Source organism: Streptomyces boluensis, from assembly GCF_009908195.1.
GTDB classification, from domain to species: domain Bacteria; phylum Actinomycetota; class Actinomycetes; order Streptomycetales; family Streptomycetaceae; genus Streptomyces; species Streptomyces boluensis.
The window spans coordinates 1-54490 of the sequence record NZ_JAAAHS010000006.1; the positions used below are offsets into that span (position 1 = coordinate 1).

Below are 54490 nucleotides of genomic sequence, written 5' to 3' on the forward strand. Positions count from 1 at the left end.
CCTGCCCAGGCCCCCGTCCAGGCCCCCGGCCCGGTGAACGGCTCCTGATGGCGGGCGGCCGGAAGTGAGCGTGGAGTCGGCCGACGTTCCGCTGCACCGCGCCTTCGTGTCGGTCCTCGGCGCTGAACGGCCCGTGGGCGCCGGGGTGTTGATCGGCCCACGCCGGGTGCTGACCTGTGCGCACGTCGTGAACAGCGCGCTGGGCCGGGACCGCTTCGACCCGGCGCTGCCCGCCTGGGCGCGCACTGTCGAGCTGCGGCTGCCGCACGTCGACCGCGAACGACGCATCACCGCCCGCGTGGTGGCGGACCTGTGGCGGCCGCCCCGGTCCCGGCCGGACCCCGCACAGGCCGCGCCACCGCGGGCCGGCGCGCTGCCCTACTACGGCGATCTGGCCGTCCTCGAACTCGACTCCGACGCCCCGCCGGGTGCCGACCCGGCCCCGTTCCACCCCCAGCGGGACGGCAACGAGGTCGTGGCGCAGTGGGCCAGCGGGCATGCACTGACCACGCTGCGGGCGGTTCCGCGGGTCTCCGCCCACCCCTGGACCGCGCTTGACGTACTGGGCGGCAGCGTCGCGGACGGATTCAGCGGCGGGCCGCTGTGGGACCGGGAGCGGCAGGCGGTCGTCGGCGTGATCGTCGCCGCGCACGACGCGGCGGGCCACACCTCGGCACCGGCGGACCCGACGGAACCCGCGGCCGGCACGGCGCGCGAGCGGCGCGCGTCCGCGACCCTCTACGCGATCGGGCTGACGTCCATCGAGGCCGAACTGCCCGGACTCCCGCCCGTGGCCGTGCCCACGGCCGGACACGGCAGGATCCAACTCCTCGAAAAACTGGAGGAGTTGGTGTCCACCCGGCAGGGCATCAGAGAGTGCGAGGAACGACTCGCCGCACGGCTCGGCCGCAGATCGGCGGGAGCCGCCGCCGATGTCGAAGGGCTGGCCGCGATGGCCATGGGCGTACGGCGCGGCGTCCCCGAACTCCTCGACATCGTGCACGACCACCTCGCCGAGCACCGGCCCGACCACCTCGCCGCGGGCGGCGGCTGGGACGCGCTACTGCGTATCGCCCGCATCGTCAGCCCGCGCGAACGGCTCACGGTGCAGCGGCGGCGCAACCTCAACGCGCTCCTCGCCCACTGCCCGGCCACCGACCCCGGCCGGCTCCTTCGCACCGTACTGCCGTACGCCGAGGGCCTGCCCGCGCCCGTCGATCTCGCGGACGCCACGGACATCCTGGAGGGCTACGAGCCGCCGCAAGGCCGGTCGATGCCTCCGCTGCTGCAGGGCGTCGTCCAGGTCGCGGTACGCGAGCGGGCCACCGGCGGAGCGGCGGCGGACGACCTCGACTCCTGGATACGGAGCACGGCCCGCCGCCTGGGGGTGGCGCCGGAGATCGTCAACGAGTTCCGGGCCGACGCCGCCGCGGCACTCGCCGGTGCGTCGGCGGACCGGCCGGAGGAGGCCGCTCCACCGCGCGTCCAGGTCGAGTTGCTGCCGGTCGGCCACGGGCGGCTGTTCACGTACCAGATCTGGGTGTGGAACGCGCACGGCAGGCACGAGATCGTCCGCACCCAGGACTCCGAAGTGCCCAGCGGGCAGGTCGTCGCGGACATCCGGGAGGTGATGCGCACCGAGGTGGACGCGCACCCGCAGAACGCCCGGCTCGAGTTCTTCGTGGCGCCCGCCTGGCTGCGCCTCGACGTGGACGCCTGGCGGTTCCCGCCGGAGCCCGACGACGCCGAGTACTTCCCCGGCGTCAGCCTGCATGTGATGCTGCGCAGTTCGGAGCGGACCAGGGAGACGCACGCGGGCTGGCGGCGGCGCAGCAAGGCCCTCGCGACCGCCCCACGGCTGCTGCTCGACGAGGGCTGCCCCGACCCCGGCGTCGCCATGGCCCGCCTGGAGGTCAGCCGGGACAGCGGGATCGTCGTCGTGCGCGGGGACCATAAACGGCAGGGCTGGCTGCTTCGCCAGTGCCTGCAGGCCGGGGTGCACACCGTCCTCTGGCACCGCGAGGACCGCGAGGACCCCGAGGCGCGGCAGGCCGCGGACCTCCTTGCGCTCGTCGCCGACCTGGACCCCACTCACATTCCCGAGGCCGTACGGGCCGAGCGGGCCAAGGCCCGCGCCGAACCGGACTGCGTCACCCACCACGGCCGCGGCCTCGCGCTGCTGCACGACGGACCCGAGCACCGCCCGCCGCCGCTCGCGCCCGACTCCTGGGACCTCACCCAGCCATGACCCCATCCGGCCACCGTAGCGACGAGGAGACGCCGCCCGTGCCGCACTCACATCCCGCAGAAGCCGATAGTCCGGGGCCGGCCCCCGAGCACTGGTGGGCGTTCCGCGGCCCGGCCGCACTGCCCGAGCCGCCGCCCTGGCGCCGCTTCCCCTCCACCCAGCGCACCCGGCCGCAGCACTACCTCATGGACGCCGACGAGATCGCCGTGGTCAACGCGGCCCTCCAACTGCGCCGCCCGCTCCTCGTGACGGGCCGTCCGGGCACCGGCAAGAGCTCCCTCGCCCGCGCCGTCGCCGACGACCTGGGGCTCGGCGAGGTACTGCGCTGGCCGGTGAACAGCCGCTCGACACTGGCGGACGCCCTCTACCGGTACGACGCGGTGGGGCGGCTCCGTGAAGCCTCACTGCAGCGGGAGCGGGAGCCGCTGCGGGGCTCCGCACGCCGGCTCAAGCGGCGCACCGGGAACACCTCCGACATCGGGAACTATCTCCGCCTCGGCCCACTCGGCACCGCGCTCGCCGCCACCGCTCAGCCGCGCGTCCTGCTCATCGACGAGCTCGACAAGTCCGACATCGACCTGCCGAACGACCTCCTCGTGGTCCTTGAGGAGGGCGAGTTCGAGATCCCCGAGCTCGCCCGGCTGCCCGAACACCAGCAGACCACCGATGTACTCGTCACCGGCAGCCGCGACCGGATCCGCGTCCAGCGCGGTGTGGTGTCCTGCACGCACTTCCCGATCGTGGTGATGACGAGCAACGGCGAACGGGAGTTCCCGCCCGCGTTCCTGCGCCGCTGCGTACGGCTCGACCTGCGCGACCCCGACGAGGAGAAGCTGCGCGACATCGTCCGGCACAACCTCGGCGAGGAGGCGCTCGCTCAGGCCGACGACCTGATCGAGACGTTCCTGAGCCGCCAGGCAGTGCAGAGCCAGGCGACCGACCAGTTGCTCGCGGCGGTCCATCTGCGGGTCACCGGCGCCGACTTGAGCCGCGACGAACTCCTGGGCGCGGTCATGCACCGGTTGGACGAAGCGTTCCCCGCATGATCGAGCGGCTGCGGGACGCGTTGAACGGCATGGGGTACGACCTCGGCGGCCCTGAACTCCTCGACGTGCTGTGGCTGGCCCAGGCGATGGCCGCCGCCGAACCGCCCGTGGCCGCCCCGCCCGACGTACCCCCGACACCTCAGGAGGAGCAGCCGGCCACTCAGGCCCCGCCCCTCGACGGGCCCACGCCCCCGGCCGACCCGCCGGACACCGCCGAGCCGGAGCCGCGTTCACCCGCCGCTCCCGAGCCGGCCGGCGACAGCGTCCTGCGCCACCGCCTGTTCGGCGCCGCCGCTCCCGCTCCCCGTACCGCGTCCGGGCCGCAGGCCCGCGCCGTCCGCGCACCGGGGCCACGCGCGCTGCCCGGACTGCACGGTCTGGCACGGTCCCTGCGCCCACTGCGGAACTTCCGCCCGCACCGGTTCCGTACGGTGGTCGACATCGAGGCGACCGTGCGGCTCACGGCCGAATCAGGTGTGCACGACGTGGTCGACCGCCCGGCACAGGAACTCCGGCACACGGCCGTACTCCTCGTCGACGGCTCCGCGTCGATGCGCGTGTGGCAGCCGCTCGTACGGGACGTGCGCCGACTCCTCGAACGGGGCGGCGTGTTCCGCGCGGTGCACCTGCGGCGGATCGACCCGCGTGCCGGGTGGCGTGCGGCGGCCGTGCCGCGTACGGAGTCCCCCGTCACGTTCCTGCTGACCGACGGGGTCGACGAGGCCTGGCGCGGAGCGGTGGGCCACCGGCGGCTGCGGGCGATGCAGCGCAACGGCCCGCTGGTGGTGCTCTCCCCGCTGCCGCGCCGACTCTGGCGCGGCACGGCCTTCGACGCGCAGCCCCAACTCCTGGTCGCACAGCGGCCGTTCGCGACCGACGCGGAACTCGGCATCCTCGACCCCCTAGACCTCGGCCGGGCCGAACACCTCCCGGACACGGTCCCGGTTCCGGTCGTCGGGCTCTCCCGCACCGCACTCGGCACCTGGTCCCGGCTCCTCACGAGGCCCGGCGTACCGCACCTGATGGACACGGTGCTGGTGGGCGCGGGCCCGGCGGCGGGCGTGGGCCCGGCGGCGGGCGCGCCCGCGACCGTCGCGCCGGTGCCGGACGGGGCGCGGTCGGCGGAGCAACTCCTCGACCGCTTCCGGGCCTCCTTCTCCCCGGAGGCGTACCGCCTCGCCGTACGGCTCTCCGCGATCCGCCCGCTGAACACCCCGGTGATCCAGCTGGTGCGGCTCGCCACCCTGCCCGGGTCCACGTCGAGCGCCGTCGCCGAAGTCCTGCTCGGCGAACTCCTCGAACCCCTCGCCGACGGCCGTGCGACGGAGCTGGGACTCCCCGCGTCCCTCGGCGGCGGAGACCTCCACTACGACTTCAAGCCCGGCCTCCGCGACCTCCTCGCGGGCGGCCTCAGCACCGAGCAGAGCATCCAGACCGTCGCGGCGGTCGGCCGCGCCCTCGAACCCCACCTGGGCCGCATGCCGGACTTCGCCGCGCTCCTGGCCGACCCCGCGGGCACCGCGCGCCTCCCGGCCGGGACCACACCGTTCGCGGAACTCGTCAGCCCTGTCCTCGACCGCCTTTACGGCGGGGCGGGTGTCACGGGCGGCGGCGGCCCCTTCGCCATGGCGGGGCGCGGCGAATCGCCCGCCGCCACCGCGCCCGAGGCAACGCCGGGACCGGTGCGGTTCAGCGTGTTCGGACCGGAACTGGCCTGGCGCGGCGACACCCCGTTCGACCTGGGCAAGCCCCAGCAGCGCGCGGTGTTCGCGGCGTTGCTGCTGCGGGCCGGCCACAGCGTGACGCGGGAGGAGCTGCTCGACGGGGTGTGGGGCGACTCCGCCCCGGAATCCGCACACCACACCTTGCGCCACCACGTGTCCCGACTGCGCGATCTGCTGCGCTCGACCGGATACGACATCGACATCGACAGCCCGGCCCGCAGCTACCGACTGCACACCCAACTCCCGGACGCGGCCTTCCCGTTGGACCTGCACGCCGCCGAGAAGCTGCACACGCGGGCCAAGGCCACGCAGGCCGACGGGGACCGCTTAGCCGCGCGCCGACTCCTGGCCGAGGCACTGGAACAGCTGCCCGGCGAACCACTCGACGGACTGCCGGGTCCGTACGCCGAAGCGCAGCGCGCCCGGCTGAACGACTGGCGCCTCACCCTGCTCGAAGCCCGGATCGAACTCGACCTGGAACTCGGCGCACATGAGGCCCTCGAACCGGAGCTGTCCGCCCTGGCCCGGGAGCATCCCTTCCGTGAGCGGATCCGCGCCTGGCTCATGGTGGCGCTCTACCGCCTCGGCCGCCCGGCCGAGGCGCTGGCCGTGTACGCGGACACGCGGCGCCTGCTCACCCACGAACTCGGCCTCGACCCGGGCGCCGAACTGGTCGAGCTGCACCAGCGCATCCTTCAGGCAGCCCCCGCCGACACGCTGCTGACCAGCCGTCACATCCCGGCGCAGACACGGCAACCCGATCAACCCGACCAGATCGGACCACCCTGGCCCCCCACCGAAGGCACGTACTTCTGTGTGCTCGGCCCCGTCCGCGCCCTGCGCGAAACCGAGCCCTTGGCCACCGGTTCTCCCCAACAGCGCGCCCTGCTGGCCGCGTTGCTCCTGCGCGACGGCCGGACCGCCACGGCCCCCGAGCTGATCGACGCGATCTGGGGTGACGAACCGCCTCAGCAGGCCCTCGCGGCGATCCGCACGTACGCCTCCCGGCTGCGCAAGGCTCTGGGGCCCGACGTACTGATCTCCGAAGCCGGAGGGTACGCCGTGCGGACCGGGCGAGGGGGGCTCGACCTGCACGTCGTGGAGGACCTGGCGGCGGCGTCGGAGCGGGCACGGGAAGCCGGCGACCTGCCGACGGCCCGCAGACTGCTCGGACGGGCGCTGAGCCTCTGGGACGGCGAGCCGTTGACGGGGCTTCCAGGGCCGTACGCCGAGGTGCAGTGGTCCCGCCTGACGGACTGGCACCTGGAGCTCACCGAGACACATGTCGACATGGACCTGGAGTCGGGCGAACACGCCGAAGCGGCATCGAGGCTCACCGCGCTCACCGCCGCGCACCCGCTGCGCGAGCGGCTGCGCGAGCAGTTGATGCTCGCGCTGTACCGCTCGGGCCGCCAGGCCGAGGCCCTCGCCGTGTACGCGGACATCCGCAGGCTGCTCTCCGACGAGCTGGGCGTCGACCCGAGCCCCGGCCTCTCCGAGCTCCAGCAGCAGATTCTCCGTGCCGACGCATCCCTTGACGCGGCCTTGCCCCAGGAGTCCCCGCGGCCCGAGGAACCGCTTCGCCCTCAGCAACTTCCCGCAAGGGTCCCGGACTTCACCGGGCGCGCCTCCTTCGTGACGGAACTGAGCGAGTTCCTGTCCTCCGCCGAGGGCCGCGTCATGGCGGTCTCCGCGCTCGCGGGCATGGGCGGTGTCGGCAAGACCACCCTCGCCGTGCATGTCGCGCACGCCACCGGCGTCCACTTCCCGGACGGCCAGCTCTACGTCGACCTTCAGGGCGCGGGCGCGCGCCCCGCCGAACCGGAGGCCGTACTCGGCTCGTTCCTCAGGGCACTCGGCGCACCCCCGTCCACTGTTCCGCCCTTGCTGGACGAGCGGGCGGCCCTGTACCGCCAACTCCTCCACGGCCGCCGCGTCCTCGTCCTGTTGGACAACGCCCGCGACGCCGCCCAGGTCAGGCCCCTGCTTCCGGGTACGGATGGGTGCGCGGCGCTGATCACGTCCCGGATGCGGATGGTGGACCTGGCCGGTGCGCACCTCGTCGACCTGGACGTGATGTCGCCGGAGGAAGCGCTTCAGCTGTTCATCCGGATCGTCGGCGAGGAGCGCGTCGCGTCCGAGCGTGAGGCCGCCCTCGACGTGGTCGCGGCCTGCGGGTTCCTGCCTCTCGCCATCCGCATCGCGGCGTCCCGGCTCGCCTCCCGGCGTACGTGGACGGTCTCGGTGCTCGCCGCGAAGCTTGCCGACGAGCGCCGTCGCCTGGACGAGCTGCAGGCCGGTGACCTGGCCGTCAAGGCCACCTTCGAGCTGGGGTACGGCCAGTTGGAGCCCGCGCAGGCCCGCGCGTTCCGGCTGCTCGGGCTCGCCGACGGGCCCGACATGTCGCTCGCCGCGGCCGCCGCGATGCTCGACCTGCCGGTGGAGGACACCGAAGACCTCCTCGAAGCCCTCGTGGACACCTCCCTTCTGGAATCCGCCGCACCCGGCCGCTACCGCTTCGCCACTCTCGTACGGCTCTACGCCCGCGCCGCGGCCGAACGAGACGAACAGCCGCCCAGCGAGCGGGAGTCGGCGCTGTCGCGGCTCCTGGACTTCTACCTGGCGACCGCCGTGGGCGTGTACGCGCTGGAACGACCGGGCGCGCGACTGGTCGATCACCTGGAACCGACGGAACGCCGGGGTCTGCGCTTCGACGACGTGCGCGATGCGCGGCGGTGGCTCCACGCCGAGGCGGCGTGCCTGTTCGCCTGCATGCGCCAGTCGCACCGCCCGGCCTTCCTGCGCCGCGCGGTCGACCTGCTGTGGATCGCCCGCGACCTGGGCGAGTCCGGCGCGTTCTTCGCCACGTACGAAGAGACCGCGCAGCTTCTGCTCGACGCCGCCGAGGCACAGGGCGACGCACGCGCGACCGCCCGCGCCGCACTGGTGCTGTGCGAGACGGGGCTCCTCTCCGGCCGGTTCGACGCCGTCGAGGAGCGGACGGGCCAGGTGCTGGCGGCAGCCCGGGAGGCCGACGACGGGCAGGTCGTGTGCGAACTGGCCTTCCTGCGCGGCACGGTGGCGGTGAACCAGGAGCGGCAGGAGCAAGCGATGGCGCACTTCGAGGTGGCGCTCAACGGATTCCGGTCCTTCGGCGATGTTCCGGGACAGGGGAGCGTGCTGTCCGTCCAGTCGCGCGCCCTGCTCGGTCTTGGGGACATCGAGGGCGCGCTGGAACTGGCCGAGGCGTCCGTCGGACTCTTCGACGGCGCCGGGCTCTCGATGCGTGCCGCCGACGCCCGCTACTCGCTGGGACTCATACACACGGAAGCCGGGCGGTACGAGGAGGCCAGTCGCGTCCTGAACGAGGCGCGGTCCGTCTTCAAGGACGCCGGACAGCAGTTCTGGGAAGGGCACACCTGCCTGCGCCTGGCGCAGGTCGAGCTGGCGGACGACCACCCCGCCGAGGCCGCCGCCTACGCGGAACAGGCACTCGGTCTGGTGGACGACCTGATAGGCCCGTGGCGGCGCGGCCAGGTCCTCACGGTCCTTGGCCGGGCCCTCTCCGCCCTGGGCCAGACCGACCGCGCCCGGGTGTGCTGGCAGGAGGCACTCGACCTCTTCGAGCAGCGCGGGTCCTCCGGGTCCACCGGGTCCGCCGAGGCCGATGCGGTGCGCGGGCTCCTCGAAGTCCCGACGGGGTGACGCCGCGCGGCCGCCCGCGTCCCGCCGCCGGGGAATACTCAAGCCCCGCTCGGCCTTGGACGCACCATGACCGCAGCACACCTCACCTCCTCCCCGCACGCCCCGGCACCCGCCGCCGCGCATCCCCTCGATCAGCCCGCCATGGCCGCGCTCACCGGGCCGCAGGCGGGGTTCGCCGAGTGGCAGGGGCGGGTGGCGCGGTTTCCCGCGGACGTGGCGCCGTGGCTGGCGTTGCCCGCGGAGCCGGAGCAGCGGGACTGGGCGGATCTCGCCGCGCTCGTCGGGCCGGGCGGTGAGTTCGCGCTCGCCGCGACGACCGAGGTGACGGGGCCCGAAGGCTGGGCCGAGACGTTCCGCGTGCCCGGTGTCCAGCTCGTCGACGACGGGGTGCGGGCCCGCCCCGACGAGGAGGCCGTACCGCTCGGCCCCGACGACGTCCCGGAGATGCTGGACCTCGTCGGCCGCACCCGCCCCGGACCGTTCATGAAGCGCACCGTCGAGCTCGGCGGGTACGTGGGCATCCGGCGCGGCGGCGCGCTCGTCGCGATGGCGGGGGAGCGGCTGCGGCCCACCGGGTACGCCGAGATCAGCGGCGTCTGCACCGACGCCGCGTACCGGGGCCAGGGGCTCGGCGGCCGACTCGTACTCGCTGTGGCGGCGGGCATCCGGGAGCGTGGCGAGGTCCCGTTCCTGCACACCGGCGCCGACAACACGGGCGCCATCCGGCTCTACGAAGCCCTCGGTTTCCGGCTCCGCCGCCACGTGTCGTTCTTCGGCCTGCGGGTGCCGACGGACGCGTAGGGCGGCACGGCGTCCGGTCGGGGCGGAGGCGGTCGGTGGCCGTCGGCGGCGGTCGGTGGTGGTCCGGCGCGGTCGACGGGCGAGTGTCAGTGCCGGGTGTCACGCTGAAAGCCACCCACTCGGCACGGACACTCTGCACGGAAGGATCCATCGCTGTGATCACCACCGACTTCGCCCCCGGCGCCCCCTGTTTCCTCGACCTCGGAGCCCCCGACGTCCCCGCCGCCGCTGCCTTCTACGGCACCGTGCTCGGCTGGGAGTTCGAGGCCATGACCGGCGAAGGGCCGGATGGGCAGGAGATGGAAGGCGGCATGTTCCGCAGCGACGGAAAGCTGGTCGCCGGGCTCGGCAAGCTCACCGAGGAGGGCGCGCGCCCCGCCTGGATGATCTACTTCAACGTCCCCGACGCGGACGCCGCGGCCAAGGCTGTCACCCAGGCCGGCGGCACCGTCCGGGTCGCGCCGATGGACCTCGGCGACTGGGGTCGCATGGCGCAGTTCAGCGACCCGCTGGGCGGCCAGTTCGCCATCTGGCAGCCGGGCAAGGACTCGGGCGTCGAGAAGGTCGACGAGCCGGGCTCGCTGTCCTGGACGGAGCTCTACACGACCGACGCAGCGGCCGCGAAGGAGTTCTACGGCCCGCTCCTCGGCTGGCAGTTCAGCGACATGGAACTGCCCGGCGGCGGAGGTACGTACACGCTGATCACCCCGACCGGCCTCCCCGAGGACCGTATGCAGGGCGGCGTCATGCAGCTGCCCCCGGAGCACCTCGCCCTCGCGAACGGCCGGCCGTACTGGCACCCGGTCTTCAACGTCACCGACTGCGACGCCGCGGTCGCCAAGGTCACCCAGAACGGCGGCAGCCTGCAGATGGGCCCCGAGGACGCGGAGGGCGTCGGCCGGCTCGCGGTCTGCGTCGACCCGTCCGGCGCGGACTTCGTCGTACTCACCCCGGCACCGGCCCCGGCCTGAGCGCACAACCGTCCCGGTCAGGGGGCTGGACCGTCCCGGTCCGGCCCCCTGACCGGTTCCTCGGGCCTCAGCCCGCCGCGTCCGCCGTATCCGCCGAGTCCCCCGCGTCCGCCGTCTCGTCCTCCCGCGCCACCGTGTCGTTGTAGCGCAGCAGATACGCCGCGAACCGCTCCAGGTCCTCCCCGTCCCAGTCCTCGACTCGCGCGGCGAACGCCTTCCGCCTGCTCGCGGCCGCCTGGGCGAGCATCTCGGCGCCCTCCGGGGTCAGGTGCAGGACCTGGATGCGGTGGTCGTCCGGGTCGGTGCGGCGCTCGACGTAACCGAGCCGTTCGAGGCCCGCGATCTGGCGGCTGACCGTCGACTTGTCGAGCAGGTAGTGCGCCGCCAGGTCGGTGGCACGGCAGCCCTGCTGGTCCTCCAGGTGCGCCAGGAGCGTGAAGGAGACGAGCGAGAGCTCCGGGTGGGTACGCGCCGCGCTCGCCCTGGCCCGGCGGGCGAACGCCGTCATCTCCCGCTGGATCACCGTCAGTGCCTCGGCCCTGCTGTACGCCATCGTCCTGGTCCTCGTCCGGTCCGTTGAGGCATCTCCGTGGCCCATGAAAGGCCGCGTTTGTCCTCGCGCATTATTAGTTGTACAGTACAACGTAGTTCAAGAGTTGTAAAACACAACTATAGGAAGCGGGCCATGAGCGGAACACATCGTCAGGACGCGGCGGCGGGTGCGCGCACCCCGGAGCGCGCCTCCATGGGGGACAGGCTCTGGGGCCCGACGCCGCCGGGTGCGCTGCGCCACGTCCTGGTGCACCTGCTCACGCCGCTCCTGATGTGTCTCGGCATGGGCCTCGCCTACCTCGGCGCCTTCGCCACCCCCGAGCCGCACCACATGCCGGTCGCCGTCGTCGGCGCCGGTCCCGAGGCCAAGGTGCTCGCGCAGACCCTGCACGACAAGGCGGGCGACGGCCTCGACGTACGCACCGTGGCGAACCGCGCCGCGGCCGTCGACGACCTCAAGTCCCGTGCGGTGAGCGGCGCTTACGTCATGGACGGCCGGAGCCCCGAACTGCTCGTGGCCACCGCGGGCTCCGACACCAGCGCCTCCGCCGTGGAGAAGGTGTTCACCAAGGTCGCCGACGCGCAGGGCACACCGCTGAAGGTCACCGACGTGACCCGCCCCGCCTCCGGCGACCCCACGGGCCAGGGCATCTTCTTCCTGCTTGTCGCGCTGAGCATCGGCTCGTACGCCTCCGTCGCGGTGCTCGGAGCCGCCGGTTCCGTGCTGCCCATGCGGGTACGCGCACTGCTCGTCGCCGGTACGTCCTTCGTGGTCAGCCTGATCGGCGCGGCCTTCGCGGGCCCGGTGTTCCATCTGGTCGACCAGCACATGTGGGGTGTCTGGGCGATGTCGTGGCTGTATTCGGCGGGCATCCTGTTCATCGGCGTCGGGCTGCACACCTTCCTGAAGCGGTGGACCACGCTCGGCCTGATGGTGCTGTTCGTGATGCTCAACTTCACCAGTTCCGGCGGGATCTTCCGGCCCGAGCTGCAGAACGGCTTCTTCGGCGCGCTGCACGCCTTCTGGAACGGCTCCGGATTCGTCGAGGGCGTCCGCGACCTCGTGTACTTCGGCGGCCACGACCTGGCCCGCAACGTCTGGATCCTGGCGGCTTGGCTCGCCGCCGGCCTGGTCCTGATGGCCGTCGCGGGGCTCACCGAACGCAGGCGGAACGCGATTGCCGTAACCGCAGGTCCCGTAACGGCCGCTCCCGCAACCGCCGCCCCGGCGGAGGGGGAGTCGGAGGAGGAGATGGAGGAGGCCGTGGGCGTCTGACCCTCGTCCCTGCGCGGCCCCTGCTGACGTGCGTGGGCCCGGCCGTTCCCGCGGCCGGGCCCACGCGCGCTGTCGTCTTCAAGCAGGGGTACGCCTCACTCCTTGCGGTAGCCGTACGCCTCACCGGCAGCCGCGGCCACCGCGTCGAGGTCGCCGCCCGCCGAGGCTGTCACCACCGCCGCGACCGCGCCCTCGACGAACGGGGCGTCCACCAGGCGTGCCCCGTCGGGCAGTTCGTCGCCCTCGGCGAGCAGCGCCTTCACGGTGAGCACCGCACTGCCCAGGTCGACCAGTACGGCGACGCCTGCGCCCCGGTCCACCGAGTGCGCCGCGCCGGAGATCAGCTCCGCACTCGTACCGAGACCGCCGTCCTCCGTACCGCCCGCAGCGGCGATCGGAGCCGTGCCGCCGCCACCGGCGAGGCCGGTCGCGAGGTCCGCGACCGCCGTGGCCACCGCCGCGCTGTGCGAGACCAGGACGATGCCGACCCGCTGGGTGTCGTCGCTCATCGCGTGGCCTCCGCGGTCTCGGCCAGTGCGGCGAACAGCAGGGCCGATGAGGTGGCGCCCGGATCCTGGTGGCCGATGCTGCGCTCGCCCAGGTAGCTGGCCCGGCCCTTGCGCGCCTGCAACGGAATCGTCGCCTCCGCGCCCTGCTCGGCGGCGTCACGCGCCGCGTCGAACGACGTCGACAGCGCGTCGACAGCCGGGACGAGCGCGTCCACCATCGTCTTGTCTCCGGGCGTGGCGCCGCCGAGCTTCGTCACGGCGTCCACCCCGGCCCGTAGCGCCTGGGCCAGCTCCTCGCGGGACACCTCGGCCCCGTCGCCGAGCGCCTTGCCGGTGGTACGCAGCAACGTTCCGTACAACGGCCCGGACGCACCCCCCACCTTCGAGATCAACTGCCGCCCCGCCAGGACGAGTACGGCACCGGGGTGGTCGGCGTCGCGCGGGGCGAGGGCCTCCGTGACGGCCGCGAAACCGCGCCGCAGGTTGGCGCCGTGGTCCGCGTCACCGATGGCCGAGTCCAGCTCGGTCAGCCGGTCCGCCTCCCGGTCCACGGTCGCGGCGGCCGTGGTGAGCCAGCGGCGGAAGAAGTCGCCGTCGAGCACGTCGAGCACAGGTCCTCCAAGGTGATGTTCGGTGCGTCTGTGTATCCGGTGCGTCCGGTATCTCCGGTGCCTTTCGTCCGCCGCGCCCGCCGCGGGCGCCGCGCGGAGCCGTGCTGCTCATACGCCCCAGCGCAGGGCGGGCGTACGCACCGGGGCGTCCCAAAGGCGCAGCAGCTCCTCGTCGATCTGGCACAGCGTCACGGAGGCGCCCGCCATGTCGAGCGAGGTCACATAGTTGCCGACCAGGACCCGGGCCACGGCCACGTTCCGCTCCGTCAGCGCGCGCTGCACCTCGGCGTGGAATCCGTACAGTTCGAGCAGCGGGGTCGCGCCCATGCCGTTGACGAGCAGCAGCACCGGGTTGCGCGGCCGCAGGTCCTCGACGACGGCGTCCACCGCGAAGTCCGCGATCTCCCCGGAGGTCATCATGGGGCGCCGCTCACGGCCCGGCTCGCCGTGGATGCCGATGCCCAACTCCAGCTCGCCGGGCGGCAGTTCGAAGGTGGGGCTGCCCTTCGCCGGTGTGGTGACCGCGCTCAGGGCCACGCCGAAGCTCCGCGAGTTCTCGTTGACCCGCCGCGCGATCGCCTCCACCCGCTCCAACGGCGCGCCCTCGTCGGCGGCCGCGCCCGCCAGCTTCTCCACGAACAAGGTGGCGCCGGTACCGCGCCGCCCCGCCGTGAACAGGCTGTCCGTCACGGCCACGTCGTCGTCGACGAGCACCTTGGCGACCTGGATGCCCTCGTCCTCGGCGAGCTCGGCGGCCATGTCGAAGTTGAGCACGTCACCGGTGTAGTTCTTCACGACGAACAGCACGCCCTTGCCGCTGTCCACGGCCGCCGCGGCCCGCACCATCTGGTCCGGCACGGGCGAGGTGAACACTTCACCGGGGCACGCCGCGGACAGCATCCCCGGCCCCACGAACCCCCCGTGCAACGGCTCATGCCCGGACCCACCCCCGGAAACCAACGCCACCTTGTCAGCCACGGGCGCGTCCCGCCGCACGATCACCCGGTTCTCGACATCGACCATCAACTCGGGGTGCGCCGCGGCCATCCCTCGCAGGGCGTCGGCTACTACGGTCTCGGGGACGTTGATCAGCATTCTCACGGGTACCTCCGACTGATGTTGGCAAGCAGCTTTTGACGTGCGCTTTTGCTGGTCAGGATGCGGGTGACGGGTTGTGGATCTTGGCGGTTCCTGGCGGTTCCTGGCGGCCCGGGGCGGGCTTCGGCGGGGCTGATGCTGGGTTAATGCCGAGTTTGGTGACGGGATGTCAGGTGACTCTGGGGTCGGCTCGTGAGCCCTCAGTATCGATCGAGTTCGGGCGCGGGTCACGGCTGTGGGCGAGTCCTCTGGAGGTTCATCGCGTCGAACGTGGCGGCGGCTCGCTCGATGGTATAAATTCGAAGTCGAATCGAGTTTTAGAGTCTGGTCTGGCGGCGTGTGCGCACGGCGAGCCGGCGAGCGGCGGTAGAGCGGTGGCCGATCTCTGCGCGGGGCGTCAGGTCGATCGATACAGAGAGTTGGGTGGAATGGCCGCAGCACAGCACATACGTGAGGAGGCCTGCGACGTGGTAGTCATCGGCGCAGGTATGGCGGGGCTGATGGCGGCCACCACCCTTGCCCGTGAGTCCGACGTCGTCGTACTTGAATCGGCGGATCGGCCCGGGGGGCGCGTCGAGACGGTTCGGAAGGGCGATTACTGGATCAACGTCGGCACCCAGTTCACCGAGGGGACCGGGCCGTTGATCGACGCTCTCAATTACCACGACATCGAGATGGGATCGCTTGCCGGAAAGAGCATGGCGCTGGTCCTCAATGGGCGACTGGTCGACATGTCCGACCCGATCGCGCTCATGTTCCGTACGCCGATGAGTTTCATGGACCGGTTCGGCATGGCGATGGTCGGTGCCCGCATTCTCTCGGCGGCCCCGTTCCTGGAGTCGGACAGCCGTATAGCGAAGAAGGTGCGTGCCAAACTCGACCGGCGCCTCGCCTCGTACCTCCTGCGCGGAGTCCGCTCCGAAGTCGCCGAGGCCATGGTCCGTTCGTGGTCGGGGCAGTGGATGGGGTGCGAGCCCGGAGAGACGGCCGCGACCCAGCTTGTGACGTCGATCGGACTCGCCCTGACGGACCCTGCCAAGGTGCCGAATTTCACCCTGCCGGTCGGCGGTAATCAGACGTTGACCGACATTCTTGCCGCCGATCTGGGCGAACGCCTCCGGCTCGAGTCGACCGTCCTGTCTGTCGAACAGAGTGGAGACGGGGTCGTTGTGAACTATGTGCGTGCGGACCGCGCGCTTCGGGTGCGCGCGAAGCGCGCCATCGTCGCGGTTCCCAGCGATATCGCGTTGCGGATCGTTCCGGAACTCCCGCAGACGTACCGCGATGCATTCGACGACATTCGATACGGCCGGTATGTGGTTGTCGGTTTCTTCACCGACGAGGAAGGGCCCCAGCCGTGGGACAAATTCTTCGGCGTTTCCACTCCGCAGCTCTCTTTCCAGGCGATTTTCAACCACGCTGCGGCCGTTCGTAAGGACGATGTGCGGAAGCCGGGTGGTGCACTGGCCTGTTTCGCCGGCGGTGCCACGGCCGACCAATTGTTTGAGCTCTCCGACGAAGAGATCGCCGCTCGGTTCACCAAGGATCTGCTCTCGGTCTACCCGCAGCTCGAAGGCAAACTGGGGGAGGGGATCGTGCGACGGCACCACCGTGTGGTGCCGTTCTGGGCGCCGGGAGGGCGTGCGTCGTTGCCGACCTTGCGGAACCCTCTTGGGCCGATCCATCTGGCAGGCGACTACCAGCTCGACATGCCTTCGCTCGCTGATGCGGCGACGTCGGGTGAGAACGCGGCGAAGGCGGTTCTCGCGAGCCTGAAGTGATTCAAGGGTGCCGCGTACGCGGTCCTCGCCGACGCGATCGCGGGGCCAACTCGCTCACGGCGACGCGGCGTTCGCCGTCAACGTGACCTGCGCGGCCGTGCTGCTGAGCGTCCTCCTGCGCGGCATCGCCCTGGAACGCTCGCCCGATGGTTAGCCCGACGTTCCCGTTCCGAAGCTCCCTCGGCCGTGGAGATCTCCGGACCGTAGGCGTCATCCGGCTCAGCCGGGGAACGTGGTGTCGGACGGCAGACTCTGTTCCGCCCAGATCACCTTGCCCGCACGGCTGTGCCGCGTGCCCCAGCGCTCGGAGAGCTGGGCCACAAGCAGCAGTCCGCGCCCGCCCTCGTCGTTGCTCCGGGCGTGGCGCAGGTGTGGGGCGGTGCTGTTGGCGTCGAAGACCTCGCAGGTCAGCGTGGACTCGTTGATCAGCCGCAGTTGGACCGGGCTCTTGCCGTAGCGGATCGCGTTGGTCACCAGCTCGCTGACGATGAGTTCCGTGGTGAAGGACAGCTCGTCAAGGCCCCAGGCGTCCAGCCTGTCGGATGCGAAGGAGCGGGCGCCGGAGACCGCCGACGGGTCGGAGGGGAGGTCGAGCGTCGCGACGTGGTCCGGGTCAAGCGCCTGGGTTCGCGATACGAGCAGGGCGATGTCGTCGACCGGGCGGTCCGGCAGGAGCGCGGCGAGCAACTGGTCGCAGACCTCGTCCGGCGAGTCGGGTGCGTGGTCGAGGACGTGGAGCAGCATGTCGCGTGCGGTGTCGACGTCGCGCTTACGGCTCTGGATGAGTCCGTCGGTGTAGAGGGTCAGCAGACTTCCCTCCGGAAGCTCCAACTCCACGGTTTCGAAAGGGAGTCCGCCCAGGCCGAGCGGTGGGCCGATCGGCATGTCGGGGAAGGCGGCCGAACGGGCGGCAGCGGCGTCGCGCTCGCCGTCCGGGGGAGTGGCCACAGCCGGCAGGACATGGCCGGCGCTGGCCAGGGAGCACACGCGGGAGACCGGGTCGTAGACCGCGTACAGGCAGGTGGCGCTGGTCTCGCCCGCGTCCTGCCCTTCCTCGTGCTGCAGGCGGATGACCACGTCGTCCAGGTGCGTGAGCAGCTCGTCGGGCATCAGGTCGATGTCGGCGAAGGCACGGACGGCCAGGCGGAGCCGGCCCATGGTGGCGGCGGCGCGCAGACCGCGTCCGACGACGTCACCGACGACGAGCGCGACCCGGGCGCCGGACAGCGGGATCACGTCGTACCAGTCACCGCCCACACCCGCGCGGGATCCGCTGGGCAGGTAGCGGGAGGCGGCGGTGACGGCGGACTGCTCCACCGCGTGCTGCGGCAGCAGGCTGCGCTGGAGGGTGAGAGCGGTGGAGCGCTCGTGTGTGTACCGGCGGGCGTTGTCGATGGAGACCGCTGCTCGGGCCGCGATCTCCTGGGCCAGGAGGAGGTCGTCCTCGTCGAAGGGCGCCGCGCTCCCCGCGCGGAAGAACTGGACGAGGCCCAGGATCTCTCCGCGCGCCAGCAGCGGTAGCAGCAGAGCCGAAGGGAAGCCGCCGGGGCCGTGCTCGCCGCCGCCGCTGTCCGCTTCCGGCGCCCACCCTGCCCAGGATTCGGACTCCGCGAGGTGGTGCCGTGCGGGCATCCCCGTGGCCAGCGCGCGGGCAGGCGCCGCATCCGCCGGGTAGGCGTGCGTCCGGCCCGGCGCGACGGTCAACTCCCCGACATCGGCGCCGAGTTGGGATTGCTGGGCGGTGCGGCGGAGGAGCGGCGGGTCCGAGGGTGGGTACGCGTCCTCGTCGTCGAGCACGGAGACCAGGAGGTCGACGGTGACGAGACCGGCGAAGTCGTCGGTGCAGACATCCGCCAACTCCTGGCTGGTGCGGGTGATGTCGAGCGTGCTCCCGACCCGTCGGCCTGCCTCGTTGGCCAGGAGGAGCCGACGCTGCAGCCGCCGGTCGCGCTCCTCCTGATAGGCGGCGACGACGCGCGCGGAACTGCGGTCCACGTACGCGAAACCCGCCGACATCAGTTGCATGGCCGCGCCGTGGATCAGCTCGGGGTCGCGGGTGAGCCGCGGGACCTCGGCCTGGATGAGCTGGAGCAGGCCGACATGGCCGAGCCGGTAGGCGTGCAGGAGCGTGCTGATCGGCACTCCGTTGCGGGCGAACGCGCGCGCGAGTTCGACGGCCTGGGGCGGTGCCGCGATCTCGGTCGCGTCGAGGCCGCGTTCGAGGAGGTCCAGGAACGCGGTGACGTGACCGGCCGTCTCCTCGGCGACGAGGGCGGCGATGTCCTCGTAGGCCCACGGTTCCGGGAGCTCGCTGCGCATCCGCCGCAGCAGGGCCTCGGCCGACTCGTCCGTCCGCGGTCTGAGCTCTCGGGCCAGACGGCGGAGGAACGCGTCGACATCGGTGCGCATACGGGCATTGTCCGGAGCTGAGCGGACTCCTGCCACCGGATGGCTGCGGCCCGGCCGCTGCGGGGGCCGGTGAACGGGCGCGATCAAGCCTGCGTAAACTCAAACTCGATTCTTTTTCGAGTTCAGGGTTCGCGGGTTCGCGGGTTCGCCCGTCGCGCCCGGCTCGCGCTGCCTGCGTATGCGGCCACCGCGCGCCCGCCTCTCCCCCTGCTTCTGGAGGTCTCCGTGCACTTCCGCTCCACACCCGCGCCCCCTGGCCGTCCACCTGCGCCGGGTACGGGTGACGGCCCCGACGGCGCCCCGCGGCGCGTACGGCGAGCGTTCCTCGCCGTGAACGGGGCGCCCCTGGCCGTCGGCATCGTGCTGTCCTGCTCCACCGAGGCCACCGGCGTGGACGTCGTCGGGCGACTCACGCTCGGCGTCGTATGGGGCGTGCTGCAACTGGGCGTCTTCCTCGCCAGTGTGTGGTGGTACGAGGACCGGTGCGCGCGCGTGCGCCACCACGTCGAGCTGTCTCCAGCGCCCCTCGGACCGGCCGGTGCAGCAGATGCTCCGCCGATGCGAGAGGCCGGGTGGTGAGCCGATGACCACTCCTCTGCTCTTGAGTTCGGCTCCCCTCGACCCGGTCGGCTCGGCGGCTCGTGCCCCGGTGATCACTGCCTTCCTCGTCTTCATCGGCCTGTGCCTGCTGTGGGTCTTCACGCTCGCCAGCCCTGACGAACGCCCCGAGAGCCTCTACATCGCCGACCGGTCCCTCACACCCCTCTTCAACGGCTTCGCCCTGGCGGGTGAATACATCACCGTCGTCACGCTGTTCACGGCAACCGGCGCGATCGCCCTGTTCGGCTACGACGGGTTCGCCTCCGCCGTCGACAGCGTCATCGCACTCGGGGCGCTGCTGCTCCTCGCCCGGAAGGTCCGCGAAAGCGGCTGCTTCACCCTCGGCGGTCTCTTCTCCCTGCGAGCGTCAGGTCCGGGAGTGCGCACGGCGGCGGCCGTGGTGACGCTGTTCATCACCGTTCCCCTGCTCGTGGTCCAACTGCGTGCCGCCGGCATCAGCGCCGCGCTCCTGATCGGCATGTCGACCGACACGGCCCAGGTGGCCTGCACGGTGCTGATGGGCCTGCTCGTCGCCTGCTTCGCCGCGGTGGCGGACCTGCGAGGGGCGAGCTTCGTACAGATCGCCAAGGTGCCCGTCACCTTCCTTGCGCTCTCGGTGATCACCCTGCTCGCGTTGCGGAAGTTCTCGTGGAGCCCCGGCGACCTGCTCACGGCAGCGGTCGAGCAGAGCACGGATCCGGACGGGTATCTGAGTCGCGGTCTGTGGGCGCACACGGCGGGGCTCGGCCCGTTGAACACCATCAGCGACCACATCATCGTGATCCTCGGAATGGCGATGATGCCGCACCTGCTCCTCCGCGTCGCCGCCTCGGGGAGCGGACGGTCCGCACGTCGGTCCACGAGCATCGCGGTGGGGCTGACGGGAGTCTTCTATCTCCTCCTGATCGCGACGGGCTTCGCGGCCGCGGCGGTGGTCGGCAGCGGGCAGATCGGCGCGGTCGACGCCAACGGGCAGGCGGCCCCGATCCTGCTGGCCTCCGGCGTCCTCGGGCACGCGTCGACGGCGCGCGTGGTGGTCATCACCGTCGTCGCGTGCGTCGCCTTCCTCGCCGTACTGACGGGCGTGACCAGCGTGACCTTCGCCGCCGCGGTGTCCCTCACACACGACGTCCTCGCCCGGACCAAGCGCCCCCTAGGCGCCACCGGAGAGGTCAGGGCGCTGCGCACCACCGTCGCCGTCCTGTGCGTGGGCGGCCTCGCCCTGTCCGCCGCCGTGCACGACTACCCCGTCGAATTCCTGGTCACCTTCTCGTTGGGCACCGCGGCGACCTGTGTCTTCCCCGCGCTGATCTACTCCTTCTTCTGGCCGGGCTTCAACCGCAGAGGCCTCCTGTGGTCCGTCTACGGCGGGCTTTTCCTCTGCACAGCCCTCACGTTCTTCTCGCCCACCGTCTCCGGGACCGACTTCGCGTTGTGGCCGGAGGCGTCCTTCGACTGGTACCCGTTCCACACCTCGGGCCTGGTCTCCGTACCGGCGGCCTTCCTCCTCGGATGGCTGGGCAGTACGAGGCAGCCGGCGCTGAGCGGCCGCGGTACGCGACGCGCGGCGTCCCAGCGGACGAGCGGCAGCGGCACCCGCCATGAGGCCCCGCCCGCCTCGGTCTGGCGGGGATGACCGGATGCGGCTCCGGGCCAGGAGCCGCCAACTGGCCCGGACCGCACGTCACTTGACGACGACCGGCGGGACGCAGGTGCTCGACGCACTGCCTCGGACCGCGGCAGACAACCCCTGGCACGGCCCGTCAGCCCGGCAGGGCCGAAAGCCAGGCGGCATCCGCCGGGGCGTAGTCGCTGAGCGTGCGCCGGGCCTCCCAACCCCGGCGCCGCGCCTTGGTCACGTCCAGGACGACGGAGTTGGCGAGTTGGTCGACGGCGTAGCGGGTGAGGGGCTGCTCGGTGTGCGGACGCAGCCGGGTCAACGCTGCGGCGGCGCGTACCGCTGTGGCGGTGACCGGCCGCGGCAGGTGGCCGATGCGGGCGCGGACACCGTGGGCGCGCAGCACGGTCCGGATGGCCTCGTCCCGGTCGTACGGGGCCGGATCGGCGATGTTGTACGCGCCCTCGGGCCAGTCGGCCGCCGCCAGACACGCGTCGGTGAGGTTCTCGACGGCCGTCAGGCTGAGCCGGACGCTCGGCCCGGGGAGCATCAGCAGCCCGTGCCGGACGCGGGAGAGGAGCCGGGGCGCCAAGTGGGGGTCCCCGGCGCCGTAGACCGCGCGCGGACGCAGCACCACGGCACCGGCGTCGAGGGCGAGGGCCTCACCGGCGGCCTTGGTGCGCCCGTACGCGTTGAGGTGGCCGCGGACCGGATGGTCCTCGGTGATGTGCGTGCGGCCGGGGCCCCGCTCGTACACGCTGGCACTGCTCACCCACACCACGGGCCGCCCGGCCGCGGCCCGGAGGAGGCGGGCCGTGCCGTCGACATTGACGGCGTGCATGGCGGCCTCGGCGGGGGAGCGCGGGCACGGGTCGCCGACGGCGGCGGCGCAGTGGACGACGAGGTCCGCGCCCGACAGGTCGGGGATGTCGCGTGCCGCGTCCCAGGGGATGTGCCGCCCGACCGGGCCGGGGCGGCGCCCGACGCACAGGACGTCGGCGCCGCGGGCGGCGGCCGTGACGGCGACGTGCGAGCCGCAGAAGCCGCTCGCTCCTGTGACGGCGATGGTGGTCATGGGTGCTCCGGTGGTGCGGGGCGGGCCGTGGCCCCGCCGCTGCTGGTGGTTCGGCCCGTCCGCGTGGCCCGGACGGTGAGTGTGCGCCAGCCGGGCAGGGCCGCGCGGCGGTCGACGCGGGCGCGCAGGACGGTCGGTTGGTGGGGCGCGAGTGCGGCGAGCGTGTCGTCGAGTTGGGCACGGGCAAGCCGCGCGCCGGGACAGGCGTGCGGGCCCGCGCCGAACACGAGTTGGGCCACGTCGGCCGGTGCCGGGGCATGGGTGTCGGGCGGCTCGCAGTGGGCGCGTGCCGCGTGCCGGGCGACCAGGATCAGGCGGTCGCCCGCGCTCACCGGGCATCCGCCCAGCTCGGCGTCGGCGGCCGCCACGCGGGGCAGCAGCGGGGACGGTGCGACGACGCGCAGGAGTTCGCGTACGAGCGCCGGGCGCAGCCGGTCGTCGGCGGCCTGGTCCCAGAGCCCGGCGTCGGCGCACCATGCGGCGGCCCGGGGCAGGGCCGCGACGGTGGTGTTGACGGCGGCGACGGCGAGCATGGCGCGCAGCGCGGACTCCGGGGCCGCGTCGCGCGGGCAGCCCGGCGCGAGGAGCGCCTCCAGATGTGCGGCCGCTGCGGCGGCGGCGCGTGCGGTGCCGGGCGGCCGGGGTCCGGGCAGATGGTCGCGTACGGCGGTGGCAGCCGCGTGTGCCGCGGCTTCGGCGATGTCCTCCGGGTCGGCCCGGGTGTCGAGGAGTGCGCGGACGGTGGCGCCGGCCAGTTCGCGGGCCAGGGGGACGAGGTCGACCGTGCGGCCGGTGCCGAGCGGGGCGAGCCGGCGGGCGAGGACGTCACGCCAGACGGGGCGCAGGAGCTCCACGCCGCTCGCGCCGAGGTCGTCGGCGAGGGTGCGCCGGGTGTTCCGGTGGTCGCTGCCGTGCTGGTCGAACAGCGTTCCCCCGGCGGAGAGTTGGCGGGCCGCGCCGCCCGTGGTGCCGGCCGCGGTGCGGTCCAGCGGGATGCGGGTGAGGGCGTGCCGGTACGGCTCGGTCCCGTGCACGAGGAGCGTGCCGCCGACCCGGGTCACGTCCTTGCGGCGCGTGGCCGCGAGGAGGGCGAAAAGCACGGGGTGGGAGCGGGTGTGGACGCGGCGGTCGCGGCGCAGGGCCCGGCCCGTGGTGGAGGTCCGGCCGGTCATCGGACGTGCACCTGCCCGAGCTCGGCCGGACGGTAGCGGCGGTCCCAGGACCACAGCAGGGTGCGGCGGGCGCCCCACGCCCGCAGCCGCCTGAGACTGGTGTGCACGACCATCCGCTCCGCGCGTGCGATCCGGTCGCTGTGCTCGCGGGCCCGGTTGAGCAGGACCACGTCCTCGGGCGGCCCTTCCAGCGGGGTGCGGGGCGCGCCGCCGCAGCGCAGGTACAGGTCGGCGGTGATGGCGAGGTTGTGGCCGTGGCACAGCACATAGGGGGCGCGGTAGCGCGGGTGGCGGTGTGCGGAGCGGTAGCGACCGTACAGCGCGGTCGCCCGGATCACGGCGGGGAGCAAACGCTCGACGGGGGTGGGGTGTTCGTCGCTGCGCGGGACACTCCGGCCGCAGGCCATCTCGGTTCCGCGGGCGAACTCGGCGCGTGCCGCGGCGATCCAGTCGTGCGCCGGCAGGCAGTCGGCGTCGGTGCGTACGAGCAGTCGGGCGCCGTGCTCGATGGCGTGCCGGAACCCGGTGTCGACGGCGGCGCCGGTGCCCCGCTCCTTCTCGTGGACCAGGTGCACGGGCATGGGCGCGGTGGCGGCGAAGCCGCGCACGAGCGCGGCGGTCCCGTCGGTGGAGGCGTTGTCGACGACCACGAGGGTGTAGCGGGTGTCGGTCTGCGCGGCGAGCGCGTCGAGGGTGGCCCCGATGGACTTCTCCTCGTTGTAGGCGGGCACCACGGCCCAGAGCAGCGGACCGTTGTCGGGTGGCGTCATCGTCGGCTCCGTCGGGCGGGGCGGGCGCTCTGTTCGGCGAGGCGCGCGGCGGCGAGGCGGGCGGTGGCGGCGCGGTCGGGCTTCAGGGAGCGGCCGGAGAGCGGGATGTCGGCGAGGAGCACGGCGTCCGGCCGGGCGGCGCCCATACGGTCCAGGGGCCCGGCCAGTGCGGCGCGCAGGGCGGTGCGGTCGGATCCCGGGGCGGGCTGTACGACGGCGACGAGGTGCTCGTCTCCGTCACCTGCCGGTACGCCCACGATCAGGGCGAGTTCGACTCCCGGGACGTGCAGCGCCGGTTCGTACAGACCGGGATAGATGTTCTCCGCATGCCTGAGCACCATGTCCTTGTGGCGGCCCTCAAGGACGATCCGGCCCGAGTCGAGGCGCGCCCGGTCACCGGTCGCGACCCACGGGTCCGGCTCCTCGCCGAGATAGCGGTCGCGTGCGGCCGGGCCGGACAGCAGCAGTTCGCCGTGCGCGTCGGTCTTGGCGGTCACTCCGGGCAGGGGTGCGCCGACGAGGTCGCCGTCGCCCGTGAAGGCGGCCTTGTCGGCCTGCTCGACGGCAGCGGCCGGGAACAGTTCCGTCAGGGCGTAGACGCCCCACGCCTCGGCGGCGCCCGCGTGTTTGACGCGGGTGAGGAGTTCGGTGCTCGCGGGCGCCGAACCGGTCCAGACCCGTCCGGTGAACCGCCCGCCGGCCGCCAGCACGCTCCGCAGTTGAGGAGGCGTCAAATACGTGGCCTGTGGGGTGAGTTGACGCAACTGGCGGGACAGGGAGCGCGGGGACCGGGCGGGCAGCGCGACCGGGGCGCCGCTCGCGAGGGAGGGCAGCAGAACGAAGAAGGTGCCGCCGAGGACGGGCCGCCCGGCGGCGGGGCGGACCAGGTCGACGACCGTGGCCATGCCGGCGGCGAGCGAGGAGCGGCTGTGCACCACGGCGCGGGGCCGTGAGGTGGTGCCCGAGGTGAATACGACGACCGCGTCGCCGTCCGCGTCGACAGGGCGCGGCAGTCCCGTCGTACGACCGCCGTCGTCCAGGGCCGGGGCGCAGCCGGGCAGTCGGGGCCCGACGGTGACGACCGGGCCGAGGTCCGAGAGCTGCGGCAGGGCGAGCCGGGCGCGGCGGGCGAGCGGTCGGGCCCAACCGGCAGCGGCCTGCGCGGTGGCGTCGGCGAGGACCAACTCGGGGCGGGCCAGGGCGAGTCGGGCGCGCAGCACGTCCGGTCCGGCGCCGGGGTCGAGCACCGCGGCCCGCGCGCCGAGCCGGTGCGCGGCGAGCATCACGGCGAGGGCACGGGGCCCGGGGCGTACAGCGACGCCGATGGTGCTGCCCCAGGTGACGCCCCGCCGGTGGAGCGCGCCGGTTAGGGCGTCGGCGAGGTCGGCCAGGTCCCCGTTGGTGACCTTGGTGCGTACGGCGCCGGTAAGGCCTGTGCCCAGGAGGGCGGGCCGGTCGGGCCGGGCCCGCAGGGCGTGGGCGAGTGTGTCGAGCATCAGCGTGGGTCCTCCCCGTGGCGGCCCGGACCCTTGTCGAGGTACCAGCGGGCGGTGCCGGTGATGCCGTAGGCGCGCAGCCTGCGGGTGGAGTTCTCCACGGCCATGTCGCGGGCGTGGACGATGGCGGTGGTGTGGCGGCGCACCCGGTTCAGGAACAGCCGGTCGGTGGGGGACGGACGGCGCGGCATGCCGCCGACGCGGTCGTACAGGGCGGCCGTGATGGCCATGTTGTTGCCGGCGTGCATCCGGTAGGGCGCGAGATAGCCGTGGCGGCGCCGGTGGGCGGGGCGGATCCGGCCGAAGAACGCGGCGATCCGGACCAGGGCGCGGAACCCGGCACGCCCGAGGGGGCCGTGCTCGTCGCGGCGGGCGTCGATGCGGCCGCACACCAGGCCCGCACCGTGGCGCAGGGCGTCGCGGGCGCCGGCGGTCCAGCCGGGGCGCGGCAGGCAGTCGGCGTCGGTACGGGCGAGGAGGGCCGCGCCGTGGTCGATCGCGTAACGGAAGCCGGTGTCGACCGCGCAGCCCACACCCTTCTCCGGCTCGCTGAGGACGTGCACCGGGAAGGGCGCCCAGCGGGCGAAGTCGTGCGCGATGGCGGCGGTGCCGTCGGTGGAGGCGTTGTCCACGACGACCAGCGTGAAGTCGCGGTCGCGCTGGGCGGCGAGGGCCCGCAGGGTGGCGCCGATGCGCGCGGCCTCCTGGTGGGCGGGCACCACGACCCACAGGGCGTTCACGCCTTCTCCCAGACGAGGGTCATGAGGCTCACGCCGCCGCCGAGACCGACGAACAACACCCGCTCTCCCGGCCGCAGTTGCTCGTGGACGAGGTCGAGCTGCACGCCGAGCGTGGCGCTGGCCATGTTGCCGAGTTCCGGCACGGTGACGACGAGCCGGTCCCGGGGTACGCCGGTGAGTTCGGTGAACCGCTCCAGGTACGGGACGGTGACCTGGTGCACCAGGATGTGCCGGAAGTCGTTCCAGTCGAGGCCGGTGCGCTGCCGCATCCGGTCCAGGACCGACGTGCCGACCTTCTCGAAGACCTCGCGGAGTTCGCCGCCGTCGCCGTGGAAGTACGTGTGCTCGTCCCCGCGCGGGTGGCGTGAACCGCCGCCGAAGATCCCGCCGACCGGCCAGTGCTCGGAGTGGGTCTCGGTGTCCACGTCGAGGATGCCGCCCCGCTCCACCTGCTCAAGGACGACGGCCGCGCCCGCGTCCCCGAAGGTGTATCCCGCGAAGCCGTCGCGGAGTTGGCCCGGCCCGGAGGGCGCGTGCCGTACGGCCCGGCTCGGGGTCTCGCCCGTGACGACGAGGGCGCGGCGGGCGCGGCCGGCGAGGATCATCGAGCGGGCCGTGTCGATGCCGTTGACGAAGCTGTTGCAGGCGTTCGTCACGTCCAACGCGTGGGCGCGGGAGCCCAGTTCGGCCTGAACGATGTGCGCGGTGGCCGGTTCGACCATGTCGCGTGTGGCGGAGGCGAACAGCAGCAGATCCACGTCGCACGGAGTGAGTCCGGCGCGTTCCAGTGCGGTGCGGGCCGCCCGCACGGCGAGCGTCGAGGCGTACTCGCCCTCCGCCGCGGCGCGGCGCGTGCCGATGCCGGTGACGCGTTCGAGGGTCCGCTCGGGGAGGCGGACGCCGGAGGCGGCGGTGATCTGCTCCTGGAGGTCCCGCGACGTCACCTCGGTGTCGGGCAGGCAGGAGCCCACCGAGGTGATCCCGACACGGAGCGCCGCTCCGCGAGCAGCGTGGTCTATATGCATGCGGGGACGCTACGAGCGGCGTCACGCGCCCCGCCTGAGCACGCGTACTCAGATGGCCCTGCGTAGTCGGTCACCTTGCGGGGTGCGCGAGTCGGGGCGCAGGGGGCCGTCGGCTGGATCCGGGCGACCCGGAGGCAGGCGTTCCGTGGTCCTACGGAGACGGCCGGCCCCCGGTGGGCGTGTCGCCCGGGGCGGTCCGTGGTTCACTCCTCGCCGACCAGCGGGCTGTCGTCCGGGAGGTGTAGCGGCCGCGCGCACCCTCGGCCACGGCGCGGCAGATCTCCCGCGACTCCTCGGCCGGCGGTGAGGTGGTCGTCAGGCGGATCCCTTGCCGGTCGTGGCGCCCTTGATCAGGTCGGCTGCCTTCTCCGCGGCCATGATGGTGGGCGCGTTGGTGTTGCCGCGCGGCACGGTCGGGAACACGGACGCGTCGACGACACGCAGCCCCTCGACGTCGTACACCCGCAGCTCGGGGTCGACGACGGAGCCGATCGCGCAGGTCGAGGTCGGGTGGTACAGCGTCTGCCCGGAGCGCTGCGCCCAGGCGAGGAGGTCCGCGTCGGAGTCGGAAGCGGGTACGTCGTACGGGCTCGTGACCAGCTCGGTGACGGCCTGCTGAGCCGCGATCTCCAGCGCGATCCGGATGCCGGCGACGAGGGAGTCCCGGTCCTCGGCCGTCGTCAGATAGTTGTGCACGATGCGGGGCGCGGCGTCCGGGCGCGGCGAGCGCAGCGTCACCGCACCGCGGCTCGTCGGGGCGAGGACGCACGGCCCGAAGGAGAATCCGTGCTCGGACACCGGACCGAGGCCCTCCTGGTGGAAGAGGACCGGCGCTGCGTGGAACTGCACGTCGGCGGCAGCGAGTTCGGGCCTGCTGCGGAAGAAGCCGCCGGTCTCGGCGACGTTGGAGGACAGCGGGCCGCGCCCCTCGCTCTGCAGCAGCGCCGCGTTCTCCGGCGAAGCGGCCGACACGAGGGACTCGGTGTCGGTCCGGAAGTTCAGCAGCGTCATGTAGTGGTCCTGCAGTCCCTGGCCCACGGGCAGGTCGCGTAGGACCTCCAGGCCGAGGGCGGAGAGCAGCGCCGCCGGTCCGATCCCTGACAGCATCAGCAGCTTCGGGGACTCGTACGCGCCCGCGGACAGGATCACCTCCCGCTCGGCGCGGACCACCTCGACCGCCCCGCCCCGCTCCACCTCGACGCCCACGGCCCGGCCGCCCTCGACCACCACGCGGTGCGCACGGGCCGACGGGAGCACGGTGAGGTTGGGCCGCTCGAGCGCCGGGTGCAGGAAGGCGACGGCCGAGCTGCACCGCATACCGCCGCGCTGCGTCAACTGGTAGCGCCCCACGCCGAGTTGTGAAGGACCGTTGAAGTCGTCGTTCGCCTTGTGCCCGGCCTGTTGGGCGGCCCGTACGAAGGCCGTGGCGAGCGGGTGCTCCGACCTGCCCTCGCTGACGGTCAGCGGCCCGCCCGCGCCGTGGTGCTCGTCCGCGCCGCGCTCGTTGTCCTCGGAGCGCTTGAAGTACGGCAGGACCTCGTCGTACGACCAGCCGGTGGCCCCGGTCGCGGCCCAGCCGTCGTAGTCGGCGCGGCTGCCCCGGATGTAGATCATCGCGTTGATCGAGCTGCAGCCGCCGAACACCTTGCCGCGGGGCAGGTACGTCCGCCGGTCGCCGATGCCGGGCTCCGGATCCGAGTCCAGGTCCCAGTCGAGCCCGGACTTGAGCAACTGCGGGAAGGCGGCCGGGACATGGACCTCCTGAGCGGTGTCGGGCCCGCCGGCCTCGACGAGGGCCACCCGCACGTCGGGGTCCTCCGAGAGCCGCGCGGCGAGCACACAGCCCGCGGAGCCTGCGCCGACGATGACGTAGTCGTACATGCTCATCCCGTCCCTTGAACGAAGAACCTGGCTGAAGTGCCTGGCTGAAGAACCTGACTGAAGTGCCTGACTGGGGAATGCGTGCGACGAACGACGTGCCGGCGAGCGGTCAAGGAGTTGATCGTGGCTCACTGACCGGTCGTGCCGGGAGTAGAGTTCCGGCCCCGTACGGGCGAGCCCAACAGCGCGACGACGACGTCGAGTTGACCGGACGGGCCGCGTCGCGCAGCCCGTGCCCGGCCAGGCGCGCCGCCGCGACCGCTGTCGCGCGTGTCGCCTGAGCCGTGTGCCATGACCACACACGGTTGTCCGTCCGGGCCCGCGAGTGCGTCGCTCGTGGCCGGAAGATGCCAGGCGGCACAAGCGACGCCATGGCTGGTGAAGGTGACTTCCGCGCTGTGTCTGTCTTGCGTCCTCGTCGCGCACCGGCCCGTCCCGCGCGCAGACGACACCGGCCCGCAGGCACCGGCCCGCCGGCGGTGAACCGCAGTGCGGGGCAGCGTGCCCGCCAAGCGAGAAGGGGGGCTGCTACGATCTCGAATCGTGTTCGAGAACATTCCGGCAAACCGGCAGCAGAAGCGCACATCCGGCGTCCAGCGCCGTGGCCAGGAGCGCCGAAAGGCGATCATCGACGCCGCCGAGTCGCTGCTCGCCGAGCAGGGTTACGAGGCCGCCACCCTCAAGGCGATCGGCGAGCGCGCGGGCATTCCGACCGCGTCGATGTACCACTACTTCCCCGACCGGCACCAGGTCGAGGCCGAGCTCCTGCGCCGGCACACGGCGGAGCTCGACGCCCTCATCACGGCCACCCTGGACGAGCCCGAGGCGCAGACGCTGCGCGAGGCGGTCGACGTGGTGATCGACCTCCTCCGCGACTACTACCGCGCCAACCCGAGCTGCACCCAGCTGTGGTTCGCCGGCCGCCACCAGATCCTCGTCGACCTGGTGGAGGCGTTCGACGAGGTGCAGGCGGAGCGGCTCTGGCGCCACCTCGTCGACCGCGGTCTCGCCTCCGCCGACACCCCGCTGCTCGCCGTCCAGCTCTCGTTCGAGGTGGGCAACCGCCTCTTCGACGTGGCCTTCCGCCGCTCCCCGGACGGCGACGACACCACGATCGACGAGGCCCGCCGCCTGATCACCGCGTACCTGGAGTCGTACGCCTGAGAAGGCACGAACACGCTGTGCACCCCGAGGCGGCCGGGGTGTTCCGCGAGGCCCACCACGGGACGGGTCGTCGACCTGTCATCCGCACGGTCCCGCGGAGGATGCCCATCGCTCACGAGATGTGCAGGCTGGTGCCCCGGGCGGGGCTCGCGTCCGGGCACGTCAAGGGGGAGGGCCGCACAGAAAGGACCCCATGGGCACGAGGCGCGTGACGGGCCCCGTGAGCGGCAGGGCGAGTGGCGCCGCCCGCTGGCTGGCCCGGCTTGCCGTGCTCGCGGCGACCGGCTCGCTGGTCGTACTCGCACTGGCCGTGGGCGACGGCGGTCTTGTGGTGGTCGGCGCGGGGCTGCTCGGCCTGGTGCTCTGCGCCGTGGGCATCTGGTGGTTCGTGGCCCACCGTGGTGTGGTGCGGCTGTTCGGGGCGGTTCTCGGAATTGCGGCACCCGTCGACGTGTTGGTGCTTTTCGGACACCGGGGGCTGTGGCGGACGGCCCTGGTGCTGATCCTGTGCTGGGCCGCGTCGCTGGTGTGCGCCCGTGCGGCGCTCGTACGGGCGCGGTCGCGGCGTCGGCGGCGGATCGTCCGGGCGGCCCGGCCCGAGCGGGCGGTGCTGATCATGAACCCGCGTTCCGGCGGCGGGAAGGTCGGCCGCTTTGAACTGGTCCGGCGCGCCGAGGAGTTGGGCGCCCGGGTGATCCTGCTCGACCCGGACGCCCCCGCCGACATCACCGCCCTCGCCCGCGAGGCCGTGGCCGAGGGCGCGGACCTGCTCGGTGTGGCGGGAGGCGACGGCACACAGGCCTTGGTCGCGGCGGTCGCCGCCGAGCACGGACTGCCGTTCCTGGTGATCTCCGCCGGCACCCGCAACCACTTCGCCATGGATCTCGGCCTGGACCGTGCCGACCCCGCCCGCTGCCTGGACGCGCTGACCGACGGCGAGGAACTCCGCGTGGACCTCGGGGACGTCTCGGGCCGCGCCTTCGTCAACACCGTGTCCTTCGGGGCGTACGCCGACGTCGTGCAACGACCCGGGTACCGCGACGACAAGGCGGGCACGGCACTCGCCCTCATGCCGGACCTGCTGCTGGGGGAGGGCGCACGACGGCTCGCTGCACGCGTCGGCGGCACGGAACTCCTCGGCCGGCAGGCGCTGTTGGTCAGCAACAACCCGTACACCTCACCGGACGTGCTCGACGGCGCGGGGCGGCGGCCGCGGCTCGACGAGGGAGTGCTCGGCGTGCTCGGCATCCGGGTGGAGACCGCCGCCCAGGCCGCGGATCTCGCGGTGCGCGGCTCGCAGTCCGCGGCGCTGACCGTCATGACCGCGCGCCGCGTGGAGGTGAGCGCCGACGCGGACACGATCCCGGTGGCCGTCGACGGCGAGGCCCTCCAACTCCCCACACCCGTCGTGTGCACGCTGCGCCCAGGTGCGTTACGCGTCGTCGTACCGCGCCACCGGCCCGGCGCCATCGCCCCGCCGCCGCGCGTGAACTGGCGCCGCATCGTCGACCTCGCTTTCACCACGCCCCGCCGGCGAAAGGCACGCCCGTGAACCGGACAGTGGCTGAGGGCCGGCGGAACCAGTGGCTGTCCGAGCGCCGCCGGACCGTCGCGAGCGCCGTCGTCGCGGCGGCCGCGGCCGCCCTGCTCCTGATCTTCGACGGGAGTTGGGAACAGGTCACGGCGGCGGACGTGTGCGTGCTCGTCCTGCTGACGTACCTGTTCCCGTATCTGCTGGTCACGACGGTGGCATTCTCGACCGCATCGCCGGAGCGCGTACGGAACTGGGCCCGGCGGGAGGCGCGGGGCACGGTCCTTCAGCGGTACGTGTACGGGACGGCGCCCGGTCCGGGGGTGTCCGTCTTCATCGCGGCGGCCGCGCTGGTGGCGGCGGTGGTGTGGCTGCCCGGACACATCGGTTCCGCCTTCGCGCCCGCACCGCGTGCGGCGGCCGCGTTCGTCCTGGTCGCCGTGGCGTGGGTCTGTGTGGCGGTGTCATTCGCGGTCGCGTTCCAGGCGGACAACCTCGTGGAGGACGGAGGCGCGCTGGAATTCCCCGGCGAAGGGGGCGGCGACGGGGAGACGGCCTGGGCGGACTACGTCTATTTCGCCTTCTCGGTGATGACGACGTTCGGCACGACGGACGTCGACGTCACGTCCCGCGAAATGCGCCGGACGGTGACGGCCAATGCGACCATCGCGTTCGTCTTCAACACCGTCACGGTGGCGTCCATCGTCTCGGCGCTCGGAGGGATCTGAGCCGGGGCAGGCCGAAGGAACTGCCCTGATTCTCAGATGCGCTCCCACCAGCCGAGGGCCAGGACGGATCCCTTCTACGGCGACGCACCCGAACGTGCCCGGTCAGTTCACCGAAGCCGCCCCGCGGCGGGCATTGCGGCGGCTTCCGTTGATCAGGTCGTTGAAACGGTCGACGGTCCAGATGATCCGCAGCCCCAGCGCGCCCATCATCAGCGGGCGAGGGAACTTGGGCTTCTTCGCCCACAGCGTCTTCAGGTCCTCGTGCTGCTCCCCGTCCACGATCAGGTCGGCGATGAGGGAACCGACGTACGGCGCCTGGGCCAGGCCGTGGCCGTTGCAGGCGACCGAGTAGAAGACATCGTCGTCGATCTGGCCGGCGAGCGGCAGCCACGACGAGGTGATCCCGATCCAGCCGCCCCAGGCGCGCGCGGCCGCGACGTCGGCGAGCTCGGGGAAGCGCGTCTCGAAGGCGCGTGCCAGATCGGCGACGACCGCCTCGTCCGGGTCCCGCCGGGGGAGCGGGTAGCTCTTTCCCCGCTGGAGCCGACGGACGCCGAACACGATGGTGTTGCGTGCGGTCAGCCGGTAGTTCTCCATGATGTTGTGCTGGGTCACCACTCCCGACCGGCTGGTCCACTCAAGCGCGGCCAGGCGCGCGGGATCGATCGGCTCGGTCTCCACCTCGCTGACCCAGATCGGCGAGGAGAGCCGCTGGGGCGTGATGGCCAGCTCGCCACCGAAGGCGTTGGTCGCGAGCACGATCTTGTGTGCGCGCACCTCGCCCCCTGGCGTCCTGACCGTGACGTGATCGCCGTCCTGCGTGACGTCGGTGACGCGGGTCTGCTCGAAGACCCGGGCGCTGGATGCGAGGACGGCGCGGCGGATGCCGAGGCTGAACTTGCCGGGGTTCAGCAGCCCGCCGACGGACTCGCGCATACCGCCGACGAATCCGCGGGGGATCCCGAGCTCCGCGCTCGTGCCCGACTCGACCTGCGCACCGGCCTTCCGCAGCAGCTTCGTCACGCGGCGCACGCGGCCCATCTGCCCCCGGGACACGGCCGCACAGACGTTGCCCGTCGCCTCGTAGTCGCAGTCGAGGTCCAGTCGTTCGATCAGCTGCTCAAGGAAGTGCGCGGAGTTCTCGGCGAATCGGACGATGCCGGGAAACCTCCTCGGGTAGAGCAGGTTCAGGAGCTGGATGTCGCCCCCCGGAGCGCCCGCCACCTGCCCGGCGTTGCGTGAGGCGGAGCCATGGCCGCAGAACTCGGCCTCAAGCAGCACCACGTCCTTGCCGCGCTCGGCAAGCCGCAGCGCCGTCGACATGCCTGCCAAGCCGCCGCCCACGACCGCGACTTCGCAGGTGACGTCTTCGCGCAGGGCGGGCCGGACGTCGCCGGGCGGGTCGACCCATCCGCTGAAGGTGGTGTATTCGACGTTGTCCGTCCTCATGGCTGTTCCTCGTTCTCACGTCGTACGTGGGTGTCGTACGCGGGTGTCGTACGTAGGGGGATGTCGTCGCAGGGCTGCTCGGCGTCAGGCCAGCCTGCGCTTGAGGATCTTTCCGCTGCCGGTCATCGGCAGGCTCGGCACGAGCTCGACGATGCGGGGGTACTTGTAGGAGGCCATCTGCGCCTTGCCCCAGGCGACGAGTTCGTCGGGGGTGACGGCGGCATCCTTCTCGGGGATCACGAAAGCCTTGATCTCCTCGCCGTGGCTGTCGTGCGGGACGCCGATGACCGCCGCGAGGCTCACCGCGGGATGGGTGTGCAGCACCTCTTCGATCTCGCGCGGGTAGACGTTGAACCCGCCGCGGATGATCAGGTCCTTCGCGCGGTCGACGATGTAGTAGAAGCCGTCCTCGTCACGTCGGGCGAGGTCCCCGGAGCGGAACCAGCCGTCGCGGATCACCTCGGCCGTCTCCTCGGGGCGGTTGTAGTAGCCCTTCATGACGTTGTGGCCCCGGATCGCGATCTCGCCGACCTGGCCGGGCTCGGTGACCTCGCTCCAGTCCGGTCGGATCAGCTTCAGCTCCACACCCCAGATCGGGATGCCGATGGAGCCCGGTCGCGCGGCGAGCCGGGGGTCGCTGAACGTGGCGACGGGAGACGTCTCGGACAGCCCGTACCCTTCGAGCACGCTGACGCCGAGACGCTGCTCGACCTGGTTGATGATCTCGACCGGCAGGGCCGCCCCGCCCGAGATCCCGATCCGTAGATTTCCGGCGATCCGGTGGACGTCGATGTCGTCGGTGAGGGCGTTGAGCAGCCCCCACCACATGGTCGGCACGCCGGCGAAGAACGTGATGGTCTCGCGGTTCATCAGCTCGACCACCTCACGGGCGGCGAAGCGCGGCACGAGATGCAGGGTCGCCGCGACCGAGAACCCCGCGTGCATCTGCACCGTCGCGCCGAAGGTGTGGAACAGCGGAAGGCACACCACATGGCTGTCGGTGGCCGGTGCACTGCCGAACAGCCGGTTGTTGGCAAGGACGTTCAACATGACGTTCGCGTGCGAGAGTTCGGCGCCCTTGGCCTGGCCGGTCGTTCCCGACGTGTACAGGATGACCGCGGTGTCGGTCGGCTCTCGAACCACCGACTCGAACTCGGTGCTCATCCCGGCCAGCGCCTGACCCAGGGTCTCGGTGCCGGCGACCGGGCCGGCCGCTTCCTCGTCGGAGGTGATGACGAAGAAGTGCTCGACCGCCGAGATCTCGCGGAATCCGGCATGGCCCTCAACGGCCATGGCCAGCTCCGGAGTTCCCTCGAAGCAGAAGTACGCCGAGACGTCCGCGTCGTCCAGGTGGTACGCGATCTCCCGGCCCTTGAGCAGGACGTTCAGCGGCACCACGACCGCCCCGGCCTTGAGCACGCCGTAGTACACGATCGGGAACTGCGGCAGGTTGGGGCAGCTGAGCGCGACCTTGTCGCCGGGGCGGACGCCCCGCGACACCAGCAGGTTGGCGACCTGGTTCGCCGCCGCGTCGACCTCCCGGAAGGTCAGTCGCTGCGAGCCGAGCACGAGCGCGTCCCGGTCGGGAAACGTACGGGCGGAGTCCTCGAGGAGGATCGAGAGGTTCAGCATGGCGGTGCTCCCATGGTGGCTGCACGACAACGGACGGGTTTCACAGCGGCAGCTCCGGCGAGTCGACGCCGACCACCCGGTCACCGCAGAACACCCGGACCGACTCGGCCGGTCCGTGACCGCCGAGGCCGGCCGGCCCCCAGAAGCTCTGCGCGGAGTCGTCACCGAGGTCGGCGATCTTCGCGCCGTTGACCCGCACCTCACCGGCGAGGACGCGGGAGCCGACCTCGACCGCACGCTCGGCGTCGCCGCCGAACACGTAGGCGTCGAGCCCCGAGGGGTTGGAGTTCGCGATCCGCAGCGCCTCCTCGTCGGAATCGACGGCGTGCAGGGACACGACGGGACCGAACAACTCCGCGGTGGCCCTCGCCGGGTCGGCCCCGGCGGCGACGGTGGGGGACAGGAAGTACCCGTCGAGCTCGGGGAGTCGGGCCGGCTGGTGGACGGTCGCTCCCAGGGAGCGCAGTCCGTCGATCCGGCTCTGCAGTGTCGCGAAGTGCGGTGCGTTCGAGATCGGGCCGAGCTCGGTGCCCTCGTCGAGCGAGTGCCCGACCACGACCTTGGAGAGGCGCTCGGTCAGCGCTTCGAGCAGCGGATCGAGCAGGCTCCGGTGGGCGAGTACCTTGCCAGGACCCTCGCACCACTGGCCGTTCAGCTTGGTCATACCGTCGAAGATCCCGTCGGCGGCGACCTCGACGTCGGCGTCGTCCAGGACAAGCGCCGGGTTGTTGCCGCCCAGCTCCAGTTGCAGGACCTTGAAGTCCTCCGCCGCACCGCGGGCGATCGCGCGCCCGGCGGCCGGACCGCCGGTGAACGACACGATCCTGACGCGCGGGTCACCGGTCAGCGCGGCCCCGACATCGCCGCGGCCGTGCACCAACTGCAGGGCGCCGCTGGGCAGTCCGGCCTCGACGAAGCACTCGACGACTAGCTGCGCGCTGCCCGGGGCGTGCTCGGACGGCTTCAGAATCACCGGGCAGCCCGCGGCGACCGCACTCACCACCTTCGCCGCGGGGATGAAGCTCGGCCCGTTCCACGGCGTGAGGATCGCGGCCGGCCCCCACGGGACCTTGTACAGCCGCACGTCACGTCCGCCCGCCGCCAGCGGCCGTACGCGGGGAATGCTCAGCAGGTCCGCCGCCGTCGCCCGGATCCGGGCGGGCAGGAAGGCCGTCACCTTCCGGGTGACACCGATCGGCACCCCGCTGGTCAGGGAATCGGTACGGGCGATGTCCTCGGCCCGGCCCTCGATGAGCGCGGCGACCCGTTCGAGCATGTCCGCCCGCTCGCGACGCGCCTCCTCGTCCCACCGGCCGACGCCGTACACGCGCTCGGCATGCCGCAGGGCGCGTTCGACGTCGCGGGGTGCGGTCGTGGCCATGCGATGCACCGGCTGCCGGGTGTTGGGGTCGATGTTCCACGCGTCCCGGTCGTCCCGTACCGCCTCGCAGTCGCTCCAGGCGTCCGCGATGTAGTTCACCGGCCGGGGGAGCGCCGTATCGGCCGTCACCGTCTCGCCGTTCGACATGTGAGTCACCTCTGCAGTCACCTCTGCATCCCTTGCGTGTCAGGCCTGGAGGTCGACGACGATGCGGGTCACATCGCCGCTGCGCATGGCCTTGAAGCCCTCGTTGATCTCGCCGAACGGGATGACCTGCGTGACCATCTCGTCGAGCAGCAGCCGCCCCTGCCGGTACAGGCGCGCGAGCTGGGCGATGTCCTGGCGTACCTGCCCCGAGCCCATGTACGAGCCGATGAGGCGCTTCTCCTCGAAGAAGAAGTCCGGGGCGGGCAACCGGAGTTCGGTGCCTTCCGGGGCGATGCCCACCAGGCAGGCGGTTCCGGTGGGCCGCAGCACCGACAGGGCCGTGGCCGCCGTACGGGCCGAGCCGACTGCCTCGAACGAGTAGTCCACCCCGTCGCCAAGGAGGTTCCGCACTTCTGCGGCGACGTCTTCGGCGCCCCCGTTCACGACGTGGGTCGCCCCGTAGCCGCGCGCGGCCTTCAGGCGCGCTTCGTCCAGGTCGATCGCGACGACGGCCGAGGCTCCCGCGAGCCTTGCTCCCTGGATGATGGCCGACCCGACGCCGCCGCAGCCGATCACCGCGACGGTGCTCCCCGGGCGCACCCGGGCAGCGCGGAAGACGGCTCCCACACCGGTGATCACACAGCACGCGAGGAGACACCCCACGTGCAGCGGCACCTCGTCGTCCAGCTTCACCAGGGCGTTCTCACGTATGAGCGTGTGCCGCGAGAACGCGCCGATGTCGCCGAGCCGCTCGACCGGCTTGCCGTCCTTCAACTGAAAGGCGGGGCGCGGGCGTTCACGTACTTCCGCGACGCGCAGGCACTGCGTCGACCGGCCCGCCTCGCAGTTGACGCACCGGCCGCACGACGGAGTCAGCGCCCCGACCACGCGGTCGCCAGGCCTCAGCCCGGTCACCGCGGAACCGGTCGCCTCGACCACGCCGGCCACCTCGTGGCCCACCACCACCGGCAGAGCGGTAGGGACCGTTCCGGTCATGTAGTGCAGGTCGCTGTGGCACAGACCCACGTGGGAGACCGCGACGCGCACCTCGTCGGGCTCGGGGTCGTCCACCTGGATCGCCGTCATCTCGAGCGGCTCGTTCAGCGCGGTGAGCACCGCGGCCTCTGTCTCGATCACGTCCACGTCTCCTCTGTCGTACGGGCGTCACGGCGCTGTTCGCCGGCGCCCTTCGCGTTCCAGAAGCCCTCGATGCCCGCGCTGAACACGCCGCTCTCCCAGGCCTGTTGCGCGGCGGCGTCCTCACGGGCGAAGGCCTGCTCGATCTCGTCGGGCCGCGGCCGGAGCAGCGCGAGGTGCAGCGCCGTCGTGTTGTTCTCCGGCGTCCACTCGACGACCAGGTCGACGGCCCGTTCGAGCAGCTCCTCCGGCGCGACGATCTCGTCGAGGAGACCGATCCGCCGGGCCTCCTCGGCGCCGATCCGCGGCGAGCCGAGGACCATGCGCGTCGCGTGGTTCCGTACGAGGCGGGTGAGCAGCAGGCTCGACGCGTTCGAGATCGTGATGCCGCGGCCGTTCTCCGGCTGGTAGTACTCCGCCGCCGGGGTGCCGATCCGCGCGTCGCAGCAGAGCGTGATCTCGGAGGCGCCGCCCACCGCCAGGCCGTTCACCGCGGCGACGACGGGGACCCGTGTCTCCACGACGGCCCGGGTGATGTCGTGGAAGCTCTCGACGGCCGCACGGACCTGCGCGTACGAGGTCGGCGCGGCCTCGAGATCCTCGCCCGACGAGAATGCCCGGCCCGTACCGGTGAGCACGATCCCGCGTACGTCCGCGCCTGTGCCGAACTCCCGTACCGTACGGGCAAGTTGCAGCCGGGTGGCGACGTCCATGGCGTTGAGCTTCTCCGGACGGCGCAGGGTCAGCACGGCCACATCGCGGACGACGTCGACGCCGAGGCGGCCCTCGGCCGGGACGGCGGACGCGCCGCCGGTCCTGCCACGGGAACCCAGGTCGTACGTGACACCGGGCTCGTTGGCGGCGCGGGTCCTGAGGGCCGGCTTGGACACGCGCGCGGACGGCGTCCGTGGGAAGTCCGCGACGAATTCGACGTAGCGCGGCACCTTGAAGCGGGCGAGCTGCCGGCCGGCCCGGTCGACGATCCTCTCGGCGGTCGACCGGTCGGCCGCCACTCCGGGGACCAACTGCACGAACGCCTTGACCTCTTCACCGAGCGTGTCGTCGGGCTCGGCGACGACCGCGGTCGCCATGACCGCGTCGTCCCGTTCAAGCGCGGCCTCGACCTCGGCGCTGGCGATGTTCTCGCCGCCCCGACGCACCATGTCCTTGATCCGCCCGACCAGTTGAAGCCCGCCGTCCGGCCGGCGGACGACGACGTCACCGGTGTGCAGCCAGCCTCCCCCGGCGGCTACGCCCTCATTGCCGGGGGGACCCCCACTCCGCAGCACCCGTGCGGTGTCCTCCGGACGGTTCCAGTAGCCGCGCATCATCGGCTTCCCGGAGACCACCAGCTCACCGGGCGCACCGTCGCTCAGGTCGGCGCCCTGCGAGTCGACCACCCGCACCTGCTTCGTCGGCACCGGCTGCCCGAGGCTCCCGGTCCCCACGGCCCGCACGTCGTCGACGGGCGCGAAGAGGTCCACGCCTGACTCGGTCATGCCGTAGATCTCCCGCCACGGCGCGCCCCAGCGCTCCTCCAGCTGCGCGTGGATCCCCACCGGAATGCCCGAACAGAGCACCAGGCGCAGGTCGTTGTCCAGGTCGTCGGCGCTCGGTGGCTGCTTGAACAGCAGCGTCGGCATGGACCCGAGTACGTAGAAGAACGTGGCGCGATGGCGGCGGACATCGGCGAAGAAGCCCGATGCGGAGAACCGCGGCAGCACCACAAGCGGCGCCCCGATGGTCAGGGCGAGCGCGGTGTTCCACTGCGGATCCATGTACGAGAACGGCTGCGCGGTGAGCAGCACGTCCTCGGCCCCGAGCCCGGTCACCCCGGCGCAGGTCCAGCCGAGCCGCACCCAGTAGTCGTGCGTGAGCATGCACGCCTTGGGGAAGCCGGTGGTGCCCGAGGTGTACTGCAGGTTCGCCAGCGTCCCGGCGGTGACGCGCAGCGGGGGAGCGGTCGCGGGGAAGGGCGCGGACCCGTCCGCGGCGACGTCGACGACCCGCAGGTCCGCCAAGTCCCGCTCGGCGTCGGTGACTTCCTTCAGAAGACCGGCCCGCTCGTCGTCGGTGAACACGACCCGCGCTCCCGAGTCCCGCAGCAGAAAGGTGAGATCCGCCCGCTGGTACGAGGAGTTGACCGGTACGACCACAGCGCCGGCCTTCAGCGCGGCCAGCCATACGACCGGCCAGTGCACGATGTTCGGAAGCATGATCGCGACGCGGTCACCGGTCCGGACTCCGTCGACCTCGATCAGCCGGTGCGCGAGCCTGGACGTCCAGGCCTCGATCTCGGCAAAGGTCCAGGACTCTTCCCCGAAGCGCAGGAATTCCCGGTCCGGCGATTTCCGGGCACGCTCGGAGAGCAACCCGGTCAGCGTCGCGATATGCGGGTCTTCGCCCATCTGGTCGGCTCCGACGGCCGGTCGGGGGTGGCGAGAGGACACGTTTCCCAGCTCCCCTGCTGTTTGATTCACGACATCTCCGTCGACTCGGCGCTCCTCAGACATCGGCACGGTCGTGCACCTGCCGGTCCTTCTCCGCATCGGCCGATTCGCCCAGCCGGTGCAGGGCGCGGTACGCGAAGTAGTACATGCACATCTGGAATCCCCAAGTGCTCAGCGCCGCCGTGTAGAAGAGGGTGTGCGCCGCGTCGTCGCCCGGGATGTGGACGTAGTCGTAGATCGAGGCGATCCCGAATGCGGCAGCGGTCGCGAGCCCCGCACCGATCGCCATTCCCTTAGCGCCGGCCGCCCAGAGCCGCCGCGAGAAGTAGAGGAGAAACAGCGTGGTCAGCACATTGACCACGACGTAGAAGACAGCAAGACCGCGACCCAGCTCCTCGCCGAAGATCTGCAGGACGAGCCCGACCCCGGCGGCGAACGCGAACACCCCGACATCCACGGCCACGGACGGCCTGTACCGATGCGTCACGGCCATCAGACCCATCACGAGAATCAACGTGATGCCGACCGACCGGGAGAACGCGTCGAGGAAATGCGCGGCGGTGTACATGGGGCTGTCTTCGCCGGCCCCCACGGCCGCGTAGACGAAGAAGTTCGACCCGGAGGTGGCGACGATGATCCATTCGAGGCCGAGAAGATAGTTCCGGAATTCCTTGATGAATTTCCAGCCGAAGGTGAATCCGACGACGACCATCCAGACGTCGGCAAGCAGGAAGAGTAGATCTCTGAGTGCCATTGTTTCCTCAATCCGTGCTCGGGTATCGGGTCAGATCGTCGCGGGCTGGCCGGCGTCGATCGACGGGTAGTCGTCCCGCTTGAGCAGGTCCATGGGGTCGGACATCTGACCGGCGACCCGGTCGACTTCGGCGACCGCAGCAGGCCTCCACCTTCGAGTGAGCTCACGCTGCTTCATCTTGGTCACCCGATCGAGTCAAATGTACAACTGTTTTCGTTCGAGAGCTACGGTCTGCGCCGATCCAGGCAAAACCGCCTGTTAACCTGGTGAGCGACTTGATCGATCGTTCAACTTCGGTAGGGGGCAGATGTGGCACGCGTACCAGCGGCCGAGCGACGCAACGACCTGGTGAATGCCGCTATCCATGTGATCGCGAGCCACGGTGTCGAAGGCGCGACCACTCGGCGGATCGCCGAGGAGGCGAACGCCCCGCTGGCGACGCTGCACTACTGCTTCCACACCAAGGAGCTGCTGTTCGAGGCCGTCATCGAGAGGCTCACGGAGCAATACCGTGAGGTCCTGATCGAGAACGACGTGCACGGCGACGTGGCCGCGACCGCGCGCGGAGTCCTCCGCGGACTCCTGAACTGGTATCTCGAAGGCGATCCGGATCTCGCGTCCGCGACCATCGAGCTGGTCAGCTGGGCGCAGCGGCAGAAGGACCATCCGGCCGTCTCCGTCTACAGCGAGGCTTTCAACGTGATGCGCTCGATCCTCGCGAGAGCGGCCTCCGGACAGGAGGTCGCGCCCGAGACGATCGACCAGATCGGCTATGTCGTCGGGGCCCTTTCGGACGGCTTCGCCGTGAACTGGCTGACGTACGCCGACCGTTCCCAGGCCGCCGAGCAGGCCGAGACCATCGTCGGTGTGCTCGACGCCTGGCTGGCCGCGAACCTCGCCTGACGGCAAGCCCGTCGACGGGGGCGCGAACCCGAGTGCGTCCACCGGCGAGCCCGCGGGCGCACTCGGGTCGGCCGCGTATCAAAGGCGTTTGGCGGATTCCTCGACGATCCACGTCATCGTCGGATCGTCGCTCTCCATCCATTCCGGGTGCCACTGGACTCCGAGCACCGGCGCGTCCGGGAGCTCCACCGCCTCGATCACACCGTCGGCCGTCCGTCCCGTCACGAGGAGTCCCGTGCCGCAGCGATCGACGGCTTGGTGGTGCCACGAGTTGGTGACTGCCCGTGCTCCGAACAGTCCCGCCACGGTCGAGCCCGGCTCGAACGTCACGAGGTGATCGGCCGTGCCGTCGGTGGGCGCCGCCTCCTGCGACAGATGCCGCACCTCACCGGGCGGAAGGTCGGCGACGAGGGTGCCGCCGAGCGCCACGTTGAGGACCTGCATGCCCCGGCACACGGCGAGCACCGGGATCCCTCGATCGACGGCGGCCCGGACGAGCGCGAGTTCGTAAGCGTCCCGTTCGGCGTCGTGGGCCATCGGGTCCGCACGCGGGTCGACATCGCGGACCACGGACGGGTCCCCGCCCCAGCACGCCGGATGCAGGTCCTGCCCTCCGGTGACGACCACGCCGGAGAGCCAGTGGCACACGGCCTCCGCTTCGGTCTCGTACGAGAGGTTCACGGGGAGGCCGCCGGCGCGGGCGATGCGGATCGCGTAGTCGGACATGTAGGTGTCGGTGCACCGGTCGCCGTACCGGCGGTCCGCGCCCGCGATCAGTTCCAGGCGGATCCGCCGCCCGGTGATCCCGATGAGCGGCCGCACCACGTCCGGCCCAACTCCGTTGGTGCTCACGGCAGTTCGAAGTATCGGGCGGACTCCCACTCGGAGAGTTCGGCGAACGGATCGCCGCCCGCGGTGTGGAACTGCATCCACTCCCAGCGGCGCGATCCGACCCAGTAGTCCACGAACTCGGCACCGAGGAGTTCGCGGAGGATCGGATCCGCTTCGAGCGCGGCGGCGGCCTTCGTGATGGTGTCCGGCAGTCGCTCGACCCCGACGCCGGGCGGCATGCACCACGCCATTTCGCTGACCGGGTCCGGCGGTTCGATCTTGCGCTCAAGCCCTGCGATCACACCGGCAAGCACTCCGGCCAACGCGAGGTACAGATTCGCGTCCGCCCCCGGCACCCGGTACTCCAGACGCGAGTACGACGGGTGCCCGCACACCGCGCGGATCGCGGTGGTCTTGTTGCTGATGCCCCAACTGGCGGTCACCGGCGGCCCGCTGAGATCCACCAGGCGTCGGTACGAGGTGATCTGCGGGAGCACGATCGACGTGTTGCCCTCGATGGTCGCGAGCAGCCCGCCGACCGCGTGGCGCATCGCCTCCGACGGGCCCTCCTCCGCGTAGAACACGTTGGCGCCGTCCCGCTGGAGGGAGATGTTGATGTGGGACGCCTGCCCGTAGCCCTCGGTGGGCTTGGCCATGAAAGTGACCGTGTGGCCGCGCTCGAACGCGACCTCGCGCATGATCTGGCGGGTCCGCGCCCAGGAGTCGCACACCTTGACCGGGTCGCCGGGCGCCAGGTTGATCTCGATCTGACCGGCGGCGTCCTCGTCGCTCCACGCCTCCCACTCGATGCCGACCGCGTCGAGCCGGTCGGCGACAGCGTTCATGTACCCGTACCAGTCCTTCGACTTCGCGAGGTGGTACGCCGTGCCCGCGCTTCCGCCGAGCGGTGTCAGTCCGCGGTACCCGCGGGCGCGCGCCTCCTGGATGGACTCCTCGAAGACGGTCGCCTCGATCTCCACGGCGACGGTCGCGGTGAAGCCGAGTGACGCGAGCCGGTCGGTCAACTTGCGAGTGAGGTTACGCGGACAGAGCGGCACGGGTGTGCCGTCCTTCAGCCAGTAGTCGCCGATCACGGCGTCGAGCCCTGGCTCCCACTCGATCTGTGTCGACACGTCGGGGTGGAAGAAGACGTCGTCCAGATGCCCGCGCCAGTCGGGGTAGGCGAAGCCGAAGGCCGGGGCGTTGCCGAGGTCGAGCCCGAACAGCAGGTCGGCGAAGGCGAATCCCGACTCCGCACCGGACGCGAACTTCTTCGGTGCCACGGTCTTGCCGAGGAACGAGCCCTCGAGGTTCGTCGCCTCCAGGCGCACTGCCCGCGCCCCGTTCGACGCCGCTTCCGCGGCTGACACGGAGGAGCTACGGGCGTCAACTCCGTTGTCGGGCAAGGTGAGTTCAGACATCGTAGCGAACCTTCCAGGAGGCGCCGATCAGGACCGACAGCTGAGAGAGGGTGCCCTGAAGTCCGAGCGCACCCGAGGACAGGACGGCGAGCATGTCGTCGGTTCCGGAGAACACCCCGGCGAGCGTCTCGGGGGCGCCGGCGATCAGGTAGTGGGTGGTGCCTTCGCCGAGAACGACCTGTTCGATGCCGTCGGCGCCTTCGGTCACGGCGATGAGCACGTCCGGAATCCCCGGCACGGCGCGTGCGGCGGTCCAGAAGTGTTCGGCGGCCGCCTGCCAGTCCGGTATCGGCGGCGCCAGTGCGAGCAGCACATCCGCGGCGAGGTCGGCGTCGCCCTCGGGTGCGGCGGCGGGCGCGAACCGGGCGTTCAGGTCGACGGTGAGCGTGGCATCGGGGTCGACGAGGACACCGCCGGCCACCTCGACGACGCCGCTGCCGAAGGTGATCGTCGCCGCCTGCGGGGTGTCGTGGGAACGGATCGCCACTGTGGCCGTGGGCTTCCGCAGCGCGGCGAGAGCGTGGCCCGTACGGGCGGAATCCCGCAAGGTGCGGCCGAGCAGGCGAACGATCGGAGTCGCGTCCTCCTCGATCCGTACGTCGACCTCTCCGGCTGCATCTGCGCCGGACACCGCCGGGGCCGTCGTGGTTTCGGTCATGCCTCAGTCCTTTCGACTTCTGGAGATCACATGCGCCGCGAATCGGCAGCTTCAGATCTCGCATGGACCATGATCACGGTCAAGCGTCTAGATCAGATGACTAGGATGGTGGGGTACAGGTCACGACCTGTCAATGACTTCGCAACGGCCCCGCAGTGAACGGAGAGCCTCACAATGAACGAAGCGCAGCCCCCGTACTGGGACCAACTGGACGCCGACGCACGGTTCGTGGCGCGTGTCATCGCCGAAACCCTCGACAGGCCCGTACGCGAACTGGGTGTGGAAACGGCCCGGAAGCTCCTGGCGACCCCGCCGCCCAGGCGGCCCCTCACGCACCTCGACCGGGTCGAACACCTGACGCTGCCGGCCCGCTCGGGCGAGCTCCGGGCCCGCCTCTATCTGCCGGACGGCCCGCCGGAATCCGGCCGACAGCGTCCGGCGCTCGTCTATCTGCACGGCGGCGGATTCGCCCTCGGCACCCTCGACGGGGTCGACGAGGTCTGCCGCGCGATCGCCGCCCGTTCCGGGTGGGCGGTGTTCTCCCTGGAGTACCGCCTCGCACCGGAGAACCCCTATCCGGCGGCGCTCGACGACTGTTTCGACGCGTACGCCTGGCTGTGCGGAGCGGCCCCCGGGTTCGGCATCGACGCGCACATGATCGCCGTCGGGGGTGATTCCGCGGGCGGCAATCTCGCCGCCGCGCTCTGCCTCATGCTCCGGGATCTCGGGCTTGCCCGGCCCGTGTCCCAGGTGCTCGTCTATCCCGCCGTCGATGGTGCGTTCGCCACCCCGTCCTGGACGGAGTTCGCCGACGCACCCCTGCTGACCAGCGCGGATGCCCGATGGTTCTGGGAGCAGTACATCGGGCCCGGCGGTGCGGTCGACCACTTCGCGGCCCCGATGCGTGCCGCATCGCTGCGGGATCTCCCGCCGGCACTCGTTCTCACCGCCGCGGTCGACCCGCTCCGCGACGACGCCGAGGCGTATGCGGAGCGGCTGCGGCGCGACGGGGTCGAGGTCACGGCGACCCGCTATGACGGCGTTTTCCACGGCTTCTTCACCGAAGTGGGCCTGTTCGCCAGGACGGACGAGGCGCTCACGCAGGTGGCGCGCCACCTGCGGGGCATAGCCGGCGCTTGAGGTGCCCGAGGCGCCCGAGGTCGGGAAACTCGATCGGCGTTCCACTATTGACGCCGCCCGGGGCCGTGGTTAGCCTCTGTTGGTCATATGGCTAAGTCGTATGACCAAGACGGCCTGGATCTGTGTGCAGGCGCACCCGAGAGGTGCACGCCCCACAGCCGCGGCGAAGTCCGTAGAGCCGGGCGCTACCTCCGCCCCCACATCCCCTCACTCACGTCCCCTCTCTCACGTCCCCGCATTTCGACTACTCGAAGGCAGACGCATGACCGACAAAGCTCCAGTCACCGCCCCCGTCGTCGACATCCTCTGTGTCGGTGCGGGATTCTCCGGCCTCTACGCGGCGTACAAGGTCGCCGAGAAGGGCTGGACCTTCGCCGGATTCGAGACCGCGCCGGACGTTGGCGGTACGTGGTACTGGAACACGTACCCCGGCGCCCGGTGTGACGTCGAGAGCGTCTACTACTCGTACTCCTTCAGTGAGGAGCTTCAGCAGGAGTGGACGTGGAGCGAGCGCTTCGCTCCGCAGGCCGAGATCCTCAGCTACATCAACCACGTCGCGGACCGCTTCGACCTGCGCAGGCACTTCGGCTTCAACTCCCGTGTCACGTCCGCGACTTGGCTTCCGGATCAGCGGCTCTGGGAGGTGACCCTCGACTCCGGCGAGACCCGGCGGGGGCGCCATCTGCTTGCCGGTTCGGGCGGCCTCTCCGCACCCAAGGACCCGGATGTGCCGGGCCTGGACAACTTCACCGGGACCACGGTCTCGACGAGTCGGTGGAACATTCCGCTGAGCGACCTCGCGGGGAAGCGGGTCGCCGTGATCGGCACCGGATCCTCCGCGGTGCAGTGCATTCCGCTCATCGCCGAAGTGGCCGAGCACCTCACCGTGTTCCAGCGCACCCCCAACTACGTGTTCCCGGCCCGGAACGCCCCGTTGGCCGCGGGCTTCGTCGACGAGATCAAGAGCGGTTACGCGGCCCTCCGCGAGGAGTGCCGCCACTCGCTCGGCGGCATCCCGGACCGCATCCCGGACGCCGCGGCGTTCGACGTCTCCGACGAGGAGCGGCGCGAGCGCTACGAGAAGGCCTACGAGCGCAGCGGATTCACCGGCGTCGGCGGCGAGTTCTCCGATCTGCTGACCGATGCGAGGGCCAACGAGACTGCCGCGGACTTCATGCGCCAGAAGGTCCGCCACATCGTCCACGACCCGCGGGCCGCCGCCGTCCTGGAGCCCCGCTTCCACCCGCTCGGCGCCAAGCGAAGCTGTTTCGGCACCGATTACTACGAGACCTTCAACCGCCCCAACGTCTCGGTGGTCTCCCTGCGCGACGAGCCGCTCGAGACCATGACGGCCGACAGCGTCGTCACGAGCGGCGGTGCGTACGAGGTGGACGCCGTCGTCCTGGCCATCGGGTTCGACGCCTTCACCGGACCGCTGTTCTCGCTGGGCGTCTCCACGCCCGAGTCCGGCAGGCTGCAGGACTCGTGGAGCGAGGGCGTCCGTACGTATCTGGGCGTCATGACGGCCGGGTTCCCGAACTTCTTCATGATCGGCGGGCCGCAGAGCCCTGCGCTCGTGAGCAATGTCGTCGTCACGATCGAGCAGGCCGTCGACTGGATCACCGATCTGATCGAGCATGCGAAGGCGGAGGGTGCCGACGTCGTCGAACCGACCGTCGAGGCCCAGGACGAGTGGGTGCGGATCACCGAACTCACGGTCAACCAGACCCTGTACGCGACCACCGACTCCTGGTACCGCGGTTCGAACGTGGCCGGCAAGCCGACGACCTTCCTCGGCTATGTGGGCGGTGTCGGCAAGTACCGCCGGATGTGCACCGAGATCGCCAAGCACGGCTACCCGGGCATCCAGCTCGACGGCGAGGCCGTGGCACGCCGTATCGGTCGCATCGACCAGGAGATCGCATGAAGGTCGTGCACCAGCGGTACGTCGCCCACTCCGATGCGCACTACGCGGGCAACCTCGTCGACGGTGCGTACAGCCTGAAGCTGTTCGGTGACGCCGGCACGCACCTGGCGATCACCGTCGACGGCCACGAGAGCCTGTTCGCCGGGTACTCCTCGGTCGAGTTCCTCGCTCCGATCCGCGGCGGCGACGTCATCGAGGCCGAGGCGCGCCTCGCGTCCAGGGGCAACAGGAGCCGGACGGTCGAGTTCGAGCTGCGCATCATCTGCCGGTCCCTGGACGAGACCGGCCGAGCGGAGGTGCTGGCCGAACCCATTGTGGCCACGCGTGCGCGAGGGACGGGTGTCGTGCCGGCCGATGGGTGATTGCGCTTGGCAGTAGCGGACGCCCTGCCGGGGGCCGGCGTGTGATGCCGGCCCTCGGGGAGATACAGGTGGGTTACCGGTCGATCGGGATGAGGGAGTGCATGTCGATGTCGATCAGGGTCGGACCGTGGTGTCGTGGCGCCCTTGCGAACGCCTCGTCGAAGTCGGGGGCGCTCGCGACCCGTACGCCCCGCGCGCCGAACGAAGTGGCGAGCGCGGCGAAGTCGGGGGTGCGGAGGTCCACGTCGTGGAGCGTTCCGTCTCCGCGCCGGGCCTCGATGGTGCGCAGCATCTGGTACCCGGAGTCGTTGAACAGGCAGATGACGATGGGGAGTTGATGCTGGACGGCGGTGGCGAGCTCGCCGACGCTGAGCATGAACCCACCGTCGCCCTGGAGCACGACGACCGGTTCGTTACTGCCCAGTGCCGCTCCGATCGCGAGCGGAAGACCCGGCCCGATGCCTGCTGCCGTCGAGCGGATCGAGGTGCGTGCGTGGTGGATCGGCAGCAGCGTCTCGCCCCAGGCGTAGGCGGGCACGGTCGCATCCCGTACGACCACACTCCGCCTCGGCCGGTGCTGTTCGATCGACCGGCAGATCGCCGTATGGTCCGTGCCCACTCGGCCGGCCACCAGGGCGTGAGTCCGCGCGAGAGCTTGCCGCCCCTCCTCCAGGTGCCGCTTCCGATCGAGCGCCACGTCCGTGTCGGGGGAGGGCAGGGCGGCATACAGGGCCCGCAGTCCCGCCTCCGCGTCGCCCACCAGCGCCTGAGCCGACGGGTAGGAGCGGCCGATGACGGTCGGGTCGGCGTCCAGATGCACCAGCCGCTCCGGCAACCGCAGGCTCCACTCGGCGGTCGGGTACTGCTGGAACCGCGTGCCCACCGCCAGCATCGCGTCGCAGGAGGCGAGATACCCGGGCATGTCACCGTCGATCGCGCTGCCTCCCAGGCTCAGCGGATCGTGCTCGCCGATCGCGCCCCTGCCCTCCCGGCTGGTGATCACGGGCGCCTGCCAGTGCCGCGCAAGGGCGCGCAGCGCCTGCGGAGCGCCCTCGGAACGGATGACCCCGCCGCCCGCCCAGATCACGGGACGGCGCGCCCCGGCGAGTAGTTCGGCCGCCCGCGCGACCGCGTCGGCGGACGGAGTGCGCCGGGGGAGGGGCCGCGCGGCTGCTGCCGTCAGGGCTTCGAGGTCCACAACGGTCTCGTACGCCTCCTGCACGTCTGTCGGGATCTCGACGGCGACCGGACGCGGACGTCCGCTCAGCGCTGAGCGGCCGAGCCGGACGACCGTCTCCGCCAGCGTGTCCGCCTCGGTCACCGTGACGACCTCGCGGCACTGCGTGCGCAGCATCGCCGCCTGCTGCTCGGCCTCGTGGACGTACGCGCGCCCGCGGCCGAGGTGGTGCGTGGGTACCTGACTGGTGATCAGAAGGACGGGAGATGAGGCGTACTGCGCCTCGTACAGACCGCCCATCGTGTTCGCCGTGCCGGGCCCCGTGCTGGCGACGGCGACGCCGAGCCGGCCGGTTGTACGGGCGTACGCGTCGGCGGCGTGCAGCACTCCTTGCTCGTGCCGGCAGCCCACGACCCGTATACGTCCGCGCTGGTGGACGGCCTTGAGGATGGCGAGGGTGTGGGCGCTCGGAATCGTGAAGACCGTCTCGACGCCGAGCGCCTCCAGAGCGAGGGCGACGGCTCCTCCGCCGTCGACGGTGTGCAGTGTCATGGGCACGGGCGTTGGCGCGGGCGTGGGGTTGGGGTTGGGCATGGGGCTCCTCGACGTGTCAGGTGTGTCTACGGGAAGGCGTGGACGTCGCGCCGTGTCCGTCGCAGAGGTTCAGTGCGCGCCGGACACGGCGCCTCCGCTCGCGGGGGTCCGCCCGTCCCGTCGGGCGAGGCCGATGGCCAGGGCGACCAGCGCACAGGCGGCCGCGACCAGGAAGACGGTCCGGTAGCCCTCCCAGGTGAAGGCGAACCGGCCGGCTCCGCCCGTGCCGAGGGGGTAGTGGAGGAGCAGCGCCGTTAGGCCGGCCGTGGCGAGAGAGCCGCCCAGGCTCTGCACCATGAAGTTCATGGACCCGCTGATGCCCTGCCGGTCGGCGGGGACCGTGTCGACGATGAAGTTCTGCGTACCGGCCTGGAAGAAGCCCGCCGCTGCGCCGTCGGTGAACGACATCAGCCGGAAGATCCACGTGTTGTCCGTCTCCGGCGCGACGAAGGCCACCATCACGCACGCCGCGACCAGCAGCAGAGCGCCCAGGATCAGCACGACGCGAGGCCCGGAGCGGCGGGCGAGCCAGCCGCCCAGGGTGCCGCAGAGCATGGTGCCCAGGCCCATCGGCAGCCCGTGCCAGAGCGCCAGCTCGACCGCGTTCAGGCCGAACCCGTACTCCGTACCGGGCCCGTGCGGTGTCATCAGCAACTGCGGGAACAGGAAGCCGTATCCGGCCCAGGCGACGGTCAGGGAGCCCGTGGTGGCGAGGGTGAGGTAGAAGGCGGGGCGGCCGAGGATCGACGCGTCGATCAGGGGCGAGGCGGCCTTCCGCTGGCTCAGGCAGAACGCGGTGAGCAGGCTCGCCGAGACCAGCAGGGCGGCGACGATCGCAACACCCTTCATGCCGAGGGCGATCAGCAGCACGGCGCAACCGAGCGCGAGCAGGAGCGCTCCCCGGTAGTCGATGCGCTGCCGGATGCGGACGGACGACTCGGGCAGGAAGGCGATCACCGCGAGCAGCAGCACGCCCATGTACCCGAAGAGGAACCAGAACGTGGCCCGGAAGCCGTACGAATCGATCAGCCAGCCGCCGAGGAACGTGGAGAGGATCGCGCTGATGCCGGTGCTGGTGGCCAGGCAGCCCAGGCCGAGCGGCACCAGGCGGGCGGGGAGCAGGTCGCGGATCAGCCCGTAGCCGAGGACGAAGAACGGCAGAGCGGATGCCTGCAGGGCGCGGCCGGTCATGAACACCAGGAACGAGGGGGCAAGCGCGCACACCAGAGTGCCCGCGAGGAAGCAGACCGCGCACCGCACGAGCATCTTCTTCTTGCCGTGGATGTCGGCGAGCTTCCCGACCACCGGGACGACGACCGCGCCGCCCAGGTACAGAATCGTCAACGCCCAGGCCACCTGCTGGGTTTGGAACTCGGCGGCGATCTGCCCGACCGCCGGGTAGATGAAGGTGAACTCGAAGCCGACGACCTCGGTGGCCAGGATCAGCAGCCCGACGATCGAGAAGTAGGAGAGCTTCGACCGCTCTCGCTCTCCCGCCGAAGTGGCGGGCGAATCGGTGCCGGCCAGGGCCTGTTGGCTGTCTTCCCGCATGGTGCGGCTCCCTCGGGACGGTGTGGGTGTCGAGGCGTGGGGGAGGTGAACGCCGCGGGCTCAGCTGGGAGACGGGACGGACCTGCGGCTCCGGAGCGCTGTGCTGTGGCAGGGGTCGGGTCTAACAGCCGCTTGGTACGAGCGGCAATGGATCCGGTGAGTGATCGGCTCCGTTTTCCCGGTCGGCGGGAAAACCGGGAGGGGTGGAGGGGGTGACCTGGCTCGCGGCGTGCGCGCAGCCGTGCGGCTGACTCGTCCGTTGGCTGCACGGCTGCACGGCTGCACGGCTGCACGGCTGCACGGCCGTTGGTCGCATGGCCGTTGGTCGTATGGCGTGGGGTTCGAGCGCGGTGCCAGCCCGGCCGACGCGCCGCGGTCGTGCCGGCGGCTGACCATCAGCCTTCGACCGCGATGCCTACAAGCAACGCAACACCGTCGTGCGCTGCATCCACCGCCTCAAACAATGGCGCGGCCTGGCCACCCGCTACGTGATCCAGAAGAAACGCCCTAGCGCTCCCCCGCCGAGTCCAGCGCACGCGTCAACGTGTCGAGGCGCTCGCGCAGTTCGTGGAACTCATCGAGCGTGAGGCCGGTCGCGGCGGCGATCCTGCGTGGGACCTCCAGGGCCTGCGCCCTGAGTTCCCGGCCCGCCTCGGTGGGGCGGACCACGACGGAACGCTCGTCCTCGGCGCTGCGCCGACGCTCCACGTATCCGACCGCTTCCAGGCGTTTGAGCAGCGGCGACAAGGTTCCGGAGTCGAGGCGCAGGAGGGCGCCGAGGCGCTTGACGGCCAGCTCGTCGTGCTCCCAGAGCACCAGCATGACGAGGTACTGCGGGTAGGTGAGCCGCAGCTCCTTGAGGGGTTCGCGGTACACGCCGTTGAACGCCCGCGAGGCGGCATGCACGGAGAAGCAGACCTGCCGGTCGAGTCGGAGCAGGTCCTCGTCACGTACGTCACGGGTCGTAGCCATGCACACAAGGTTACCGGCGCAGCTACCCACAGGCAATTTAGTTGTGCACAACTGAATTGTGCGCTATCAATGTGGGAACGGTTCGTCCACGACGCAGAAGTCGTCCCGGACGCCGGCCCAGCACATCAAGCAGCACATCGAGCAGCACGCATCCCGCAGCACAGGACAGGACAGGATCATGGACGCCATATACACCGCAGTCGCCACCGCCAACGGCCGCGAGGGCCGCGCCGTCAGCTCCGACGGTCAGGTCGACCTGCCGCTCGCACACCCGGCCGCCCTTGGCGGCAACGGTCAGGGCACCAACCCCGAGCAGCTCTTTGCCGCCGGTTTCGCGGCCTGCTTCGCCAGTGCGATGGGCGCCATCGGCCGCCAGGAGAAGATCGACGTCAAGGACGCCTCGATCACCGCCGAGGTCTCCATCGGCAAGGACACCGACGGTGGCTTCGGCCTCGCCGTCGTCCTGCGCGCCGAGCTCCCGGACCACCTCCAGGGCGACGCGGGCCGCGACCTCCTGGAGAAGACCCACGCCTACTGCCCGTACTCCAAGGCGACCCGCGGCAACATCGACGTGGAGCTCGTGATCGAGTAACCCGACGTGATCGCGTAACCCGACCGCCCCCGGCAGCTGCAGCAACTACATCCAGCTGCCGGGCCAGGCCCACCGCCTCATGTTGTCCAGCGGTACCGGAACCGTTGCCGGTGGGGCCTCGATGGGCGGTGCGAACCGGGCCGCGCGCCCACGGCCGTACAGCTCGGCCCAGATCGACCGGGCGCAGGACTGGAGCAGCGGTGCGAGCCGTTCCAGAGCGCGGTGACCACCCAGCGACGCCACGGAGACCGCGGCGATCGCCCGCCCCGCGCCCCGCAGCGGAACCGCTGCGGAGACCAGCCCCTGGCAGGTCCCCTCCCGGTCGTACGCGATGCCGTCCGCGCGCACGGCGGCCAGTTCCGTACGGAAGAGGAAGGGGCTTGTCACCGTGCGGGGCGTGCGCGGGTGCAGTCCGGCCGCCAACACCCGCTCCACGTCGGCCGGATCACCGAAGCCGAGGATGGCCTTGCCCGCGGCCGTGCAGTGGGCGGGGAGTCGGGCGCCGACGTGGGTCGGCAGGGCATGGTCGTCGAACGAGCCGATACGTTCCAGGCAGACCACGTCGGTGTCCGCCAACACGAACAGTTGCGCCGGCTTGCCCGTCGCCTGATGGAGCTGGTCGAGTCGGGGCAGGGCCACGCGGAGCAGCCGGTTGTGATGGGCGGCGAGCCCGCCGTGCTCAAGCAGACGCATGCCCATGCGGTAGTCCCGGCCCTCGCGGTCCAGCCAGCGCAGCTGCACGAGCTGGTCGAGGATGCGGTGGGCGGAGGAGCGGCTCAGGCCCGAGCGGCGGATCACCTCGGTCAGCGAGAGCCGGGGGTGCGAGCCGTCGAAGGCGGCGAGCACTTGCTCGGCCTTCTCCAGGAGGGAGGGTGGGGGCG

44 protein-coding genes and 2 pseudogenes are annotated in these 54490 nt (G+C 71.6%); 20 read left to right on the top strand and 26 right to left on the bottom strand.

Going from position 1 to position 54490, the window contains the following annotated elements; all coding sequences use genetic code 11:
* Window positions 1-70 precede the first annotated feature (70 nt).
* The 6 genes and pseudogenes from GUY60_RS01710 to GUY60_RS01730 all read left to right on the top strand — a co-directional run bounded on the left by GUY60_RS01710 (window position 71) and on the right by GUY60_RS01730 (window position 10495).
* Window positions 71-2248 carry a VMAP-C domain-containing protein gene (locus GUY60_RS01710; protein WP_312866146.1) on the top strand — a complete coding sequence of 726 codons (2178 nt, stop codon included), beginning with the start codon at window positions 71-73 and terminating at the stop codon, window positions 2246-2248.
* Entirely contained in the window at window positions 2245-3294 is a 1050-nt protein-coding gene (locus GUY60_RS01715; protein WP_161693033.1) for an AAA family ATPase, read from the top strand. Before GUY60_RS01710 ends, GUY60_RS01715 begins: the two co-directional genes overlap by 4 nt.
* A gap of 29 nt (window positions 3295-3323) precedes the next feature.
* Window positions 3324-5702 (top strand): annotated as a pseudogene (locus GUY60_RS39435) (SAV_2336 N-terminal domain-related protein); the annotation flags it as partial.
* Between the two features lie 51 nt (window positions 5703-5753).
* Window positions 5754-8723, top strand: a complete 2970-nt coding sequence (gene afsR, locus GUY60_RS38705) for an SARP-family global regulator AfsR (RefSeq protein ID WP_512700825.1) — start codon at window positions 5754-5756, stop codon at window positions 8721-8723.
* A 66-nt stretch (window positions 8724-8789) separates the two neighbouring features.
* A complete protein-coding gene (locus GUY60_RS01725; RefSeq protein ID WP_161693034.1) occupies window positions 8790-9524 on the top strand; it encodes a GNAT family N-acetyltransferase in 735 nt (244 codons plus the stop codon).
* Between the two features lie 155 nt (window positions 9525-9679).
* Window positions 9680-10495 (top strand): VOC family protein, encoded by an 816-nt coding sequence (locus GUY60_RS01730; protein WP_161693035.1) that lies wholly within the window; start codon window positions 9680-9682, stop codon window positions 10493-10495.
* Window positions 10496-10562: 67 nt separating this feature from the next.
* Here the strand turns inward: GUY60_RS01730 and GUY60_RS01735 are convergent, their stop codons facing one another.
* Window positions 10563-11048 (bottom strand): MarR family winged helix-turn-helix transcriptional regulator, encoded by a 486-nt coding sequence (locus GUY60_RS01735; RefSeq protein WP_161693036.1) that lies wholly within the window; start codon window positions 11046-11048, stop codon window positions 10563-10565.
* 192 nt (window positions 11049-11240) lie between these two features.
* Between GUY60_RS01735 and GUY60_RS01740 the strand changes: the two genes are divergently transcribed.
* Window positions 11241-12323 (top strand): ABC-2 transporter permease, encoded by a 1083-nt coding sequence (locus tag GUY60_RS01740; RefSeq protein ID WP_161693070.1) that lies wholly within the window; start codon window positions 11241-11243, stop codon window positions 12321-12323.
* Window positions 12324-12418: 95 nt separating this feature from the next.
* Here the strand turns inward: GUY60_RS01740 and GUY60_RS01745 are convergent, their stop codons facing one another.
* The 3 genes from GUY60_RS01745 to dhaK form a co-directional block, all read right to left on the bottom strand.
* A complete protein-coding gene (locus GUY60_RS01745) occupies window positions 12419-12832 on the bottom strand; it encodes a PTS-dependent dihydroxyacetone kinase phosphotransferase subunit DhaM (protein ID WP_161693037.1) in 414 nt (137 codons plus the stop codon).
* On the bottom strand, window positions 12829-13434 hold the full coding sequence (gene dhaL, locus GUY60_RS01750) for a dihydroxyacetone kinase subunit DhaL (protein WP_161693069.1): 606 nt from the start codon (window positions 13432-13434) through the stop codon (window positions 12829-12831). The genes GUY60_RS01745 and dhaL overlap by 4 nt, the downstream gene beginning before the upstream one ends.
* A gap of 117 nt (window positions 13435-13551) precedes the next feature.
* On the bottom strand, window positions 13552-14544 hold the full coding sequence (dhaK, locus tag GUY60_RS01755) for a dihydroxyacetone kinase subunit DhaK (RefSeq protein WP_161693038.1): 993 nt from the start codon (window positions 14542-14544) through the stop codon (window positions 13552-13554).
* A 425-nt stretch (window positions 14545-14969) separates the two neighbouring features.
* Between dhaK and GUY60_RS01760 the strand changes: the two genes are divergently transcribed.
* Together GUY60_RS01760 and GUY60_RS01765 are read left to right on the top strand one after the other, a co-directional pair.
* The gene (locus tag GUY60_RS01760) at window positions 14970-16322 is read left to right on the top strand and encodes a flavin monoamine oxidase family protein (RefSeq protein WP_161693039.1); all 1353 of its coding nucleotides are present in this window, start codon (window positions 14970-14972) and stop codon (window positions 16320-16322) included.
* Between the two features lie 7 nt (window positions 16323-16329).
* Window positions 16330-16476, top strand: a complete 147-nt coding sequence (locus tag GUY60_RS01765) for a hypothetical protein (RefSeq protein ID WP_161693040.1) — start codon at window positions 16330-16332, stop codon at window positions 16474-16476.
* Window positions 16477-16541: 65 nt separating this feature from the next.
* On the opposite strand, the gene GUY60_RS01770 is transcribed toward GUY60_RS01765, so the two are convergent.
* Window positions 16542-18731, bottom strand: a complete 2190-nt coding sequence (locus tag GUY60_RS01770) for an ATP-binding SpoIIE family protein phosphatase (protein WP_161693041.1) — start codon at window positions 18729-18731, stop codon at window positions 16542-16544.
* A gap of 330 nt (window positions 18732-19061) precedes the next feature.
* On the opposite strand from GUY60_RS01770, the gene GUY60_RS01775 reads away from it, so the two are divergent.
* Entirely contained in the window at window positions 19062-19310 is a 249-nt protein-coding gene (locus GUY60_RS01775) for a hypothetical protein (protein WP_161693042.1), read from the top strand.
* A gap of 4 nt (window positions 19311-19314) precedes the next feature.
* Complete coding sequence (locus GUY60_RS01780; RefSeq protein WP_161693043.1) at window positions 19315-20967, top strand: sodium:solute symporter family transporter; 1653 nt, start codon at window positions 19315-19317, stop codon at window positions 20965-20967.
* A gap of 127 nt (window positions 20968-21094) precedes the next feature.
* Here GUY60_RS01780 and GUY60_RS01785 read toward each other — a convergent pair whose 3' ends face one another.
* The 7 genes from GUY60_RS01785 to GUY60_RS01815 all read right to left on the bottom strand — a co-directional run bounded on the left by GUY60_RS01785 (window position 21095) and on the right by GUY60_RS01815 (window position 29114).
* Window positions 21095-22024, bottom strand: a complete 930-nt coding sequence (locus GUY60_RS01785; protein ID WP_161693044.1) for an NAD-dependent epimerase/dehydratase family protein — start codon at window positions 22022-22024, stop codon at window positions 21095-21097.
* Window positions 22021-23196: a cytochrome P450 gene (locus tag GUY60_RS01790; RefSeq protein WP_161693045.1), complete on the bottom strand. Its 1176-nt coding sequence runs from the start codon at window positions 23194-23196 to the stop codon at window positions 22021-22023. Before GUY60_RS01790 ends, GUY60_RS01785 begins: the two co-directional genes overlap by 4 nt.
* Window positions 23193-23966, bottom strand: coding sequence for a glycosyltransferase family 2 protein (locus GUY60_RS01795; RefSeq protein ID WP_161693046.1), 774 nt, complete (start codon window positions 23964-23966; stop codon window positions 23193-23195). The genes GUY60_RS01790 and GUY60_RS01795 overlap by 4 nt, the downstream gene beginning before the upstream one ends.
* Window positions 23963-25462 carry a class I adenylate-forming enzyme family protein gene (locus GUY60_RS01800; protein WP_161693047.1) on the bottom strand — a complete coding sequence of 500 codons (1500 nt, stop codon included), beginning with the start codon at window positions 25460-25462 and terminating at the stop codon, window positions 23963-23965. The genes GUY60_RS01795 and GUY60_RS01800 overlap by 4 nt, the downstream gene beginning before the upstream one ends.
* Window positions 25462-26202 (bottom strand): glycosyltransferase family A protein, encoded by a 741-nt coding sequence (locus tag GUY60_RS01805; protein ID WP_312866147.1) that lies wholly within the window; start codon window positions 26200-26202, stop codon window positions 25462-25464. Before GUY60_RS01805 ends, GUY60_RS01800 begins: the two co-directional genes overlap by 1 nt.
* A complete protein-coding gene (locus tag GUY60_RS01810) occupies window positions 26199-27227 on the bottom strand; it encodes a 3-oxoacyl-ACP synthase III family protein (RefSeq protein ID WP_161693048.1) in 1029 nt (342 codons plus the stop codon). The genes GUY60_RS01805 and GUY60_RS01810 overlap by 4 nt, the downstream gene beginning before the upstream one ends.
* 315 nt (window positions 27228-27542) lie before the next feature.
* Entirely contained in the window at window positions 27543-29114 is a 1572-nt protein-coding gene (locus tag GUY60_RS01815) for a GMC family oxidoreductase (RefSeq protein WP_161693049.1), read from the bottom strand.
* Between the two features lie 537 nt (window positions 29115-29651).
* Here GUY60_RS01815 and GUY60_RS01820 point away from each other — a divergent pair.
* The 3 genes from GUY60_RS01820 to GUY60_RS01830 all read left to right on the top strand — a co-directional run bounded on the left by GUY60_RS01820 (window position 29652) and on the right by GUY60_RS01830 (window position 32531).
* Window positions 29652-30272 carry a TetR/AcrR family transcriptional regulator gene (locus tag GUY60_RS01820; protein ID WP_312866148.1) on the top strand — a complete coding sequence of 207 codons (621 nt, stop codon included), beginning with the start codon at window positions 29652-29654 and terminating at the stop codon, window positions 30270-30272.
* A 193-nt stretch (window positions 30273-30465) separates the two neighbouring features.
* The gene (locus GUY60_RS01825) at window positions 30466-31824 is read left to right on the top strand and encodes a diacylglycerol/lipid kinase family protein (RefSeq protein ID WP_161693050.1); all 1359 of its coding nucleotides are present in this window, start codon (window positions 30466-30468) and stop codon (window positions 31822-31824) included.
* Window positions 31821-32531: a DUF1345 domain-containing protein gene (locus GUY60_RS01830; protein ID WP_312866149.1), complete on the top strand. Its 711-nt coding sequence runs from the start codon at window positions 31821-31823 to the stop codon at window positions 32529-32531. Before GUY60_RS01825 ends, GUY60_RS01830 begins: the two co-directional genes overlap by 4 nt.
* A 102-nt stretch (window positions 32532-32633) precedes the next feature.
* Here the strand turns inward: GUY60_RS01830 and GUY60_RS01835 are convergent, their stop codons facing one another.
* From GUY60_RS01835 to GUY60_RS01865, 7 genes are all read right to left on the bottom strand, one after another.
* Window positions 32634-33980: an NAD(P)/FAD-dependent oxidoreductase gene (locus tag GUY60_RS01835; RefSeq protein ID WP_161693051.1), complete on the bottom strand. Its 1347-nt coding sequence runs from the start codon at window positions 33978-33980 to the stop codon at window positions 32634-32636.
* An 84-nt stretch (window positions 33981-34064) separates the two neighbouring features.
* Complete coding sequence (locus tag GUY60_RS01840; protein WP_161693052.1) at window positions 34065-35612, bottom strand: long-chain-fatty-acid--CoA ligase; 1548 nt, start codon at window positions 35610-35612, stop codon at window positions 34065-34067.
* A 40-nt stretch (window positions 35613-35652) separates the two neighbouring features.
* On the bottom strand, window positions 35653-37140 hold the full coding sequence (locus tag GUY60_RS01845; protein ID WP_161693053.1) for an aldehyde dehydrogenase family protein: 1488 nt from the start codon (window positions 37138-37140) through the stop codon (window positions 35653-35655).
* A 39-nt stretch (window positions 37141-37179) separates the two neighbouring features.
* Window positions 37180-38277: a Zn-dependent alcohol dehydrogenase gene (locus tag GUY60_RS01850; protein ID WP_161693054.1), complete on the bottom strand. Its 1098-nt coding sequence runs from the start codon at window positions 38275-38277 to the stop codon at window positions 37180-37182.
* Window positions 38274-40685 carry an AMP-binding protein gene (locus tag GUY60_RS01855; RefSeq protein WP_161693055.1) on the bottom strand — a complete coding sequence of 804 codons (2412 nt, stop codon included), beginning with the start codon at window positions 40683-40685 and terminating at the stop codon, window positions 38274-38276. The genes GUY60_RS01850 and GUY60_RS01855 overlap by 4 nt, the downstream gene beginning before the upstream one ends.
* A gap of 97 nt (window positions 40686-40782) precedes the next feature.
* Complete coding sequence (locus GUY60_RS01860; RefSeq protein ID WP_246234150.1) at window positions 40783-41439, bottom strand: transporter; 657 nt, start codon at window positions 41437-41439, stop codon at window positions 40783-40785.
* Between the two features lie 72 nt (window positions 41440-41511).
* Window positions 41512-41667 (bottom strand): hypothetical protein, encoded by a 156-nt coding sequence (locus GUY60_RS01865; protein ID WP_161693057.1) that lies wholly within the window; start codon window positions 41665-41667, stop codon window positions 41512-41514.
* A 123-nt stretch (window positions 41668-41790) separates the two neighbouring features.
* On the opposite strand from GUY60_RS01865, the gene GUY60_RS01870 reads away from it, so the two are divergent.
* Window positions 41791-42384, top strand: coding sequence for a TetR/AcrR family transcriptional regulator (locus GUY60_RS01870; protein ID WP_161693058.1), 594 nt, complete (start codon window positions 41791-41793; stop codon window positions 42382-42384).
* A 78-nt stretch (window positions 42385-42462) separates the two neighbouring features.
* Here GUY60_RS01870 and GUY60_RS01875 read toward each other — a convergent pair whose 3' ends face one another.
* From GUY60_RS01875 to GUY60_RS01885, 3 genes are read right to left on the bottom strand one after another with little or no spacing between them, the layout of a single operon-like run.
* The gene (locus tag GUY60_RS01875; RefSeq protein ID WP_312866150.1) at window positions 42463-43236 is read right to left on the bottom strand and encodes a gamma-glutamyl-gamma-aminobutyrate hydrolase family protein; all 774 of its coding nucleotides are present in this window, start codon (window positions 43234-43236) and stop codon (window positions 42463-42465) included.
* Entirely contained in the window at window positions 43233-44636 is a 1404-nt protein-coding gene (locus tag GUY60_RS01880) for a glutamine synthetase family protein (RefSeq protein WP_223178643.1), read from the bottom strand. The genes GUY60_RS01875 and GUY60_RS01880 overlap by 4 nt, the downstream gene beginning before the upstream one ends.
* Complete coding sequence (locus GUY60_RS01885) at window positions 44629-45294, bottom strand: hypothetical protein (protein WP_161693059.1); 666 nt, start codon at window positions 45292-45294, stop codon at window positions 44629-44631. Before GUY60_RS01885 ends, GUY60_RS01880 begins: the two co-directional genes overlap by 8 nt.
* A gap of 174 nt (window positions 45295-45468) precedes the next feature.
* Here GUY60_RS01885 and GUY60_RS01890 point away from each other — a divergent pair, with 174 nt between their 5' ends.
* The 3 genes from GUY60_RS01890 to GUY60_RS01900 all read left to right on the top strand — a co-directional run bounded on the left by GUY60_RS01890 (window position 45469) and on the right by GUY60_RS01900 (window position 48723).
* Window positions 45469-46434: an alpha/beta hydrolase gene (locus tag GUY60_RS01890; protein ID WP_161693060.1), complete on the top strand. Its 966-nt coding sequence runs from the start codon at window positions 45469-45471 to the stop codon at window positions 46432-46434.
* A gap of 262 nt (window positions 46435-46696) precedes the next feature.
* Complete coding sequence (locus GUY60_RS01895; RefSeq protein ID WP_161693061.1) at window positions 46697-48361, top strand: flavin-containing monooxygenase; 1665 nt, start codon at window positions 46697-46699, stop codon at window positions 48359-48361.
* Window positions 48358-48723, top strand: a complete 366-nt coding sequence (locus tag GUY60_RS01900; protein ID WP_161693062.1) for a hotdog domain-containing protein — start codon at window positions 48358-48360, stop codon at window positions 48721-48723. Before GUY60_RS01895 ends, GUY60_RS01900 begins: the two co-directional genes overlap by 4 nt.
* Before the next feature lie 73 nt (window positions 48724-48796).
* On the opposite strand, the gene GUY60_RS01905 is transcribed toward GUY60_RS01900, so the two are convergent.
* Both GUY60_RS01905 and GUY60_RS01910 read right to left on the bottom strand, forming a co-directional pair.
* Window positions 48797-50452 (bottom strand): thiamine pyrophosphate-binding protein, encoded by a 1656-nt coding sequence (locus tag GUY60_RS01905; RefSeq protein WP_161693063.1) that lies wholly within the window; start codon window positions 50450-50452, stop codon window positions 48797-48799.
* A gap of 111 nt (window positions 50453-50563) precedes the next feature.
* The gene (locus GUY60_RS01910; RefSeq protein ID WP_161693064.1) at window positions 50564-52045 is read right to left on the bottom strand and encodes an MFS transporter; all 1482 of its coding nucleotides are present in this window, start codon (window positions 52043-52045) and stop codon (window positions 50564-50566) included.
* 374 nt (window positions 52046-52419) lie between these two features.
* Between GUY60_RS01910 and GUY60_RS38150 the strand changes: the two are divergent.
* Window positions 52420-52533: pseudogene (locus GUY60_RS38150) on the top strand (IS5/IS1182 family transposase); the annotation flags it as partial.
* Between the two features lie 19 nt (window positions 52534-52552).
* Here GUY60_RS38150 and GUY60_RS01915 read toward each other — a convergent pair.
* Window positions 52553-53017 (bottom strand): MarR family winged helix-turn-helix transcriptional regulator, encoded by a 465-nt coding sequence (locus GUY60_RS01915; RefSeq protein ID WP_161693065.1) that lies wholly within the window; start codon window positions 53015-53017, stop codon window positions 52553-52555.
* A 178-nt stretch (window positions 53018-53195) separates the two neighbouring features.
* Between GUY60_RS01915 and GUY60_RS01920 the strand changes: the two genes are divergently transcribed.
* A complete protein-coding gene (locus tag GUY60_RS01920) occupies window positions 53196-53609 on the top strand; it encodes an Ohr family peroxiredoxin (RefSeq protein ID WP_161693066.1) in 414 nt (137 codons plus the stop codon).
* Window positions 53610-53654: 45 nt separating this feature from the next.
* Here GUY60_RS01920 and GUY60_RS01925 read toward each other — a convergent pair.
* On the bottom strand, window positions 53655-54490 hold an 836-nt coding region (locus tag GUY60_RS01925), incomplete at its 5' end, for an IclR family transcriptional regulator (RefSeq protein ID WP_161693067.1).

Excerpts from the sequence above, each read along its gene's own strand:
- GUY60_RS01770 (WP_161693041.1), bottom strand. The coding sequence starts at position 18,731 with ATGCGCACCGATGTCGACGCGTTCCTCCGCCGTCTGGCCCGAGAGCTC.
- GUY60_RS01895 (WP_161693061.1), top strand. The coding sequence starts at position 46,697 with ATGACCGACAAAGCTCCAGTCACCGCCCCCGTCGTCGACATCCTCTGT.
- GUY60_RS01780 (WP_161693043.1), top strand. The coding sequence starts at position 19,315 with ATGACCACTCCTCTGCTCTTGAGTTCGGCTCCCCTCGACCCGGTCGGC.
- GUY60_RS01855 (WP_161693055.1), bottom strand. The coding sequence starts at position 40,685 with ATGGGCGAAGACCCGCATATCGCGACGCTGACCGGGTTGCTCTCCGAG.
- GUY60_RS01840 (WP_161693052.1), bottom strand. The coding sequence starts at position 35,612 with ATGCTGAACCTCTCGATCCTCCTCGAGGACTCCGCCCGTACGTTTCCC.
- GUY60_RS01795 (WP_161693046.1), bottom strand. The coding sequence starts at position 23,966 with ATGACGCCACCCGACAACGGTCCGCTGCTCTGGGCCGTGGTGCCCGCC.
- GUY60_RS01905 (WP_161693063.1), bottom strand. The coding sequence starts at position 50,452 with ATGACACTGCACACCGTCGACGGCGGAGGAGCCGTCGCCCTCGCTCTG.
- GUY60_RS01900 (WP_161693062.1), top strand. The coding sequence starts at position 48,358 with ATGAAGGTCGTGCACCAGCGGTACGTCGCCCACTCCGATGCGCACTAC.
- GUY60_RS01915 (WP_161693065.1), bottom strand. The coding sequence starts at position 53,017 with ATGGCTACGACCCGTGACGTACGTGACGAGGACCTGCTCCGACTCGAC.
- GUY60_RS01740 (WP_161693070.1), top strand. The coding sequence starts at position 11,241 with ATGGGGGACAGGCTCTGGGGCCCGACGCCGCCGGGTGCGCTGCGCCAC.
- GUY60_RS01890 (WP_161693060.1), top strand. The coding sequence starts at position 45,469 with ATGAACGAAGCGCAGCCCCCGTACTGGGACCAACTGGACGCCGACGCA.
- GUY60_RS01860 (WP_246234150.1), bottom strand. The coding sequence starts at position 41,439 with ATGGTCGTCGTCGGATTCACCTTCGGCTGGAAATTCATCAAGGAATTC.
- GUY60_RS01910 (WP_161693064.1), bottom strand. The coding sequence starts at position 52,045 with ATGCGGGAAGACAGCCAACAGGCCCTGGCCGGCACCGATTCGCCCGCC.
- GUY60_RS01880 (WP_223178643.1), bottom strand. The coding sequence starts at position 44,636 with ATGTCTGAACTCACCTTGCCCGACAACGGAGTTGACGCCCGTAGCTCC.
- GUY60_RS01745 (WP_161693037.1), bottom strand. The coding sequence starts at position 12,832 with ATGAGCGACGACACCCAGCGGGTCGGCATCGTCCTGGTCTCGCACAGC.
- GUY60_RS01810 (WP_161693048.1), bottom strand. The coding sequence starts at position 27,227 with ATGCATATAGACCACGCTGCTCGCGGAGCGGCGCTCCGTGTCGGGATC.
- GUY60_RS01725 (WP_161693034.1), top strand. The coding sequence starts at position 8,790 with ATGACCGCAGCACACCTCACCTCCTCCCCGCACGCCCCGGCACCCGCC.
- GUY60_RS01835 (WP_161693051.1), bottom strand. The coding sequence starts at position 33,980 with ATGAGGACGGACAACGTCGAATACACCACCTTCAGCGGATGGGTCGAC.
- GUY60_RS01760 (WP_161693039.1), top strand. The coding sequence starts at position 14,970 with ATGGCCGCAGCACAGCACATACGTGAGGAGGCCTGCGACGTGGTAGTC.
- GUY60_RS01845 (WP_161693053.1), bottom strand. The coding sequence starts at position 37,140 with ATGTCGAACGGCGAGACGGTGACGGCCGATACGGCGCTCCCCCGGCCG.
- GUY60_RS01920 (WP_161693066.1), top strand. The coding sequence starts at position 53,196 with ATGGACGCCATATACACCGCAGTCGCCACCGCCAACGGCCGCGAGGGC.
- GUY60_RS01815 (WP_161693049.1), bottom strand. The coding sequence starts at position 29,114 with ATGAGCATGTACGACTACGTCATCGTCGGCGCAGGCTCCGCGGGCTGT.
- GUY60_RS01885 (WP_161693059.1), bottom strand. The coding sequence starts at position 45,294 with ATGACCGAAACCACGACGGCCCCGGCGGTGTCCGGCGCAGATGCAGCC.
- GUY60_RS01715 (WP_161693033.1), top strand. The coding sequence starts at position 2,245 with ATGACCCCATCCGGCCACCGTAGCGACGAGGAGACGCCGCCCGTGCCG.
- GUY60_RS01825 (WP_161693050.1), top strand. The coding sequence starts at position 30,466 with ATGGGCACGAGGCGCGTGACGGGCCCCGTGAGCGGCAGGGCGAGTGGC.
- GUY60_RS01735 (WP_161693036.1), bottom strand. The coding sequence starts at position 11,048 with ATGGCGTACAGCAGGGCCGAGGCACTGACGGTGATCCAGCGGGAGATG.
- GUY60_RS01790 (WP_161693045.1), bottom strand. The coding sequence starts at position 23,196 with ATGACCGGCCGGACCTCCACCACGGGCCGGGCCCTGCGCCGCGACCGC.
- GUY60_RS01785 (WP_161693044.1), bottom strand. The coding sequence starts at position 22,024 with ATGACCACCATCGCCGTCACAGGAGCGAGCGGCTTCTGCGGCTCGCAC.
- GUY60_RS01800 (WP_161693047.1), bottom strand. The coding sequence starts at position 25,462 with ATGCTCGACACACTCGCCCACGCCCTGCGGGCCCGGCCCGACCGGCCC.